Raw genomic sequence first — 57,671 nt, 5'->3', positions numbered from 1 at the left:
CTAGTGAACACGGGACAAACAGCCGCCGTGCAGACATTATTGCCGCAAATCCAAACTCAACTGACACAACTACCTGCTTCTGTGACAACTATTTATGCGCAGATTAATCTAGCTCAAAGCTTGATGAAATTCGGGACTACACCCCAAGCGATCGCTCAAATCTGCGCGAGGGCCCTGCAACAAGCTGAAAATTTAGCAGATAAACGAGCCGAGAGCTTTGCCCTTGGGACTCTAGGCAGTGTATACGAACAAACTAAACAATGGTCAATAGCCCAGAACCTCACCCAACAGGCACTGAACATAGCCGAAACAATCAACGCCCCAGATATCGCTTATCGTTGGCATTGGCAGTTAGGACGCTTGTTAAAACAGCAGGAAGAGATTGAGGGTGCTATTGCCAGCTATGATACTGCGATCGGTGAGTTGCAGACTCTCCGTAGTGACTTAGTAGTTGTGAATCGAGATATCCAGTTTTCTTTTAAAGAAAGTGTAGAACCTGTATATCGAGAGTCCGTAGAATTATTGTTGCAGTTTCAGCAAACTCATCCCAGCGAACCAATCCTAGACAAAGCTAGACAGAGAATTGAAGCACTGCAACTAGCGGAATTAGACGACTTTTTCCGGGAAGCTTGCATTAATGCCAAAACTGTTTTGCTTGACACAGTGGTAGATAAAGATAATCCCACAGCCGCAATTATTTATCCAATTATTCTGCCTGATCAACTGCAAGTAATTGTCAAAATTCCTAAACAACCACTGCGTAGTTATACAGTCAATAAGTCCCAGAATGAGGTAGAAGGTACTATAAAACAACTCAGAGAGTATCTATTAGAACCCGATCGGAATGAGGAAGTGCAAGCGTTATCACAAGAAGTCTATGGGTGGTTAATCAAAGAAATTGAGTCAGATTTAAAAGCTAGTGGAGTCAAAACCCTTGTATTCGTACTTGATGGCATATTGCGAAATGTGCCAATGGCCATATTGTATGACGGTCAGCAATATCTGGTAGAAAAATACGCTGTAACACTCAGCTTAGGACTCCAGTTACTCGCACTCAAACCCTTAACACAAACAAAACTCAATGTTCTAGCTGCTGGGTTAGTGCAACCACCACAAGGCTTTCAACAGCGATTTCCACCACTACCAGAAATTAAATCAGAATTCGACTCTATTTCCCAAGCGATCGCCTCTACCACCCAGTTACTAGATCGAGACTTCAACAGCAAAAACCTAGAGAGTAAGGTAAATACTGTACCATTTAATGTGTTACATTTGGCAACTCACGGTCAATTTAGCTCTAATGTTGAGAATACTTTTATACTTGCAAACGATGGGCCGATTAACGTTACGCAATTTGATAGCTTGCTGCGCCGTCGGGATCAAACTCGCTCAGAAGCCTTGGAAATGCTGGTGTTAAGTGCTTGCCAAACCGCTACTGGTGACAATCGCGCCACGCTAGGGCTAGCGGGAGCATCCGTGAAAGCCGGTGCCCGTAGTACCTTGGCCTCACTATGGCATATCAGTGATAAATCTACTGCGATCTTAATTGGTGAATTTTATCGTGAGTTAGTTAAAAATCAGGTGACAAAGGCTGAAGCCTTGCGTCGTGCCCAAGTAAAGTTGTTAAAAGATTATCCCAATTACAGTCGTCCTGGCTACTGGGCACCTTATGTTTTAGTTGGTAACTGGCTTTGACAAATTCTTATCCACTGAATAATCAAGTTTTGATAATAGGATATAGGATAATAAGTAGGTAGACATAATTAAATATAAAATAAATTCCTAGTTTGTAGCGAGCAACTTATCACTCAGAGCAAGGATTATGAGGACTAAAGTCCTGACTACAAACAATAAATTTATTTATGCCTAGATATTTACGGTTCAGTTAAGGCTAAAAACTAAAACTGGCGTAGGTTGGGTTGAGCTTAAGCGTTACCCAACAAAGCCTTGATAATGTTGGGTTTCGTTCCTCAACCCAACCTACTATTCTTCTTAACTAGAAGTATCTTAAAAGAGCAAATTTATGTCTCGTAAAAAACGTACATCCCGCGTTTTAGAAAAAGTGGTAGTCTGTATAGGGTAAGAAGGCAAAGCAAATGACCCAAACGACGACAACCCCAAAACTGCTGACCTTTGAGGAGTATCTTACCTATGACGATGGTACAGACACGCGCTATGAATTGGTGGATGGAGAACTAGTCGAGATGCCACCAGAAAGTCAGGAAAATAGCAATCTGGCAAGATTTCTATTTGTTGAACTACTAAAACATTTCGCATTTTATTTAGTTGCTCACAAAGATACAGAAATTGAGGTGGCGGGGCGACGGGCGAGATGTCGTTTACCTGACTTAATGGTTCACACAGAAGAATCTTATGCTGCCCTTATCGGTGCTACTCGTGCTACTATCACCCGTGATATGCCGCCGCCTGCGCTAGTGATTGAAATTGTTTCTCCGGGAACAGCGAACCGTGTTCGTGATTATCGCTACAAGCGGACGGAGTATGCTGCTAGGGAAATATTGGAGTATTGGATTGTTGACCCACAGATGCAACAAATTACAATTTGCCAGTGGGTAGAGGGACAGTATGAGGATAAGATATTTATAGGTGCGACTTGCATGGAATCAGTGGTAGTTGCTGATTGGCCGCTAACAGTAGAGCAGGTGTTTAACAGCGCAAACCTACCAAAATTACCAAGCGAATAGAAAGTGGAATCGAGTTTTTCATTCTTCCTGTTTTCCCAGATATACTTCAATTACACGAGAATCATTTTGCACTTCTTCAAAATTTCCTTCGCACAACACCGAACCTTCATGTAACACCGTTACTTTCTTGGCAATTTGACGCACAAATTCCATATCATGTTCAATTACTAAAATTGAATGACTTTGCGCTAGTGCTAAAAGTAATTCGCCAATGTTGTATGTTTCTTCATCTGTTAAACCAGCAACGGGTTCATCAACAAGTAATAAATCTGGAGACTGTGCTACTAACATCCCAATTTCTAAACGTTGCTTTTCTCCGTGAGAAAGTAAAGCTGCTTTGATATCGGCTTTCGGCGTTAATCCGATAGTTTCTAATAATCCTTTAATATGATTCTTTTCCACAGCATGAGAACGTTCAAACAAAGTAGAAAAGACATTTTTCTTCTTGTGACTGGTAATTTCTAGATTTTCACGGGGTGTTAAGTTTAAGTAAATTCGAGGTGTTTGAAACTTGCGCCCAATTCCTAATCGGGCAATTTTATATTCAGGTAAAGAACGCAGATTTCTTCCTTTGAATAAAACTCGCCCCACGGTTGGCTGAACTTTCCCGGTAATTACATCCAGAAACGTTGTCTTTCCCGCACCATTGGGGCCAATTACTACCCGTAATTCACCTACATCCATACTAAAGTTAAGCTGGTTTAAAGCCTTAAAACCGTCAAAACTAACAGTTACATTTTCAGTTTCCAATATTTTCGCGTTCATGTTGCACTTCCGGGTCTTCTTCCAAGGTGGGATATGTAGCAATTTCTTGACGACGGTGGAAAAGAGAAATATTCTGACTACGCAACCATCCCACGATGCCGTCAGGAAGGACTGTGACGACTATCAAAAATAGTGCGCCTTGGAAAAATAGCCAGATTTCGGCAAATTGTTCGCTTAAAAAAGTCCGGGCATAATTGACTAACAAAGTTCCGACAATCGCGCCAATTAAAGTAGCGCGTCCGCCTACAGCCACCCAAATCACCATTTCAATGGAAAAGGCAATATCCATTGCTCTAGGTGATACAGAACCACTTTGAATGGTGTAGAATGCTCCTGCTACACCTGCGATCGCACCGGAAACTGCAAACACCAACACCTTAAAATCTGTAGGGTCATAGCCAGAAAATCTTACCCGACTTTCATCATCCCGAATCGCTATCAACAACCTCCCAAAGCGTCCAGTTGTCAACCAGCGACAAATACCGTAGGTGATTGCGAGAAACACTACCGTCAGCGTGTAGAAAACAAACTGTGTTTTGGCATCGCTAACTGTTGCGCCAAACAAAGTTGTAAAATCTATTAGTCCATTCGTGCCGTTGAAAAATTGTTGTTGACCGTTAAAGAAGTTGAAAAATACAATAGTTCCGGCTTGAGTCAAGATGGAAAAATAAACTCCCTTGAGACGATTTCGGAAAACCAAATATCCCAACAATCCCGCCAATAACCCTGGAATTAGTACCACCAAAGCTATTGTCAAAGGAAAAGAATAAAAAGGTTGCCAAAAGGCGGGAAGTTCCGTAACTCCATAAAGTCCCATGAAATCAGGCAATTCTCCAGTAGGAACTTGCAGCTTCAGGTACATTGCGATCGCATATCCACCCAAACCAAAGAAAATACCATGTCCCAAACTCAATAAACCAGTATACCCCCAAATCAAATCGATACCCAAAGCTGCGATCGCCAGCGACAGAAATCGCCCCAACAAATTCAGGCGAAACTCCGACAGCACCACTGGCATAACAATTATAAGGAAGAGTGCGATCGCGATCGTCACCCCCACCTCAATTAATAACCCTCCTCCCCTCCTCTTCCTCATTCTCTGCGTCCTCTGCGTCTCTGCGGTTTAAACATCAACAGTACGTCCCTTCTGCGGAAAAATCCCCCCAGGCTTCCACTGCAAAAACACAATAATCAGCGCAAATACCATCACCTTAGCCATACTCGTCGTCGCAAAAAAAGTAAACAAATCAGCCAAAGGTTTAACAGGAGTCAACAACAAAGCCAGAGTTCCAGAACCAATTAAAAAATTAGCCGTACCAATACCCAAAGCAGCCACAATCGTCCCGGCTAAATTGCCCACACCTCCAACGACAACCACCATAAAAGTATCAATAATATAGTTTTGTCCGGTATTTGGCCCTACAGAACCAAGCAAACTAATCGCACATCCCGCCACACCAGCTAAACCCGAACCCAGTGCAAAAGTAATCGCATCTACCTTTTGAGTTGGGATACCCAAACAAGCACTCATACTCCGGTTTTGCGTCACCGCCCGAATTCTTAAACCCCAGCTAGAACGTTGTAAAAATAAGTAAATTCCTGCCACACAGATTATTGTCAAAGCAATAATAAATAATCTGGCAAAGGGCAATTGCACGCCACCTAAAGATATCCCTGCTTGTAACCAAGTCGGTGCTGTTACATCTACATTTTGAGCGCCAAACCAAGGTTGAGTTACTGCTAACTGATAAGTTTGACTCAATAAATTGCCTGTTGTAATTGTTACCCCCAGCGATAATAAAAATATCACCGCCACAATCCAGTTACGAACCCTTCCCAAATCTGTGCGGGAATTTAAAATCCATAACCCTCCAAAAAACAATAGAGAAAATAAGCCTAGACCAATTATCAATACCCAATTCACGCTGCGAACAAACTGCTGAAAAATTAAACTTACTCCCCAAGTTGCCAATAGAGTTTCTAATGGGCGTCCATAGAGATAACGAATCACGCCTTTTTCTAGAATTAATCCCACAGCAGCCGTGAATATAAACGCGATAATCAAAGCCAAAAATATATAGACTTCAAACCACACCCCACCCAATTGCTTACATACATTTTGGACAACATAAGTTGTATAAGCGCCGAACATCATCAATTCACCATGCGCCATATTGATGACACCCATCAATCCAAATATAATGGCTAGTCCCAACGCGGCAATCAATAATACAGCGCCAATACTAATACCATTAAATACAGCTTCTAAAAATCCTGCTAACACTTATTTCTCCATAACAGCTATCAGCGATTAGTTAGTGTCTCGTGTGCCTCGTTCCCAGTCTCAGACTGGAAATGCCTATTAGGAGGTGGAGCCTCCTATAGAAGCGGAAGAACCTGGAAATGAAAAAAAATTGACTAATTCGTAATTTGTAATTAATTACGAATTACGAATTACGAATTATTTAGGCTTTCTTGTACTTACCACCTTTAGCAGGGTCACTCCAATCACAAGCAAATCCCTTAGTTTCTTTCACAAATTGATTCCAAGGAACTGGCTCAACCGCTGTTGGAGTAGCATAGACAATATCAAATAAACCATCTTGCCTAACTTGACCAATCCGCACAATTTTGGATATGTGATGATTGGCATCCATTGTCACTTTACCTTCAGGTGCATCTAGAGTTTGACCATAAGCCGCAGCGCTTACCTTAGCTATATCTGTAGTACCAGCTTTTTGGACTGCTTGTTTCCACAAATAAACTGCAATGTATGCTGCTTCCATTGGGTCATTTGTCACCCGATTTTCACCGTATTCTTTTTTGAAAGCTGCGACAAACTTCTTATTAGCAGGTGTGTCTACTGTTTGGAAATAGTTCCAAGCTGCATAATGACCTTTGAGATACTCTACACCAATTGCTTTCACTTCTTCTTCAGCAATACTTACAGACATAGAGGGATATTTATCTGGTGTCAATCCAGCCCCTTTTAATTGTTTGAAGAAAGCAACATTGCTATCACCATTTAAGGTGTTGTAAATCACGCCACCATTGGGCAAAGTTTGCTTAATTTTAGTGATAATTGGTGTAACTTCTGTGTTACCAAGAGGTAAATAATCTTCACCAACTGTTTTTCCGCCTAAAGCTTCTAATTGAGCTTTAATGATGGTATTAGCTGTCCGGGGAAAAACGTAGTCAGAGCCAACTAAGAAGAATTCTTTGCCCTTATTTTTTAACAGCCAATCAACAGATGGTTCAATTTGTTGATTTGGCGCCGCGCCAGTGTAGAAAATGTTTTTAGAACACTCTTGACCTTCGTATTGTACAGGATACCAGAGCATGTGGTTTTTGCTCTCGAATACTGGCTTAACGTTCTTGCGGCTAGCAGAAGTCCAACAACCAAAGACTACAGCGACTTTATCTTGATCGATTAGCTTAGTTGCTTTTTCTCTAAAAGTATCCCAGTTAGAAGCGCCATCTTCGGTAATTGCTTCAATTTGTTTACCTAAAACACCACCAGCAGCGTTAATTTCTTTGATTGCTAACTTTTCAGCATCAACAACGCTTTTTTCACTAATAGACATCGTACCACTCAGAGAGTGCAAAATACCGACTTTGATAGTGTCACCAGCGGCGGCTACTGCTGGTGAAGCCGTAGGAGTCGCAGCTGGACTCTGTGTTGCAGTTGGAGAATTATTCGCGCAAGCTTTTAAAAAAAAGCTGCTTCCAAAAGTTAAAGAACCGTAGATTATAAACTTGCGTCGGTTAAATTGTCTTCTCATCTTTTTATGAATTTCCCTGTTGATGAATCAGCCAACTTATAGAAAGCTGACAATATCAATCTTTAAAGTGTGATATTAGTGCGATAGTTTACTAGCAAAAAGTGACGACTTATACAAAAAGGTTTGGTTTTGTAATAAAAAATAAACTTTTCAAGATTAAGCTTTGTGAACTTTATAAAGATAAAGATTCTCGTATCTATCAATACGCTTCGGTTAAAGGGAAAAGGGGGAGAAAAAACCTTTAACCCCAAAGTTTGACTGTACCTCATGTATCAGCATCAGTAAGATTTGTGTTTTTCGCTGCGGGCTTTTAGATGAGCATTTGTGTAATAATTTCATCTTCCTGGCCAGTTGCAAAATTAGCAAAGCGCTTTGCCAAAGGTGGTATCAGTACTAGGGGATTACTAAACCCAGAGAAAACATGAACCCCTTCCAATCCTGGAATAGCACCAATTAAGGGAAGTTGATTGCTACTAAATGCCACTAAGCAGTGATACCAAGTCCCTGGTAAATGCTCCAATGCTGGTAAAATTTGACCAACACCTTTTCGCAACCATTTTTCGCTTACGTCTGAGTTTACCTTGGCTTGAGGATCTGCGATCGCACGGCTAATCTGCCCAATGCGAATACTACCATCTTGAAACTGAATCGCACCCACATCTAAAATCGGTGGTACTAACTCATTACCAAGTTCATCCCATAATTCATCAACTTGAGTAGATTCAGCTTCTAGTCGAAACCGTTGCTGATTCGCTGGCATAACTAAGGTGCGTAACCTGACATCAACGGCTGGGGTTTCAATGATTTCTTCGTGGGTAAAATACAGCTTGATGGAAACACCAGCAGATTTGAGAAGCTGGCGGCTGAGTCCACCCGCACAAACGACAACGTTAGCGCTGTGAAAAGTTGCACTGGTGGTTTGGACACCATTTTGCAATACTTGCAATACTTGGGTAATCTGGATTTCACCCCCAGCCCGTTCAAAAGCTTGGATGTAAGCAAGTGATGTTTTTTCTGGGTGAATATGACCGTGTTTGACAGTTAAAGCCCCAGATATCGCCTCTCGATTTAGCTGCGGTTCCAACTCACAAGCTTCTTGAATACTGAGTAAACGGGGTGGAATGGCACAATCATTGTATAATGCCGCAGTTGTTTCTGGGTCGTTATCGGTCGAAATAGTCAGTAATAAATCTAATTCCCGAAATTGAATATCAGCGTCTAACTCTTGAGATAAGATATGGTAACGTGCGATCGCTTCTTCGCACAATAGCTGAGTTAGTGGTGTAGTACCCGACCAATAGGCAAGCCCACCATAACTATAGCGAGTTGCATTCTCTGGTCTGATGTATTGCTCCAACAAAAGTACAGAAAACCCACTTTTAGCCAGTTCATAAGCGAGTGCAGCACCCGTAATTCCACCACCAACCACAATCCAATCGTAGGTTTTCATATTAAATGTCTTTTTTAATTACGAATTACGAACTTGTACTGAGTTTCGACTTCGCTCAACTACCGCGTAGCCTCTCCAAGAGTTGTATTACGAATTACGAATTACCATAAGTTGCTTGTAAACGGCTTAAAAGATATTCTCCCGCAAAGATGGGGGGATAAATAGGCGATTGTTCTTTCTGGCAACTCTCCAAACAAGCAATTTCTGTATCATCATTAGGATGACAGAAAAAAGCCATAGAATACCGAGACTGATTTACCCTATCATCACTGGGAATCATCACTCGGTGCTTAGTTGAGCAAAATCGATGATTTGTCCACCGTTGCATTAAATCCCCAGTATTGACTATTACAGTATCAGGAATTGCAGGCGCAACAATCCACTCTCTAGATACTGTCTGTACTTCTAACCCGCCAATGTCATCTTGGAAAAGTAAGGTAATACTGCCATAATCGGAATGCTCACCAGCACGCACCTGTCCGGGTTTGGGTGGTGTCTGCAATGGTGGATAGTGGAGTAAGCGCAAGGTATGATTTTGTTGATTATGTCTTATAGTAAAAAAATCTTCTGGCAATTCCAACGCCAACGCATAAGCTTGTAATATCGTGTTAGCAAGTTCTGTACAATTATCATAAAAGGTGACAAGAGAAGCATCTATCCCCACCGCTTGTTTGTTGACATTAAAAGCCTCTTTTAAGTCACCTGGTTTATTGGGATCAAGACGTTCTCTCTCAATCCCAACGTAACCCATATTACTAAATTCATCACTCCAAGCTTGCTTTTGCTTAACTTGTAAAGGTAAATTGAAAAAAGATTTGCTGTGAGTGAATACTTCCTCAATCAGGTCTTTTGATATTCCCGAATTTTGCAAATACATGAAGCCAATTTCGTGACAAGCTTCATAGATTTGTTTGATGACAGCTTGCCGAGTTATGGCGTTGCCCTTAGTAAAATTAGTGAAATCAATTACTGGAATTCTGACCATTGATTCAAAATACCACATCTTTATTGAGAAGGGGAAAGGGGAAAGGGTAAAGGGTAAAGGGAAATAATTAAAAACTTTTCCCTACGGGTATAAATGCAGGGGTAAAGTGAAAGGTTAAAGGGAAAGGAAAAATTCCATTCCTTTACCCCTTCCCCTTTACCCCTTCCCCTTTACCCCTTCCCCTTTACCCCTTCCCCTTTACCCTCTTCTTCATGCAACTTCAGATTTTGAATGCGAGTATCTTCGGTAGCTGGTACATCCTGCTGAGCAAATGGAATCTGCTTAAAGTTAGCAGCCAGATATTCTGCTAATGCATCTTGTTCAGAACCATCAGCAGCAAAGGTGGCTAAACCTGTACGTTTAGCATCTTTTGATGTCAAATCAACCCGTTCTCTTTTAGGAAAAGGATAACCATCACCACCATTTGCGAGGAAATTTAAGGTGACAGTGCGGAAAATGCGATTAGAGTCACCCACTAACTCTGCATTTTTCACCACTACATCAATAATTTTGCCTTTTCTATCTTTGATAGCCAGGGATTTAACACGCTTACCTGCTGGCAAATCTGGGTCAAAGCTAAAGGCTAATCCCGCTACTTGGGGAAAACTGCCAGGGGTAGCACCTGGCGCTATGGCTGCTACACTATGTTCAATTACTGCTATTAGTTCTTTAGCATTTAAAGTCACTAAAGTCAAGCTATTGTTAAACCGTAAAGCGTTGGCGATATCAAGTTGAGAAATTTCTTTTTCTTTCTTGCCTGCTATAGGATTCGCTTGGGGTGGCAGTTTGATAACATCCTGTGAGCGAGTCGAACCTGGGGGAAAGGTATAGATACCGATATTGTCACGGATACCACCACCATTTTTAATGGAAATAACAGTTTTAGGATCGTATCGTTTAGCGATCGCTAAATTAGCTTCGGCTGTCAAATTACCGAAATTGGTTTCTTGGGTGCGGACATCACCCCGCCAGCCGTTAAGAAAAACATTGGTTTTCCCAAAAATCTGACCATCTTGGGCAACAATCACTTTTTTGAGCGCTTCTGTAATGGCAACAATTTTGGCATCAGGTTTCCCACCTACAGCTGCTACACCTTGGGAATCAGTCGCATAAGCACCGCTGATTTTGGGGTCAATACTTTTAGGAATTATTACTCCCTTGGCATCAAAGTTAACTACTAGCCGACCAACATAGCGATAGTTTCCATCGGTATTAACTACAGCTATCGGATTACCATCTGCGGCTTTTTTGATGATTGGATAAGTTCCAGCAGATTTATCACCCACGCGCAGACGGTCTGTTTTGTCCGCTAGTAAGGTATTGGAACCACCAGCAATAATAATATCTACTCCCTTAAGTAATTGTGCTAGCTTTTGCTCAATGGCAATTTGCTGCATGTGTGCTAATAGAATGACTTTATTAATCTCTGGGTTTTTTGTCAGCAGCGTATCAACAGAAGTTTGAATTTCAGCAGCCAAAGCAGCGATGTCTGCGGTATCACGGTCATTAAATTTTTTAGGCAACACAGTCACACCACCGGGAGAAGAAATAGTCCGCAGTGTGGGAGTTGTCGCCCCAACTACAGCAATTTTTTCACCATTGACGGTAATGATGGTGCTACGGGCAATTTTATTCGGAATTTTACTTGCTTCTAGTCCATCAGCAGTAACTAATTTTGCCAGGTCTTTATCAGTACTGAAGTCCAGATTCGCGCTGAGATAGGGAAATTTTGTACCTGGGTAATCTTCTTTAGCACGCAGCAAGTCGGCAACAACACCCGTATTTAAGTCAAATTCGTGATTACCAAAGGCGATCGCACCAAACCCAAGAGCATTTAGAATTAAAATATCTCCTCGTCCCTGACCACCAAAAGCTGCGTCACTGGCAAATAAGAAGGGACTGGGAATATAAGCATCTCCAGATGAAAGGATTAAGGTATTAGGATAATCAGGTTTACCATCACCATTAACATCCTGATTTTTCAGTGCATTCAACACCGCCGAAAAGTTCGGTGCATCCTTCAGCGCGGGTACACCTGCTTCTTGGTCGGAAGTATGTAAAAGTTGTAGTGTGAACCCTGACTTCTGTGCTGTTTTAACTTGAACTACACCACCAGTAGTTCCTAAAAATAAAAAGATGCTAGATATAATTAGCCAACTTAAATGGCTAGTCCTTAAATCTCGGCGATTAAACTTACTTAAAAATCGACTTTTCCGATTTAAAAAAGACATAATAAATTTTCTAGCTCATCAGTGGTGAATAATTTTTTAGTGTATTATCAAGATCCCATAATAAATACTTCATAAGTTAGTTTTAATATTCATCTTCATAGCTGATTGGAAATTGCCCATGTATAGGAAAAGATTATAGATAAAAGTTAGGAAAAGTAGGAAAAGTAGGATATTTTCTATTACCCCCTTGATTATAAGGTTATTACACGGTAATTTGAATCTTATGTGCAGCTTGGGAAAAGGAGTTTGAGGGTATGTAAAAAAGTCACTGCAATTTTTAAAGGAAAATTTTCAGATGAAAAAACTGAAATAAAATAGGGAAAATAGAGTTAAAAAAATGCGCTTTTTTTAACTCCTTTTATGTTGATACTTATGTAACTTTTTAGTTTTAAAATTGCTTAACCTGGCGGGGCTGCTTCTTCAAAGGGACGGATAATCGCCGGCGCTGGTGTAACTTCTGGTTTAAAGATTCCCTGCAATGCTTGTTCTAAGGTTTGCGCCATGACAATCCGGTTTTCGTAAGCAACTACTACCCGTACCAAGGTTGGCAGACTATTCTGTGTGGCTTCTAGATAGATTGGCTCGACATACAGCAGCGATTGCTGAATGGGAATTACTAGTAGATTGCCTTGAATCGCTCTCGAACCTTGGCGATTCCACAAGGAAATTTGCTGAGAAATTACTGGATCTTGGTTAATCCGCGCCTCGATTTGCTCTGTTCCGTAAATCAGGCGTTCTTTAGGAAAGACATATAGCAGCAGCTTCCCGTAGTTTTTGCCATCCGATCGCGCCGCTAACCAAGCGATTAAATTAGTCCGCTGTCTGGGAGTATAGGGTAAAAACAGCAGAAATTCTTCTCTACGAGAGGCTGCGCCAACAAAGTCTACGGTGGGTAAACTAGTAATCAAATAATATGGCTCTACCGGACGGGGTTCACTGCCATAGATTTCATTAGGAATCTGCCACTGGTCTTCCCGGTTGTAAAATACTTGGGGGTCGGTCATGTGGTAGGTCATCAACCGCTCAGATTGAATTTTGAAAAAGTCCACCGGATATCGGGTATGACTGCGGAGATTGACTGGCATTGTATTGAGCGGTTTGAACATATTGGGAAATATCGCTGACCAAGTGGCAATGATTGGATCGCTCCGATCTGCAATATAAAAATTAACGCTGCCGTTGTAAGCATCAATCACTACCTTGATCGAGTTACGAATGTAGTTGATACCATCGCTACCAGTGTCTGAGTAGGGATAGCGATTGCTCGTTGTGTAAGCATCAACAATCCAATAAAGATAACTGGGATTACTGGGAAAATCTTGATTAGCAGCAGCAGCAACTAAATAGGGGTCGCTGTCAAATTTTAGAAAAGGCGCGATCGCTTGAATTCTTTCCTTGACATTTCGCCGCAATAGCACCCTTGTCTCTGGCAAAAAGTCCCGCGTTAGCACCATCTGCCAATCTTTCAAATACATCGCAAATAGCCAGCGTCTCCATGCTGAACCGATTTCAACACCACCCAGACCATCGTAAGAGTTGTAAACGTTGTCACTACCGCTAGGATAGTCTAGCTCTCTAACTCTTGTGCCAGTCATTACGTAGGTATTGGCAATTTCACCGTAATAAATTCGGGGTTGCCCAATGGGAATACTTTCACGAATGGCTTCACTAGAAGTTGTCAGAGCGCTACTATCACCGCTAATATCTTTGACAAAATATTCTGGTAATCCACCCGCCCCAACTGTATTAACTGGGCTAACAGTAAACCCAAAACCGTGGGTATAAATTAAATGGCGGTTAACCCATGTTTGAGCTTCCTGTGGTACGCCAGTATAGTCTAATTCCCGTGCAGCAATCAATACCTGTCGCCGTTCTGTTGATTCAACTGGTTCCTGCTGAGGTTCTGGTGGGTTTTGAGGGGCAGATGGTCGGCGTGAAGTTACATCTGTTTTGAGAGTATATCGGTCAATATCGGCATCGGGGAACCGATAGTAAGGCCGAATTTGTTGCAGTTGACGGTTAGTTTCTAAGAGTGGTCGTTCATCCCATAGGCGAATATTGCGAATTGTCAAGTCATTCTTTTGAATGTCAGCTTCAGTCAGTGTTCCTTGCGGGTTGAAGCTTCTAGAATCGATCGCTTCTAGATCGAATGCTTGGCGTGTCAAGGCGATAGTCCGCTGAATGTAAGGTTGCTCCCGTTGCAACTCATTAGGTTGAACAATTAAATATTGCACCACAGTCGGTAAAACAACATCAGCAGCTACAACTAATACTAAATAAACCCCTAACCCGTAAAAGACAAAGCGACGATATCGAGATTTTGGTTTCCAGAAAAAGGTTCGCCAAAGGAGGTAAAAGGCGATCGCTACTGCCACAATGCACAAGACGGTATAAGCTGGCAACTGGGTTGTCACATCGGTATAGCTAGCACCATAACTCACTCCCCGGCTAGAATACACGAGTTCATAGCGACTCAGCCCATAACTCAGAGCCACTACCAGCATCAACAAGCCACCCATACCGAATAAATGACGCTGTTGCTGGGGCGAAAAACCGGGGAAAATTCCCTGACTCAAACTATCCCCCGACAACAGATAAGTGAGAGAAACGGCGACAAAGCCATACAAACATAACCCCATCAGCCAGAGTTCTAGCAGTTCCCAAAAGGGTAAGGAAAATACGTAAAAGCTGATATCTCGACCAAATAAAGGCTCAGTGCTGTTGAAAAGGGTGGGGTGGAAATATTGCAGCACCTTGGGCCAGTGGTGGAATAAGATGAAGGCAAAAATGGGACTGAAGAGAATTGCGATCGCAGTCAGTAAAAATTGCGGATAGATTAAGATGGCGATCGCTACTCCCCCAATTAAACCGAGATACCAGACTTGAGAGACAACCTGCTTCAAAAGCTGCCAGATTGTCTCCGGTCGAAATAGAGCGGGAACGGGTAGAATAGCCTGATTGACTGGAGTATGCCAGTAAGAAAGAGCAATTTGACCATAGTGAGCCAGCATTAACCCAATCAACAAGCTGAGTATCAGAGCTAAGGGTAATAACCAGCGTAATTTTAATGCTTGAAAGCGTTGTGGCGCAAGTATCTGGGTTTCGTTGCGTCTTGGATAATTAGGACTGAGAAAATTTGTTAATTCACTGTTGAGTTCTGCTTGCTCAATCTTTAGAGACTGGGAATATTTTAGCCGTTGTGCTAAAGCCAAGTTTAGCAGTAGATAGGCAGCAGTTATTCCAGCCACAACTACCCACAAAATACCACGAGTCAGCAGCCTCAACAAAAATACTTGCAGATAGCCGACTTCCCGAAACCAAAAAATCTCTGCTCCCAGGCGGGAACCCAGATCCAGAAGTAGCCACAGCCCCAAAAATCCAATTAATAGCCTAAAGCCCCATTTCCAATACATTGATATGTAATTTAAGAAGAACGCCAATTCTGTATTTGCAAGCCGTTTACTCTTTGAAATTCTCGAATATTAGATGTTACAACAATATGATTGTGAGTTAGTGCTGTTGCTGCGATCAATACATCATAAGAACCGATAGTAGTACCTGCTGTCTTCAAAATACTTCTAATTTGGGCAGCAAGTTCTGCTTCTTCCACACCAAAAGGTAAAATTGTAATCGAACCTAACAATGCTTCAATCAATGATTGAATTTTTAAGGCACGTTGAGGATTGATTCCTAATCCATACTTAATCTCCATTCCTGTTAAGGAGGAAATAAAAATATCTGTGGGAGTAGTAGACTTTAATAGCTTGAGAGTATTTTTTTCTCCCTTGACAAAATCACTAATTACGCAGGTATCGAGTAAATAACCCATCATTAAAACTCGATTTCGTTAGGTGGTAGCAGTTCGTCTCGGTAGGACTCAAAAATAATACTTTCTACTACACCTTGATGTTGCATAATAGTTTCTGGCCAAGTCATGGTTTTTGTTTCTAAGAAAGTAACAAAGACTTTGCTTTCAGTAATACCTTGTGGTTTTTCAGCTAGTTCGATTTTGCCGTTTTTATAAATTCCTTCAATGGTTCGTAGCATTGTTTTTACCTCCTATCGAAATTCTAGTAGTATTTATTACCGAACTGGTGGTTCATCATGCCTTGTCGAACTCAATATAGAGGTGCTTCAGTGTCCGCATGAGTACGTTCGGTAAATATTGGTATCCTTCTTGTGCCAAGCGAATGTCCTTCAACCGTAGCAGCAAACGCTGATATGCGATCTGCATTTCCTTACGAGCAAGCATAGCGCCCAAACAAAAATGAATCCCATGACCAAAAGATAGGTGGTTGCTGGCATTCTGGCGGCGCACATCGAAACGCTCACCCTTAATAAATTTTAGCGAGTCGCGGTTAGCAGCATCGAAGCGGAGCATCACTAAAGACCCAGCTTTGAGATCGACATCTTGGAGCTTTGTATCTTCCGTCACAACTCGCCACATTCCTGCTGTCGGACTTTGCATTCGTAAAACTTCTTCAACAAAGTTCTCTAACAGGGAAATATCTGTTTGTACCAACTTCATCTGCTCTTTGTTGTTTGTCAGCAACAACATCCCACCTGCGATCGCACTGGTGACAGTCTCATTGCCTGCCACTAATATTTGCTGAATGATACTCAGCAGTTCAGCAGTGTCGAGCGATCGCTCTCCATCCACTTTTGCTTGTACCAAGTCAGTAATAAAATCATCTTGAGGCTGTTTTTGGCGTGACTCTATGACATCATGAAAATAATGCTGGAAAGCGACAACATCTTTAGCACACTCGATCTCCTGCTCTCTAGAAAGTAAGTTACCTAAACGGGCAATAAAAGCATCAGACCATTGCTTGAACTTCGGCAAATCTGCTTGCGGCACACCTAACTGTTGAGCAATAACTTTGAGCGGTAAAGGTACGGCAAACTCACTGACGAATTCACACTTGCCGCGATCAATAAAGCTGTCAATGAGTTCATCAACAATCTGCTCAATCAAGTCACGCATTTTGTTGATACGCGATGAAGTGAATGCCTTATTCACCAGGGAGCGAAATCGCTCGTGTTCTGGTGGATCTGCCGTCAGTAGGGTGTTCATCTGGGGCCAGCCAAGAGCCGAAATTTTCTGCAACTCTTGATCGTGTTGTTCTTTGCCAGCTAGTAAAGTCGAGAAATTGCTAGAGAATACTCTTGTATCCTTAAGAATTTCGATCACTAATTCATAGCGAGTAACAAGAAAGAGTTTTGCTTCTGTTGAGGGACTTGGTAGCTCCATTATTGGTGCTTGCTCCTGTGCCAGCTTGTAGAATTCATAAGGGCACACAAGCACTTCTGGATCAAAGAAGTTGTAGTCTGACAGATGCTTCATGCTTCTAAGTAGCGATCAGTGATGTTTTGCTTTGACTCAAAATGAATCAACATCATCTTAACAAGTTACTCACCGTCGGCTCATTGGCGATCGCAGTTTAGGTGCAACGAAAACTGCAACGGTCATCAGCGATCGCAATTGACCCCTGACTTCTAACTCCTGACTTCAAACTTTCACCAACTAGCTGGTGAAGTTGGTGGAAGTTTGAAGTTGAAAGTTACTGCAACGCTACTCAATGCAAAAAGAAGTGAAGCCGGAAAAACTACAAATTTTTGTAGACTTCACCATCATTCCTCTTGCCAACACGAAAAACATCAATCATCTGGTTCTCGTGGTCAATAGTGTAAAGAATCCTGTACTCACCTTGATCAACACGATAGCCACCTTCATAACCCTTCAATGCCTTACAGTCCTGGGGTTGAGAATTACCTTGAAGCGAAAGAATTTTAGCTACAACTTGCTTATATTGTTTAGCTTGTAAATCATTCAAATCCTTTTCAGCAGTCTTAGCAATCCTCAAACTATAGCGTTCGCTCATCTCCACGCTTCGCACTAATTGCGTCTAACGTAGTAAAACCATCATTTTCACTAACTGCACGGCGAAGCGCCTCTGAATCAATAGCGTCTTCTATAGCTTCAAGCAATTTCAAATCATCAAGACTGATAATCGCTACAGCAGGTTTACCATGACGCTCAATCACAATACGCTCACCCTTATACTCAGCACGACTAATAAGCTCTTGAAAATTTGCACGAGCTTCTGTTGCACTTATACGAGTCATAGTGCCTTACAAAATTAATAAATGACAGTCAAAATGTAAATTTTGTACAATTTGCTAAAAATTTACAAAATCTACGTTCTGTACTAATATTATTACACCACAATCGAAAAAAGAGTGACTTTTTACCTTTTTACAAGGAGTGACTCTTTACAAGAGAAGTAGAAGTCGGAATTAATTACCGACAACTGTTGTGTAGGGATTTTAGCCAGTTGCCCTCGCCTGACAAGCGTGCTATACCAATCTTGTAGCCACTACAGCACTCTCATAACTGGCCCACGCCAGGACAATGGAACGACGATGAATTCACTTGGATCTCAGTCGAGGGTTGAACTACAAGATCGAGGTATGTCTCCTTTGAACAACCCCAAGGATTGGTCATGGCCATTCTGGGCTGCTGTCCCACTTTACCCCTACGGCAGACGGCGGACACTTCGTCAGGAAATAGTTAAGGATACTATCTGGACATTCGATCAGCTTCACGGCATTCTCTACACCATCGTGCCGATTCGCATGACTATCGTCAAGCTCTCTGCTGGAGGACTTCTGGTCTATGCACCCGTTGCTCCCACAACTGAGTGTGTCCGCTTGGTTAATGAGTTGGTAGCAAAGCACGGTGAAGTTAAGTACATCTTACTGCCAACCAGTTCTGGTCTGGAGCATAAAGTCTTCGTTGGCCCCTTTGCTCGTCGCTTTCCTCAAGCACAAGTGTTTGTTGCCCCGCACCAGTGGAGTTTTCCGTTCAATCTGCCGCTTAGTTGGCTAGGCTTTCCCCAAAAACGAACTCAAGAACTCCCAGAGGACTCAAGCCTTGCTCCCTTTGCTCTGGAGTTTGACTATGCAATATTGGACATCGACTTGGGACGAGGATCTTTTGCAGAAGTTGCAGTGTTTCACAAGCGATCGCGCACTCTACTTGTAACTGATTCTATCCTTTGTGTTCCAGTTGACCCACCAGAAATCCTCCAATTAGATCCTTATCCCTTACTGTTTCATGCCAGGGATAATGCCTGGGAGATAATCGAGGACAATGAAGAAAACCGTCGCAAAGGATGGCAACGCATTTCACTGTTTGCACTTTACTTCCGTCCAAGTGCCTTAGAAGTTACTTCAATCGGACAGATGTTTCGTGATGCTCTCAAAGCACCACAGCGATCGCTAAAAACCTACTTTGGTTTATTTCCTTTTCGCTGGCAAGCAACCTGGAAGCAAACATTCGACGCTCTACGAGGTCAGGGACGACCATTTGTCGCACCGATTTTGCAAATCCTCATTTTTCCTCAAGCACCAAGACAAGTCCTCAAATGGGCTGATACAGTTGCAAGTTGGGATTTTCAGCAGATTATTCCCTGTCACTTTGAATCGCTAATTAAAGCAAATCCGCGTCAATTTCGGCAAGCATTCGCTTTTCTGGAAAAAAATCTTTCTTCTAGCCAAAGCCAGCCTCTATTGGAGGAAGACTTAAAATTTATTCAAGAACTGGAAGCGGGTCTAGTTAAACGCGGTATTGCAACGCCAGCTAAAGAGGATGTCTGAGAAGTATCAAATATTTATCGATCCCCCCTAACCCCCCTTTTTTAAGGGGGGAATAAAAGCCTTAAAGTCCCCCTTTTTAAGGGGGATTTAGGGGGATCTCCAAGGATTAGATGTATATAAAAGAACTTTTCAGACATCCTATAAAGAGAAATTGTAATCAATTAGGTGAATTAGTTAAAACCTCAGCGATCGCCTGGGAAATCGGTAAGCCAGGACAGCGTTCCAGCCAGAAGAACTCGCCAACTGGGTTAACTTCAAGGAATACATGACGACCATCAGGAGTCAAAATAATATCAAGCGCCCCATAATTTAAACCAAATTCTGCCATGAGTTTGAGCAATTTCTCTTCGACATCTTCGGGTAAAGTGTATGATTCCCAAGCGTCGAGTAAGGCAATTCCCTGTTTGCGCCAGTCGTAACGTGCCTTATCCAAAGCTTGAGAATCAACCGCAGCTGTTAGCACACGTTTCCCTACAACAATTGTCCGCAATTCCAATGCCTTGGGAATCTTCTCCTGAAATGTCATTGGGCAGAAACGTAAACCATCAAGGTTGTCTAGATCCTCTGAGGAAATTGGATTTGTAAACACAACTTTTTCTCGCCCTTGTTCATCATAAATAGCGAAGGAAGACAGCATTTTTGTAATCATTCCCTGCTGACACTCTTGGGCAAATTGCTTTACTGCTATGGGATTATTTGTAGTCAGAGTGCGAGGCGTATCTAAACCGATATCTCTTGCTATTTGTAATTGCAATTGCTTATTTTCGGCTCGGCGAATATTTGGCAGAGGATCAAGATGAAACCCACTAATACTAGCAATCATTCCCTCAATGCTGACGCGAGATTCTTTGAGTGAAGCTTCTCTAAGTTGTTTGTCCATCGAGTTGGGAATTTTTGACCCAATTGCAATACGCCGATACCAAACTGCTGACACTTCATTTAAATCTAATATCTGGTCATCGACACTCAGAATCACTCGCTTAGTACGACCATAGTAAATATCTAACTGCATTTCTGTGGGAAATCGGTCTGTGTCAAAACGAAATGCTTTCTTTCCTTGGGCTTCAATTGCCTGAATAACTAGAGGAATACTTTCATTATCTTGGCTGTGAGTAATGATTAAAGCAGTCATTTACAAATATGGAGAATGAAGTACGCTACATATAAATAAATATAGGGGTTATCAGTTGTTTGGGAATTTTTAAGTAAGAGCATTTTACTTCGGGTTTGTTGAAAGTAGTGCAGATGCGATCGCTAAAGCAATTGGATAGTCCAAATCTCTTTCCAGCATCCCCCACTCTCCTGTAGGATTAATTTCTAAAAAAACATATTCTCCTGATGGGGTTTTAATCAAATCAAATGCTCCAAAAATCAGTCCAAACTTAGCCATAAAGGCATCCAAACAACGGATTAGTTTATCAGGTAATTGTTCTGGTTGCCAGGTAAGAATCTTTTTTGTCTCACGTCGCCAATCTTGGGTAGATTCTGCATACTCAGACGCATCTAGCGCCCCGACAAAGAGATTGCCATTCACATACACTGCTCGTAGTTCTTGCTGTTTAGGGATTTGTTCTTGAAACATAACTGGACAATAGCGGAGTGTTTCAGCATCAAGTAAGTCTTCTTCTTTAACGAGGCTGGTATACATGAAAAAAGAGGAGGCTTGCATCCCAGAAGAAAGAGGTCTGAGCAGCTTGACAATCATTTTTCCCTTAACTTTGTGGAAAAAATCTCGTGCTTCTTGAGGATTGTTGGTGACAAGAGTCCGAGGTATGACAAGACCTACTTCCGATGCAACCCGCAGTTGGCGTAACTTGTTTTCAGCTGCACTTATCTGACGTAAATCATCTACCCACTTAGCATCTCTGAGGCTGTCCCAAAAGCCATCTAAGACTGCGAGTGATTCACTAGAACAGGCTGCTTGAAATTGTGGAGCCAATTCTTTACCGAGATCGGGTTGCCAAATACGCCGCATCCATACTGCTTGCACTTGCTCGGTGTTGAGGGAGCGATCGCTATATTGCAGTGTATGATTGCTACCAGAGTTACTTAAATTAGCCTGGAGTTGCAGTGCGATCGGAAACTTATCAGTATCAAGACGAAATGGCTGTGCGCCTAGTTTTGATACTGCTTCTGCAACTCTATCTATTGTAAAGTAATCACCACTATGGGTGATTAATAAAACTACATCACGATCAAGGTGCATAAAATATTTTTATTAGATCTTGCATTTTCACTATTGTCAACTCTTAAGAAAGCAAAATTTTAAACAAGTGAACTTAATTTTAATGGAAAGCCAACTCCTAGATGAAGTTGGCACTAACTGTATTTTTATACTGACAATAGTTTTAAAACCGCATCTCTGGTGTGATCAAAAGTATGCAGCTATGAAGGTGAAGACGGCGAACTGTCATCACCATCTGAAGGAAACTTCTGAGTAACAGCGAACTCATCACTATCAGAAGGGTACTTTTTAGTTACTGCGCCATCTTCTTGATCGGATGGAAACTTCAGAGTTGTTACAAGTTCATCCTTATTCTTGTTTGTGGCATTATTACATTTACCACCGATAATCGCTTTTGAGTCTTCATCAGAAAGGTCTTCAAGGCTTTGCCCTTCCAAGAATCGAGCGAAGAATGGTACTGCTTGTGAATTCAACTTTTCTGGTTTGTTTTCAGACACAATCTTTCTCCCATAACATACTGATATCATGTCCGCCAAATTACCCATAATAAAATAACCCCACCCCCACCCCCAACCCCCTCTCCGCCTGCGGGGAGGGGAGACAAAGCACAGCTTTGGCGGGGTGGGGTTCTTCGGGTTTAATAAGCAATCAAGCGGACATGATATGAACTTAAATATCTCCTGTATTATATGACATAATACATACTAATACCTTTGCCAAAAAAGAGTTTATACATCAACTCAACCTCGGAAATTGGCGAAGTTTGACTTACCAAAATAAGTATTAATTTATTTCTTAATAAATATTTACTTTTGTGTAATTATGCTTGTATAAAGTTAAAAATATAATAATTTTTCTTACAGCAAGTATGGACAGGGCGCAATTGTGAAACAGTATAGCAAGAGGACTGGGGACTGGGGATGGTGGGGCAGGTAATTATCAAAAGATTCACTTAAATATCTTAATAATCATCCTTAAAAGCGCGACATTTACATTTATAGGAATTATTCACTTCAAAATAATTCAAAATATTCTCTTTGCTCCCAGTTAGTCACCTGCTTTAAATAGTCTTCTGGTAGCCGATCGCCGACGGACTGCAAAAAGCGATTGATTTCATTCTGTTTCATCTTTATGATGAAGTTGATGAACTGCTGCCCCATTTTTTGAGCAAAAAGTTCGCTTTGGCTCAAATATGAAATCGCCTCTGGCAAACTTTTGGGTAAGGCTGGACTTTCTGTAGCGTAAGGTTCATCTGTTGGGGAGCCAGGGTCAAGTTTACAATCTACACCATCTAACCCAGAAATCAATTGCGATGCCATATACAAATAAGGATTGGCTGCTGGTTCTCCAACTCGGTTTTCAATGTGGGTGGTGGGGTCATCATAACCGCCTTGTAATCTAATCATTGCTCCTCGATTTTCCAATCCCCATCCGGCGCGATCGGGAGCTAGAGAGTAAGGTCTAAATCTTTTGTAGCCGTTAATTGTCGGGGTTGTGAATACAGAAGCGGCATTGGCGTGTTTCAGAAGACCACCAACAAAATGTTTACCTAAATCTGACATTAGGGCTTTGGAGTTTGCAGACATGAAAGCGTTCTCGCCTGTGGTTCGGTCTACAAGGGATTGGTGCAAATGCCAGCCATTGGAAGAAGAACCTTGCAATCCTGGACGACACATAAATGATGCGATGTAACCTTGTTGACGGCAGATTTGCTTGGTCGCCATGCGGAATATGATCATTGTATCCGCAGCTTGTAATGCCGGAATCGGGTCAAAGGTAAATTCAAATTGACCCGCACCTCCTTCGTTTTCTACACTTCTTAAAGGCAATCCCATTTCAACTAAATTTTCTGCCAGAATACGCAGTAAGTCGTGAATTTCTGGATTGTGCGATTCTAAAAGGTATTGGAAGCTATGCTCTACAGCGCTAACTTTGGCAGGTTCACCAGGTTTTCCAGAAGTACCAACATTAGCGATCGCTAACATCGGATCTTCCAACTTTGCCAGATACCACTCAACTTCTAAGCCGACAATATGCTCCAATCCTCTTTGATGTAACTCTACCAATGATTGGCGCAAAATACCGCGACTGGAAAAGGGCATTATCTGACCATTTTGAAAGTACTCGTCACAGAGAATAAAACCAGTACGTTTTGCCCAAGGCAGAATTTTGAAGGTATCAGGGTCAGGAACAGCCACAAGATTTGGCGCACCTGTCATCAAAGGCATATCTAAACTACCGCCAGGCACAAACGGGTTAAATACTATTGCACCACCAGTATCAAACAGAAATGTCCCTGTGCTGATTTGCATACCGTTTTCTAAGGCGCTGAAAAACGCCTGGGGTAAGAGCGATTTGCTGCGAACAATGCCATGCTGGTCTGACCAAGCGGTACGAATCAACAATAAATCCCGTTCTTTGACAACAGCCTTGATCTTTTCAGATGCTTCTTTTTGGATTGCTGTCCACAGGTGATGACGCTCAATAAATCCAGGTTTTTTCATTTGGATTTTCGGTTAGGCATAAATATCTGAAATCCTACTTGATGGCAAAGTTAGACGGGTCTTGATCTCGTCGATGCTGAGTGGGAATAGGGGCTGGCTGCCCATCACCCGCAAGGGATGCGGTTTTTTCCAGGGATTCCCTCAATCGCTTGGCTGCGTAGATAGACATGTCTCGTGGTACATTAATGCGATCGCGCAAATATCGGAGAGCGACATCAGATCCCGATGGGGGTACACAGTCTTCCCCTGTCATCATGTGTGTTAAAGCACAACGTAGCGCTCGATCAAACAATTTATCATCTAAGGGGTTGACTCGAATAATATTTATCCGGTGATCGATAGTTCGTTTAAGAGCTTCCATACGGGAGTTTTCCGGCTCTGGATAAGTAACATCTGGTAGTCCAAACCAGGGGCCGTTATCCACCAGCGCTTTATTGAGAAGCATCTGGGTTTCGCCGTTTTCCCAACAGCCCCCCATCTGGGGCGGCAAATCATGTGCGTGGGTGTGAAAGTCGCTCTGAGTACCGCAGTAGGTTGGTCGGCTTTCCATTGCCGCAAACCATGCACTCAAACGAGGGTTTTCTTCCCGCAGTGAGTAGCCCTTGTAGTAGTAAAGGCTCGCATTCATCCGTTCGAGATATGGCGTAAAAATGACATCAACGATGCCAAAGCTATCTAGAAAATAAGGGCTTGGGGTGCTACCCAGAGCTTCCTCTACCCTAGCCACCACTGCGATAAATTGTTCTCGATTGCGTTGTTCTTGTTGAGAGGAACCGGCTTTAGAACACAGCCAAACGCACCAAGCTCTAAATAAAAGTCGTTCTAATTGACGTAAAGGAAGCACCGTGAGGTCTTCCATCCCTTGGTTCAATGGAGCAAATACCTTTTCCAAAGCGATCAAAATGTCATCGCTTTCCTTAATAATCCGTCCATCTAGCTCGATCGCGGGGAGCATTCCTGATGGAACCTTACGTTTGTACCAACTTTCTTTCTCCCCATAGCAGAACATTGTCACTTTTTCGATGCGGTAGGGGATCTGTTTTTCCTCTAGCCATAACCAAACTTTTTGACAGTAAGGACACCAGGCGTGGTTATCGCGGTACAGCGTTACCCGCACATCAGATTCCGGCTGACCAAACAAGCGCAACCTAGCTCTAGCGTTGGTGGGACCATTAACGGTATCTATTTGATAGTCCGTGAGGGTTTCTAGTTCTTCCCAGCTTAAGGGTGCGGTAGTCATAGGGGGAGTTGCGTAGGCAATACTTAGGACAATTCTATACTCTACAATATTTTCAATTACACCAAGGCTGAATTTAACCGATGGGTTCGCCCATCAATTCTTGCCACTTCTATATTTAAGAAAAAGTTGAAGTGACGATACCACGTTCAAAGGTTCTGGCAATTTGGCATAACTTATCTCTGAATTGCCGTTTAAATGAGATATCAACAGAACAGACAAATCGCCAGTTGTTGACCCAACGCTGTAGACGAACTCAGCAGCCCCCACAGCGCTCGGTCATCGCTTCACTACAACTGGCTAGTAGTTCGCCAAGTGAACTTGGCGGGGTAAAGGGTAAGGGGGAAGGGGGAAAGGGTTTAAATCCCTTAACCTTTCCCCTTTTCCCTTTACCCAGTCCTCACAAGCGCATTTTTGGGTTGGCAGACTACTAGTAATGTACTAGAAAATACATAGTAAATGTGCAATGGCAATGCCTGCGGCCGTAAACTACGCTCTTTTTCTACTTAAATTTGGCTGAATTTTTGAGAGTAAAGTTCATCAGACACTTTTTTTAGTTCTGGTTCAACTACTGTCAAATGTTGCTCCAAAATTGCCAAATTCCGAATGTTGGACTTATAGAAAGCATCAAACAAATCACCCACTAAAGGCACAGTACCAACGACTGTTTCCAAACCTACATTAAAAATCATTTTGGCTAAGTCTTGACGCGGGATGCCAAACTGAGTCGCTAAAAATATAATGTAAGCTGAAAACGCTGTACTGATTAAATCACCAGCACCTGGAACTAGACCAATGATTGGGTCTATGCCAATGCGAAAACCTGTCAAAGGGATACGTATTGATGTATCCATCAGACGGCTAAGTTTGCGAATGCGATTTAGAGTAGCAAGGCGTTTGGCAGCGTCCATAATTGACCATATTTACACTACTTTTAAATTGCACCATTTTTAGTTCTTTGTCTTGTACCGTTAGAAATAACAAGTATGAATAAAAATCCTGAATACTGCCTAAAAAAGCAGATAGATGGATGATATATAGCGTTTCCTAATCACATGAGATACATCTTAGCCTCCTCCTCGCTTGCGGGGCTACGGTGTACACACAAGTCTATATCTTTCTTTATTAATGAATCTCGCACTGTGTTTTGATCCCGCCTCGGAATGAATTCCGAGTCTCATAGCCCAAGTCCACTGAAAGTGGACTGAATTAATTATTTAGTCCACTTTCAGTGGAGTTTCGCTATCAGCCCAGAACTTCAGTTCTGGGCGGGATATGGGTGGGCGTGACAGTTTCATTGTAGAGGATTTTTCGACTTGTGTGTACACCGTAGCGCTTGCGGGGAGGGGGGTGGGGTTCTTGTACCTCACTCAACCGAGAACCGCTATAGTTCATTGCGATGCCTGCGGTGGTCACTGAGCTTGGCGAAGTGCGGTAAACTACGCTCTATTATTTCTTATGACCAATTTACGATCACAGTTCGTATCAAACATCTACAATTAGCCTTGCTTTTCTCAAAAAGAATTGGAGTACAGTCTCTTCTTTAGAAATAATATCGGCTCTGCCTTCCATTCCCATTTGAATGGAACATTGTTTGGTTTTTCGACCTAAAGACAGACCTTCAGGTTCAATTGTTACCTCATAGAAGCCAGCAGTACCTTTGGGAGCAGTTGCGATTGTAGGAGCGCCTGTAGCAGCACCATTATTCGCTGGTGGGAAAAATACATCTGGAGAAATTGATTTAACTTTGCCTTTGAGAGTACCGTAATCTGGATAAGGACAAGCCGAAACTCGCATTTGTACGTTTTGTCCTGGTTTGAGCTTGTTTTTATCTTCAGTTCCTACCACTGCTTTAATTACCAAGGGGGCAGAAGTAGGAACAATTTGGGCGATTTCTTCTCCAGGGCGCAATGTTTGGCCAGGGTTACGTAGGTTTAGCTTGGAAATCACACCGTCTGCTGTGGCAGAAACGATTGTCTCCTTAAGTTCAACATTTACTTGTTTAAGTTCGCGGCCATCATGCTCGAACTTTGTCTGCATTTCAATCCGTTGTTGAATCAGGGCGTTACGTTCTTTGTTTAATGTGGCGATATTAGCTTGTCCCGTAGCTTTTTCTTGAGCAATGCGTTCTTGTGCGATCGCAATTTGTGCTTGAGTGGGATTGAGGGCAGCTTGTAAGCTTTGCAACTTGGCTTTAGTAGCTGAGAGTGCTTGTTCTTGCTGGCGAACAGCTAATTGTGCTTCCTCAAATTGATCTTGTGACAAAGCCCCAACTTTGGCTACATTCTCATATCGGTTTCGTTTGGACTCGGCTGCTCCTAAAGAAGCAGTTGCTGCTTTGACATTCGCTGCGGCTTCTTGGACATCACTAACAGTGGTAATTTGCTTATCTTGATAGTCCCGCTTACGACTGCTCAATTCAGCTTCAGCTGCCGCAACCGCACGCTTACTGCTGTCAGTTTGGGCTACAATTTGGTTATTCAGAGCATCAATTTGAGCATTAATTTGAACCAGTTGTAATTTTATTTGCCCAATGCTACTTTCTAGTTGGCTCTTTTTGGTTTGTAGGCGGGAGTCGTCAATAGTAGCGATCGCATCTCCTGTTTTAACTACCTGATTCTCTTTCACAAAAATCCGCACAACTGGGCCTTCTGTAGCAGCCTGAACCAGCCGCAATTCACCAGCCGGACGCAGATTTGCCTGTGCTTGAACGGTGACTTTGTATTTAGCAACAGAGGCGACGGCAATTGCTATTGTTACAGTAACCAATGCAACTATACCGCCAACAGTAATCCAATTACCAAGTGGTGGAAGAAAATCGTTTTCTTCAGCTTGAGGAACGAAGACAGGATTAGATTGACTAACCATAATAATAAGGATGAAGAAGGAATGGTTGAGAATAAGGCAAAGGATCGGGGTGCAGGGAAGAGTTCTTCCCCTTGTCCCCCTGCCCCCCTGCCTCTTCGTTGAGGAGTAATCCAAAATCTCAAAGAAAGAAGATGGCATTAACTAATGGCGGCGTATTTGCCATTAGTAGGACTAGAAGATTTCACCAGTAAACTCGAAGTTGATGACCGAACATCTTCTAGGAAGCCCAAGTGTTCGCCAGCAATTTGGCGCAATTCTTCTGGAGAACCTTGAATTTGCAAACGACCTTTCTCTAGTAATACAATCCAATCGGCTCGCTCAATGACTCTGGGGCGGTGACTAATTAAAATTGTGGTTTTGCCTTGGCGATAGGTAAGTAGTTGATCTAGTACTTCAGCTTCACTCACCGGATCGAGAGCGCCGGTGGATTCATCCAAAATCAGTATAGGTGGGTTAGTAATTATTGCTCTAGCGATCGCTAATCTCTGGCGTTGCCCACCAGAAAGATTAGCTCCAAATTCTCCTAAAACGGTATGATATTTATCAGGTAATTCGCTAATAAATTCATCAGCTCCTGCTATTTGGCAAGCTGTGACAATTTCTTCAAAAGTCACTTCAGGATAGCTGAAGTGGAAGTTATCAAAGATTGAGCGACTCCAGAAGTGTGGGTCTTGTGGTACTAAGACTACCTGCTGTCGCAAACATTCTAAAGATAAGTCTTGTCTGTTATAGAGACCATAACGGATATTACCTGACTGGAGAGAATATAAACCAGCCATCAGTTTAGCTAGAGTACTTTTACCACAACCAGATTTACCAATTAAAGCAATAACTTTACCACCAGGGATAGTCAACGAAAAATCTTGCAACAGATCAACTCTACCAGCATGGTGAAAGTTAACTTTAGTGCAGATAATATTTGCATCAGTGGATATTTCTGCCCAAGGCCTTTTCTGTTCATTCGAGTCTTCTGGGGTAGCGTCAATCACTTCTGCCATTCGTTGGATGACAATTTGAGCAGTAATAAACTCATCAGCTAACCCGATTACTGAAGTCAGGAAACCGAGAAAGTTCCCACTCATGCCATTAAAAGCTAGCAGTTGACCGATGGATAATGTTTGATTGATTACTAAATAGCTGCCTAACCAGAGTAAACCTATATTAGTTATAGTTGAAAGAACATTAGTGAATGTACTGCTGTATAGTTCCAGTTTCATCGTACTCCAGCCCAAGTTAGCGAGGCGACCATAGTTGGTTTGATACTCTTGCCAAGCTTGCGGAGTTGCTTGTGTTGTTTTGAGTACTTGAACACCACGAAAAGTTTCCACTAAAAAGCCTTGGTTTTCAGTGCCTAAAACAATAACCTTACGGGTTTTCTGGCGTAAGGCGGGTAGGAAAAGTAGGTTAACTAAAGTGACAATGATAAATGCCAATACGGAAGCCAGAGTCAGTTGCCAACTCAAAAAGAGCATAAAACCCAAGGAAACTACAGCAATAAAAAATTCGCTAGGTAAACCAAGGACAATCTGCGAAACTAACTCATTGATCGCATCAATATCGGCAATTCGGCTGACAACTTCCCCGCTCCGATGTCCTTCAAAGTAAGATAAGGGCAAGTGTAAAAGTTTTCGACCGTAGTCCAGTAGCAGTCCTAACTGTAAGCGCTGCCCGAAGTGACCGATGAGGTGAGACTGTACCAAACCAATTGCACTTTTAAACAAGTTTATGGCAATTACTCCAATTGCCACGGTAGTTAATAGTTGAGTATCTCCTCGCACTAGCACATCATCGGTGAGGAGTTGCATCATCAAGGGATAGGCAAGAGACAAAAGTCCAATTACAATATTGATGGCGATCGCCTGACTCAAAAGGAAGCGATAGGGCCAAACACGCACCAGATAGCGTCCAAAGCCAGTCATTTTGTCATCCGGCTGCTCAGAAAAACGCGTGTCATCTGGCACTAACAGCAGCATAATCCCATTGCTCCAACCCTCAGCTAATTCTTTACGGCTGAGGTAACGGATACCAAAACCTGGATCAGAAATTACATATTTTTTTCCCTTTTGTCCGTATAAAACTACCCAGTGGTTGCCTTTCCAATGTATGATTGCAGGCATTGGAGCTTTATCTAAACTGTCGATCAGTTGAGCAGAAGCTTTGACTTTGCGAACATTAAATCCTAAAGCTTCTGCACCCCGATTCAAACCAAGCAGGGTAGTACCTTGCGACCCCGTGCCTACCGCTTCTCGTACTCGACTGAGAGTTAAAGTGCGTCCGTAATGTTTGGCAACAGTTGCTAGACTTGCAGCACCGCAATCTTCTTCACTGTTTTGGAGAACAACCTGGTATTTCATAAAAACTTCGGGAATTACGTTTGAGAATCTTGCTGAGATTATTGTTTTCCGAGTTTACAAAGAGGGTCTTACAGACGAGATGGAAGATAGGTAAATTTGATTAGACGCACATCGTCAAGTTAGGAAATTAGCTTTCCAATTTTGGAAAGTCAATAGAAAAAGATAACTAAAACTTCTTAGAGGACTTTTAAAAGTGATCGGTGATGTATCAAAAACCGAAATGAAAAAGTAGGAGCGAAAACGACCTCGCCCCTACAAACTATAAGAAAAGTATGTTACGTCAGCTAAAAACGAAGGAGAGAGCATTCTTTTCTCTTTTAGGTTTTTCAAGATTCTAGTCTGCTGTATGAAGTAGAAGCGAGTTGATTATGCAGGTCTTGCAGACTGGATGTTGTCGTTAAAGATACCGGAGAAGTTACCTTTTGTGCCTGCTACTAAAAGCTTGCTTTGACCATTGTAACTATTACCAGTGTAGACAATCCAATTTTTTAAACCCGTTACCCAGTACGAAGATGCTTTATTGTTGAAGCCACTTACACCGGGAGGTATGCCTAAATTTTTATCTGCACCTGTGAGAACTTTCCCCTGTCCTTGAAAATTAAACCCGTTGTAAAGTCTTAGGGCACCACCACTAACAGTAGCAGCGGCTTCGTGGTCAAGGTCTTGCACCAATTCAATGCTGTAAAGGTCTTGGGTTTGGTTGTTGATGTGAGACATTATTTCATCTCCTTAGCTAATTGAGGTAGGTTATTGGTGAAAGTTTAAGTTTATTAACCGTTGTCAATAAGTAATGGTGACTAATATTTAGTTTTAGTCAAAACTGAGGTCAGAAACACGAGCTTTCAGCCTGCCTGCGATCACGTCATATTTCAAAGCAGTGTTCATCCTTGCCCTGAAATGTTAGTATAAATCTTAAGAAAAAGATAACTAAAACTTCTTAAAGGATGTTTTAAAAGCGATCGGTGATGTATCAAAAACCGAAATGAAAAAGTAGGAGCGAAAACGACCTCGCCCCTACGAACTACAAGAAAAGAATGTTACTCAGGTAAAAGCGAAGGAAAGAGCATTCTTTTCTATTTTAGGTTTTTCAGGATTCTAGTCTGCTGTATGAAATAGAACCGATCTGACTATACATTTATACTATGCGACGTACAGACGAAATCCTGTTGTTAAATAAAGCAGGTAAGGGCTTTCTTCCATTTGGTGTTAGAAGAATTGACGAATTTGTGAAACCCGTACCAAGGTAGCCAATCCAAATTTGTCCAGGCGTTACCTGATACGAAGATGCTCTATTGTCGAAGTCGTCTATATTGGGATCTGCGCCCAAATTGCGATCTGAGGATCTGGTACCTCTCAACGGTCCTGGTCCTACAACGGTGTCGTAAAGCGTTAGGGTACCACCACTAACAGTAGCAGCGGCTTCGTGGTCAAGGTCTTGCACCAAATCGATGCTGTAAAGGTCTTGGGTTTGGTTGCTGATGTGAGACATTATTTAATCTCCTTAGCTAATTGAGGTAGGTTATTGGTGAAAGTTTAAGTTTATTAACCGTTGTCAATAAGTAATGGTGACTAATATTTAGTTTTAGTCAAAACTGAGGTCAGAAACACGAGCTTTCAGCCTGCCTGCGATCACGTCATATTTCAAAGCAGTGTTCATCCTTGCCCTGAAATGTTAGTATAAATCTTAATTAGATACTCGATTACATAAATGCTTTGGAGTGTAATTACTCTTGACAAAAGTAATTATTTCTTAAACTGTCACGAATGCAGTTAGGTTGTAAGTCGAATCTGTGCGGTGTTGGCGTTTTAAGTATTTGTCTTTACTTAACTCTTTATACAATATATAAATTTAATTAGACGCACATCGTCAAGTTAGGAAATTGATTTTCCAATTTTGTAAAGTCAATTTTCGCAGATAAATAAAACTGCTTAGTGCGTCCGTAATGTTTGGCAACAGTTGCAAGGCAAGTAGCACTGCAATCTTCTTCACTATTTTGAAGAATAACCTGGTATTTCATAAAAAATTCGGAAATTACTTGGTTAAGCCGTTTGCGACTTGATTTTCATGCCGTTGGCGTACTCTTAGCCCTCTTCTGTCACTCTCCGGGAGGGCGATCGCTAGAAGCCTCATGAGGCAATCAATACAAGCTATACTATTAGAAAAAAATAGGACTTGTATTTGTTATTAGAAAATAATCGCGCAATCGCTCGCTATACAAAAGCTCTAGATTATAGAAAAGGTAAATGTTTTCGGAGAGTGACAGAAGAGGGCTAATAATTATGGAAGCGATGTCTTTGATGGGCTACGTCTACGCCTTTGATTCACCATCATTGACTTTTGAATCTCGGCTGTTGCAGTTCAAAACACGAAGTTCCGAGTTAAAAAAGAGAGCGATCGCCTTCTACTCTCCATCATTCACCTTTGGATCTCGGACGTTGCTGTTCAGAGCTTCAATTTTCGTGTTCCGATCTCGAACTTCCATGTTCTGAGGTTGAAACTTCGAGTTCTGAACTCGGAACGCCGAGCAATTTACTCCAACATCCGAGTTCTGAACCTCAACATTGCACCTCAGAAGTGCAATTGCCGAGCTATTTTCTACAACGCTGCTGCTTGAGGCTTGGATTTCCGAGATTTACGGGCGAACCTTTGCCCCATTTCCTCAACTACCCCATCTAAACCAGCGCCTTGTCCACTAGCTTTGGCATAGTTATACACCTGCAACGCGGCTGCATAAGCTTCACTGCCCACTGCTATAGATGTATCATCCAGCAACTCTTGTAATTGTGACAAAGATAGCAATACTGGATACAAAGCTTCAAATAATTGAACGTCTTTCCGCATCTCATTAAGGTCAAACGATCGCGGTAAAAACTCTGGGTTCTGTGTCGCCACCTCTAATGCTTTGCTTACAAAGGCGCGGCTTTTATCTCCCATCTTGGGTAAAGCTTTCCGCTCCTCGTTACTTAAATCAATCAAAAATGGTAGCTTTTCTTTAATGGTGGCAATGGCTTGCAACACAGCATCTCTATCTGATTGCGCTAATGTTGCACTAATTGGGGCTGTGGACATAGAAATTAGTCTCCAGTATGTTGCTTAATTTTAGAGTGCCCACATATACAAACTAAATTTCAAGAACACCAATAAAAATTCCACAGACAAAAGGTGAGCGTTGTCAAAGTGCGGGTTACGCCTAAGCCTTTCGCTCACCATAATTTATACCAATTTGAAAAAAGAATGCGACAAATAGACCACTTGTAGAGACGCGATTCATCGCGTCTTTACCCAAGGATGTGTTGCTACTGCCTTGATAGCCATTTGCAATTGAATCGAGTACAGACCTTCTTAGAAGCACAGCAATACTGTCTTTTTACCCGCTTACTTTACTCCAAACATATTTTTGGCAGGTTTCACAGGCGGCTTTTGCTTCCTCTGTTTGCGGATTGGTGAAGACGGGATGGTAACGTAACCTGTCACAACAGACTTGCAACCATGCACGCCAGTCACCGCGCCACAACCGTACAGTGCCATCTTCACCGCCGCTAACAATCGTCTGCCCATCGGCGCTAATGGCGACAGAATAAATCCAACCTTCATGACCACGTAAAGGTTCCGCTAAAGCAAGACCTTGTAGGTTCCACAACCGCACAGTGCCGTCATCACCGCCACTAACAATCGTCTGCCCATCGGTGCTAATGGCGACAGAATAGACCCAACCTTTATGACCACGCAAGGGTTCAGCTAAAGCAAGACCTTGCAGATTCCACAACCGCACAGTGCCATCAGTACCACCACTAACAATCGTCTGCTCATCAGCGCTAATGGCAACAGAATTGACAAAACCCTGATGACCGCGCAAAGGTTCAGCTAAGGCAAGACCTTGACGATTCCACAACCGCACAGTGCCGTCATCACCGCCACTAACAATTGTCTGCCCATCGGCGCTAATGGCGACAGAATTGACATAACCCTGATGACCACGCATAGGTTCAGCTAAGGCAAGACCTTGACGATTCCACAACCGCACCGTACCATCACTACCACCACTGACAATCGTCTGCCCATCGGTACTGATACCAACAGAATAAACCCAGCCCTCATGACCACACAAAGGTTCAGTTAAGGCAAGACCTTGGTGATTCCACAACTGCACCGTACCGTCAGTACCGCCACTGACAATATTCTGTCCATTGGCACTGATAGCGACAGAATAAACCCAACCCTTATGACCACGCAAAGGTTTCGCAAAGGGAAGACCTTGGTGGTTCCAAAACCACACTGTGCCGTCAGTACTACCACTAACAATTGTCTGACCATCGGTGCTGATAGCAACAGACCTAACATTGCCTTCATGACCACGCAAAGGTTCAGTTAAGGCAAGACCTTGGCGATTCCACAACCGTATAGTGCCGCCATCGCTGCCACTGACAATCGTCTGCCCATCGGTACTGATGGCGACAGAAGAGACATTACCTTGATGACCACGCAAAGGTTCAGCTAAGGAAAGACCTTGGCGATTCCACAGCCGCACCGTACCATCAGCACCGCCACTGACAATGTTTTGTCCATTGGCGCTGATAGCTACAGACCTCACATTACTCTCATGACCATACAAAGGTTCAGCCAAGAGAAGACCTTGGGAATTCCACAACCGCACCATCCCATCAGCACCACCACTGACAATCGTCTGCCCATCGGCACTGATGGCGACAGAAAAGACATCATTTTTATCCCCACGCAATGGTTTAGCTAAGGGAAGACCTTGGCGGTTCCACAACCGCACAGTGCCGTCAGCACCACCACTGACAATCGTCTGCCCATCAGCACTGATGGCGACAGAAGAGACATCATTTTTATGCCCATGCAATGGTTTAACTAAGGGAAGACCTTGGCGGTTCCACAACCGCACAGTGCCGTCAGCACCGCCACTGACAATCGTCTGCCCATCAGCACTAATGGCGACAGAATTAACATAACCCTGATGACCGCGCAAAGGTTCAGCTAAGGAAAGACCTTGGTGGTTCCACAACCGCACCGTGCCGTCAGCACCGCCACTGACAATCGTCTGCCCATCAGCACTAATGGCGACAGAATTAACATAACCCTGATGACCGCGCAAAGGTTCAGCTAAGGAAAGACCTTGGTAATTCCACAGCCGCACCGTACCATCACCACCACCACTGACAATCATCTGTCCATCGGCACTGATGGCGACAGAAGAGACATTACCCTCATGACCACAAAAGGGAATCGAGACTCTTGCTTTATTAACCACCCGATTCAAACTGTTCTGAACTGATGCAAGAATCTGCTGGGGTAGTTTCTCTTGATTCTCCCCCATAGCTTGAATTGCCAAAACTAGACTATCTAGGGGTTGTAAGGGCAATAAATCGTCTACTCTAGCCGCTTTTTCTCGCAACTGGGATTCAGTAAGCGCCCTTTCCATCTCGGCAATCCGGTCTTTGTCATCGGCATCGCTACGCTGGTAAAAATCCTCATCTTGTTGGGGTGATTGCAAATCAGGCTGCAATTGTTGCCAGCTATCCCTCACTTGGGCCAGCAATCCCTTTTGCATTAAATATTTGTCATCCGACCTTTCGCTCAACCATTCCCGTCGCGTATTTTCTAATGTCTCGTTCAACGGTCGCAAGTCTCGGTCTTGTTGTCGCCACTGGGCAAACTGCTGCCAACTTTCAATTAAAGCTTCATGGGCTAAATCAATCCAGACTTCTCCTTTTTCATCTTTCTCAGAAATTAATAAGCGTCCCTTAACCAATCCCGCTTCACCATCTAGCAACTCACTAAGTTGTTGCTGTTGATTGGCATCATTACCTGCAATATTTAATAATGTGGCTTTTGGTTGGCGCTGTTGGGTATCCTTTTCTCCCTCTCCTGTTCCCATTAACCGCAGAAAAATCTGCTTAATCCATTCCTTTTCTTGCTGACTGCGTTCTTGAGTTGGATATTCTTGCTCATAATCTTGGTAGTGATAAACATTTTCTGCATGGAGATTTAACACCGCAGTTAATCCTCCCAAATTTTCATACTCTTCTTGGGTAAGTTGATGTTTCTTTTGCTCGCGTTTCTCCCACAGTTTAGTTAAGGCAAACTCTAACAATGGTAAATTCTCTGGTTCTTGTTGAAGATTTTGGAGAATTTGTAATGCTCCTGCTTCTTCAACACTATGAACCTGAAGCTGGGCAGGTTTGGCGATTATGTCCTTGAAATCAACTCCAGTTAAAGGCGGTATAACAACTACTGGGGTTTGAATCAGGTGAGCCAGAGAAGGATTATCTAAACAGGATTCCAGAAAATTGCCTCGCATAGTAATTACAACTGCTAACCGCGAATCATGAATCTCTACTACCCCAGTCAGTAGTTCAATAAATCTCTGCCGTTCTTCCTTATCTATACAAACTGTAAATACTTCCCCAAACTCATCTACCAGCAGCAAAAATTTTTCTGTGCTAGCCACAGCCTCTGCATCATCAATAGGTTTAGTCAGGCTGCCGAAACTGTTGTCATCCTGAGCAATTTCAACCACAAGGGCGTATTGTGTCATCTTGTTTTGTTAAAACTATTGAGAAATTTAACTCTGTGCTTTAAAATACCCAAATTAACTAGTGATTTACCCACTAGAGTTAAAAACTCTAGATTTAAAATTCAATTAGCGGTTGGAGCAACACGCGGTAGAAGCACAATATGAAAGTCTTCGTGACTGGGATAAACTCTATACCTTGTAGTCCGGTAGTAATTACGGGAGCGATGTCTAAGGGCGGGCTACGAACAGTTGAAAATTTCAGCTTAAGTTGACACCAATGGCTAGAAGCCCATCCCACAAGAGTTTGCTAATGCACTATTTTAGTTGTGCCACGCCACTACCTTGAGAAAAATCTCACATCGCGCTAGTCTTCATTCACGTAACTGCACGCTGTAACATTAGGCGATGACAAATCAACTCTCTCCAGAAATTCCTTCTTGTACTTGGAGCCGTCCCATCGGCTTAGGCTGGGACAAACCTTATACCGTCCGCTACGCAAGTAATATCGATGATGGCCCTTGGCATGGTATGCCTTTAGGTGGCTTTGGTGCAGGTTGCATCGGTCGTTCTTCACGGGGAGACTTTAACCTGTGGCACATCGACGGCGGTGAGCATACCTTCAAAAACATTCCCGCTTGTCAGTTCAGTGTGTTTGAATCCAATAGCACATCTTTCCAAGCCTACGCTTTGTCTACGCAAGCGCCCGATGATGGCACTCTCAAAGCTTGGCAGTGGTATCCTACAACTCCCGGCACAAAGGGGACGGGCAATTATCACGCGCTATATCCACGTAGCTGGTTTGTATACGAAAATGTATTTCAAACACAGTTGACTTGTGAGCAATTTTCCCCAGTCTGGGCGGGTAATTACCAAGAAACTAGCTACCCTGTGGCAATATTCCTCTGGAATGCTCATAACCCCACAGATGCACCGATTACTCTCAGCATTATGCTCACTTGGCAAAATATGGTGGGCTGGTTTACAAACGCTCTCAAATCTCCCGAAGTGCGGGTACGCGATGATGGTAGTCCGGTTTATGAATACCAACCGCGCTGGGGCGAAAGTCAAGGAAACTACAACCAAATAGTTGAAAATACACAACAGTTTGGCTGTGTTTTAGGCCGGGTTGGTAGTAATGAACCTTTGCAAGAAGGTGACGGAACTTGGTGTATTGCGACGCTGAAACATCCCCAAGTGGAAGTATTTCATCATAGCCGCTGGAATCCTGAAGGGACGGGTGAGGAAATATGGCAAAGCTTTGCTAAAGATGGCTCTTTGCCCAATTATGTTGATACTACTCCAGCAACAGAGAATACACAATTAGGGGCTGCGATGGCTACGCCGGCCGCAGGCATCGCAATCCGTTTCACTCTCCAACCAGGCGAAACTCTCGAAATACCCTTTGTCCTCGCTTGGGATTTGCCGATTACAGAATTTGCCGCCGGAGTTAACTATTACCGCAGATATACAGACTTTTTTGGTAAAAGTGGAAACAACGCCTGGGCGATCGCATCCACTGCATTACAAGAATACCAAACCTGGCGATCGCAAATTCAAAGTTGGCAAAAACCCATTCTCGACCGGGAAGATTTACCCAACTGGTTTAAAATGGCTCTATTTAATGAGCTTTATGACCTCACCAGCGGCGGTACTCTCTGGAGTGCAGCATCAGAACTTAACCCCATCGGTCAGTTTGCGGTGCTGGAGTGCCTAGATTACCGTTGGTATGAAAGTCTAGATGTACGGTTGTATGGCTCTTTTGCCCTACTGATGCTGTTTCCAGAATTAGAAAAGTCGGTAATTCGGGCATTTGCACGGGCGATTCCTCAAGGTGATGATACTCCCCGAATCATTGGCTATTACATGACAATTAAGGCAGAAAGCCCGATTGCAGTTCGCAAAGTTGCAGGTGCAACACCCCACGATTTAGGCGCACCCAACGAACACGTTTGGGAGAAAACTAATTACACCAGCTATCAAGACTGTAATTTATGGAAAGATTTAGGTAGTGATTTCGTTTTGCAAGTATACCGTGATTTTTTACTCACGGGTGCTGACGATGTGGAATTCTTAGCAGATTGCTGGAATGCGATCGTTCAAACCCTCGACTACCTGAAAACTTTTGATCTCGATGGCGATGGGATTCCGGAAAATTCTGGCGCACCCGACCAAACTTTTGATGATTGGCGATTACAAGGTGTCAGCGCCTATTGTGGTGGATTGTGGTTAGCGGCACTAGAAGCTGCGATCGCAATTAGCGATATTTTATTAACTTACCAGACAGGTGACACAACAGAGTTGGCAGCGCAAAAATCCATTTATGAAACTTGGTTACAACAATCTCTTCCTATTTACCAAGAAAAACTTTGGAATGGGGAATATTACCGACTGGATAGTAAAAGTGGTTCCGATGTGGTAATGGCAGATCAATTGTGCGGACAATTTTATGCTCGTCTACTGGACTTACCAGATATTGTACCGAGCGATCGCGCCCTTTCTGCTCTGAAAACTGTTTATGACGCTTGCTTTTTGAAATTCTGTAATGGTGAATTTGGTGCTGCTAATGGTGTTCGTCGTGATGGTTCACCAGAAAATCCCAAAGCTACTCATCCCTTAGAAGTTTGGACGGGGATAAACTTTGGGCTGGCGGCTTTTCTCGTGCAGATGGGAATGAAGGATGAAGCGTTGAGGTTGACGCAAGCTGTGGTGCAGCAAATTTATGAAAATGGTCTGCAATTTCGCACGCCAGAAGCTATCACCGCAACTGGTACTTTTCGCGCTAGCACTTACCTGCGGCCAATGGCGATTTGGGGAATTTACTTAGTTATTAATTAATTGCCTATCAAAGCGGTTCTCGTTTTGACGCAATACACGTAGATGTCATGGGTGTCAACTTAACCTGAAATTTTCTGAATGTATAAGTTTTACCCCCACCTCCTTTCCCAAAATTAGCACAAGGAAGCAAATTCTCCAGTTCCCCTTCTCCCAATATGGGAGAAGGGGTTAGGGGATGAGGGCAAGCAACCCCCCTTACTCGTACCTAACTTCTACCTTAAGTTGACACCTATAACAGATGTGCTTCCCTGGCAAATTCAACCTGTCTTCATCTGAGAAACCAGACTTTAGGTTTGCGATTTTATTTTCCGAGTATTTCCGGAAGCGAAGGAAAATTTCAGTAATGGTAAGAGTTGAAGCATTGAGAATTTAAGACTACTGTTTCAAAAAATGCAAAGATTACTAGCTTTAGCTATAAATATTGCTAATAGTTCCCAGACTACGTTCACAATCAAAAGCTAGGTTATGACGTGCCTATTTCTTTACTCAACAGCAAAGTTCATCAGATTGTGGCGCTGCATGTTTGGCAGTGATTAGCCAACATTGGGGCATACGCTTAAACCCTTACAATTTGCGTAACTTCACGCCAGTCAGTTTTACAGGTGCATTTCACCAGCCTTTAGTAGAAACAGTCCAAACTTTAGAATGTGAAGCGCTATCAGTTTTTTTGCGTCTAGTAAGTTTGAATCACAATTATAACCCTTAGATGGCTTATTGTCAAACAATTCATTGTTGTAGTTGTCTGGAGAGATAAAGGCGATCGCATATTGATTTTTGGTCTTGCTTGTACCACCATTTAGCTCAATTGCCACTACATTTGTAATCTCAATTCTATAAAATAGAATTTTTTGCTGAATCAACTCAATAATATTTTGTGTTAATTAGCTTTATATCTATTCTTAAAGTCTCTAATATTGTACAGACTTAGCCTGCGACACTTTTGGAGTAAATTTATCCATTTGCGGATCTTTTTATTGACTCAACTAAGGCTCATTATAACTATTTATTTATATTACCCGTAACCAGTAATTTTCTTTTACAACTGGTTTATTTTATAATAACTATCTGCTCGTTATAAAATAATCGCAGTCAACTGATTGCGATTATATTTAGATAAGCTAAAACTGTAGTCTTTACAACCCAATAAAGACAAGTTTAATAAGTATCATTGTCTAATCTAACTCATTGAAAAATAAGTTTGATCCTATTACCATGAAAGGTTTTATTCTCTCTCGACTAATATTTCTACAAGTTGTTTTACATTCTATTTAATGGTATTGTTTTCTAGCTACTCGACAATAATAAAGGTTTTAAAATGATATCGGGTGAGGGGTAAGACCCCCTCAATAATTAGCAAAAGAGGACAAAACTAAAAGCTGCACAACACACAAGTAAGTATAGGAATATATTCAGTAAATTTGACCCATAAATATACTAGATTAGTAGATGACAGCAACGAGAAAAAATAGTATAAATACGAATGGTGTTGTTAACGCTCAAAGATAAATATATTTTCTCTCTTAGTCTAAAAAAATATGCAAACTTCCCGGAAATTGCCTAATCCAACAGTAGTAAGAAATATAAGCGTGTGAACCAAGAAAATTTATTTACTTATGGATTTTTATCCCTTGTAAACATCAAACACCGCTCCACTGCTGATAATTTGCCACAAGCAATTCAAGATTTGCAAAAAGGCTAGTGCAGTTTGTACACCTCAATTAAAACATCAACAATCGCAGAGAAGAAAATAGTTTACTTCACCCAAAATAACTAAACACTATGATGAATCAAGACCTTGCTGGTATTAGTAGTAACTTAGATAAGACAGTGAAAGCTCAACAATTTGACAAAGTAGTTGAAGCAATTCTTGCTGGAAAGTATTCCTGGGCATGTGTTTTAATGTTGCGATTTGGTGGTTATAATCCTCTGCATTACATTCCATATCGCACCTACAATCGATTGCTCAAAGAGAACTCTCAAGCCGATAGGACAAAACAACAGCAAAGTGAAAATCTAAAAATGCTGAAACACGCTCATAATTCCCAGTCTGATAATAATGTTTCATCAGCTGCTTAAGCAAAATTAAAGACGTAGCTTATCTAGAAGTCGTTAGAAAGCAAAAAGCAGAACTCCGTGCTGGTAGTTTAGACCAGAGATTGACACAGCAAATTCACGAACATCAATCAAGCAAATCGCCATTAAAACCAGAAAATGTTCAAGACATTTCCTTGAAATCCTGTGGATTCAATTAAAAAGTATTTGGAATCAATAGATTCCGCTCTAAAGTTGATTGATTATCTGAAAGCCTGTTATGCTAATTGGAAATTTATAGCATGACAGGTTTTCTATAGCAGTCATGAATTTGATAATATTTTGCAAAAATCTGCCAAAATGGCAAATATATACTACTGATATTGGTAAACTAATAACAACTACAACCTAAATCAAAATAGAGGTGATTTGGCAATCAAGTTAATTTAAAAAATAAAATCAACGATTAGTTCTAACTATGAAATAAATCAAACTGATTACAAAAGTAGTCAGCATTTCATGGAGTAAATAACTCCTAAACCAAGACCAATAATCCAACTGTTACTACTGGTGGTTCTTTTTCTGAGGAAGTCTGAGCAAAGAGATTTGGCGAGGTGGATTCCCCCAATCCCAATTTTACACAGCTTTCACTGACTGCAGACGGTGCGAGTAATGCTGATAAAACTTTCTATCCTGTGGTTGATGTTGCTTTAGTTAAATATTGCAAACGCTTAACATCAATTCTAGGAACGGAAATAGAAAAGTTACAGTGAAATTGTTGTCCTTGGCTGGTAGAACTAGTAGCTCATACGCTTCTCTTTCGACTATTGTAATCCTAGTCCTCCCAACCTGGATTATCTTTGGTTTATAAACTTTCAATTTATATAGCAACTACTGGAAGGTTCAAAACTTGAATAGCTTCCAGTTTTTTATCTATATATAAAAATATAAAAAAATAAGGTAGGCAATTTGCCCACCTTATTTTTTATGAATACTAGATATTTGGTGCAATTAATCTAGAATCCTTGTAGAGACGTAGCGGTGCTACGTCTCTACAATCTTTTTCACTTCCATGTTTAATGATTGACTAATTCAAAAATGAATTAAACCTTGGCTAATTCTGGAGTAGGACTCTTGCTGTTGCGAATTGCTGTAATAGCCTCAGCATAATCTTTTGCGTTAAATACAGCTGAACCAGCGACGATCGCATTTGCTCCCGCTTCCAAAACTTGCCAGGTATTATTTGCCTTCAATCCCCCATCCACTTCAATCCAGGGGTCAAGACCACGTTCGTCACACATTTGGCGTAGCTTGCGGATTTTGGGTAACACACCAGGAATAAAGCTTTGACCACCAAAACCAGGGTTGACACTCATAATTAGTACTAAATCGCACAAATCTAGAACATATTCAATTAGCTCTAGAGGAGTACCAGGATTAAGTACAACACCAGCTTTTTTACCAAGCTCTTTTATTTGCCCCAAGGTGCGGTGCAGGTGTGGGGAAGCATTATGCTCGCAGTGTACGGAGATAATATCAGCACCCGCCTTAGCAAATCCCTCTACATACTTTTCTGGCTCCACAATCATCAAATGGACATCCAGAGGCTTGGTTGTAACCGGACGAATCGCCTCCACAATCAGAGGGCCTATCGTAATATTAGGTACAAAACGACCGTCCATGACATCAACATGAATCCAATCCGCTCCAGCTGCATCTACGGCACGAATTTCGTCACCCAAGCGACTAAAATCGGCTGATAGGATAGATGGAGAAATTACAATGGGCTTTTGAGATAGGTTTTGGGTCATGGCTAGTGGATTTTTAAGCGTCCTCGTCTGTACGCATTGTAACAAAACATTGAACAAGACTCATAATTTTGATCCCGGTTTTTTGGGGACAAGGGGGAATTATTGAACAAGTCTCTCCTTTGTCTCCCTCCTCTACCTTGTCTCTTCTCCATGCCTAATGACTAATAACTAATGACTAAAAAACTAACCTGGATATTTTGGGGATTAACTGCTTCTTGTCTAAGTGCGCCAGTAATTGCTTCAGCTTTAGAATCTGCACTAGGAACTAATGGCATTGATGCTCTGAAGCTACACAAATCTCCTTATAATTTAATCGGTCGTAAGATTGCTATTGGTCAAGTGGAAATTGGCCGGCCGGGAATGTTTGGGTGGGATAAGGCGGTGTCTAAAAATCGTGCCATATCTTTAGCAGCAGTTTTCTTACGCAATGAGCCAGCTAAGTCTAATAATGGTGTTGACGCCCACGCCTATAATGTCGCCGGTGTGATGGTGAGTCAAGACAAAGCTTTGCCAGGAGTTGCTCCAGGAGCGCGATTGTATTCATCGGCGGTGGGTTCGACTAAAAACATGGGTCAGCCAGAAGAGTGCTTGTCAGCACAGCACATAGCGCTCCAAAATGGTGGCGATCTCCGTGCGATTAACTTTAGCTTTGGGGAACCTCTGAGTCGCGATCCTCGACCGGAAGCTACTTTAGACGGCAATGCTTTACTAACTTTATGTGTTGACTGGTCTAGTCGCGCTCATGATGTTTTGTATGCGATCGCTGGCAACCAGGGGAAAGGTGGTATTCCTATTCCTACAGATAATTTTAACGGAATAAACGTGGCTTTTTCATCCCGCCGCGGGGGAGTTTTTAACAAAGTAGACGTGGCTAATCTGGCGGGTGTTAACCAAGGGGTGAATGGAAGACTAGCTGGAAGGGAATTTGACCTGGATGGGCGTCGCGCTATCAGTTTAGTTGCTCCTGGTAATAATATTCCTTTGCTCAATCCAGATGGCAAATTGAACAAGGTTACAGGTACTAGTTTTGCCGCGCCTCAAGTTACGGCTACCGTTGCTCTGTTGCAAGAACTTGCAGACCGACAGATGCGGACAAAACAACCCCACTGGAGCATTGATTCTCGGCGTCATCAAGTGATGAAAGCTGTATTGCTGAATTCAGCAGACAAACTTTTAGATAGCGGCGATGGCTTAAAGTTGGGAATGACGCGGACGCTAATTGATAAGCAAAATCAAAACTGGCTAGATTCTGATGCTTATAAAGATCCAAAGATTCCTTTAGATGCCCAAATGGGAGCGGGTCATTTAAATGTATTTCGCGCTTATCAACAATTTAGTGCTGGTCAATGGCAAGCATCAGCTGCGGTGCCGGCTATTGGTTGGGATTATCGCACAGTTGATGTTGGAGCATTTGTTGACTATATATTAGCAAAACCCTTAAAGCAGGGAAGTTTTGTTGCTGTCACCCTGAGTTGGGATCGATTGGTAGAACTCAACGATAAAAATAAAAACCAGCAATATGATCTAGGCGAAACTTTTCGCGATCGCGGCTTAAATAATCTCGACCTATACTTAGTAAAAGCTGATGCTCAAAATTCTGATGCTGGTGCTATTTGCTCCTCAATCAGCCAAATTGATAGTGTAGAACATATTTTCTGCCCCGTTACTGCTACTGGCAATTACAAAATCCGTGTCCAGTTTCGTCAAAAGCTCAATGAAGCGACTCAACCCTACAGTTTAGCTTGGTGGAGTGTACCTATTAATTAATTGAAATAGGGTAGCACAAATATCCGTGTAAAATTATAGCGTTTTTCTCGTTCCCATACGGAGTATAGGAACGAGATTTCGTGCCTATGATAAAGGTTATTCGATCTATAAAAACCTCACAGAAGTGGTTATTTTATGATTACGTAGCTTACAATACGTTTATACGTAAAGATAAAAATTCTTAGAAATCAAAATTTTTTATAAGTCGTCTGTATAGCCGTCTCAATAAGGTATTCGCAACTCCACAAGTTGTGTTTAATTACTCTGAGCTACTAATTTGCTGTTACGAAAACTGTAACAGTCCCATTTTTCTATAGGAGTAAATGCAATAGTTAGTCATTGACACAGTATCTGCGTCAACTCTGAGCACAAATCGGGAATCTTTGGCAAGTGAGGTAGCAGAATGAATCGCCATAAATTGAGTGATGCAAAAGAAAATTTCCTGCAAAGACGTTACGGTGTGAGTCTAGGTAGACGTTATGCTCTGGCAGCTGCAAGCGTTGTTCTATTCAGTGTATTAGGGTGTTCTCAAGTCGATAGTAATAAAAGTGCCCTTGCCCAATCTAGTTTACCTCAGCCAGAAACTCCATTGCAAAAAAAAACAGCGAAAACTGATACAAAAATCGTTGAGTCTAGCAATAAGTTTGGCTTCAAACTGTTTTCAGAAGTGCTGAAAAACGATCGGGGTGGGAATAATATTTTTATCTCACCTTCGAGTGTTGCGATCGCTCTTGCTATGACTTACAACGGCGCTAGCGGTTCGACTCAACAAGCAATGGCAAAAACCCTAGAATTACAGGGGATGAATCTACCAGAAATCAACTCTTCTTATGCGGCGGTATTAAAACAGCTTTTAGACAATTCAGATGCGAAAGTGCAATTGAATATTGCTAACTCACTTTGGGCAAATCAAGATGTTAGCTTTGCACCAGACTTTCTCAATAGAACCCAGGACTTCTATCAAGCCAAAGTCAGCAATTTAAACTTTCAAGATGCCGCCGCATCTAATATTATCAATAATTGGGTCAAAGAAAATACTAACGGCAAAATCACTAAAATAGTTGAAAAAATTGAACCAAATCAGGTATTATTTTTGATTAATGCCATATATTTTAAAGGTAATTGGACTAACGAGTTTGACAAGAAAGAAACTGCTCCATACCCTTTTTACATCACATCTGGTAGGCGAAAACAACACCCAATGATGTCACAGGAGGGTGATTATAGATACTATGAAAGCGAGAAGTTTCAGGCAGTTAGTTTACCTTATGGGAAAGATGGTAAGATAAGTTTTTATATCTTTTTACCCGAAAAGAATTCTAACCTCAAAGCCTTTTATCAAAACTTGAATGTTGAGAACTGGGAAAAATGGATGACTCAGTTCAACAACCAAAAAGGGTTTATTCGCTTACCCCGCTTCAAAACAGATTATGATATTACACTCAATGATGCTTTAAAAACTTTAGGTATGGGGGAGGCTTTCAGCAACAAAGCCAATTTTTCTGGCATGGGTAAAAATTTTGCCATTAGCGAAGTTAAGCATAAAACTTTTGTTGAAGTGAACGAAGAAGGTACCGAAGCGGCGGCTGCTACTTCAGTGGGAATAGTAGCAACATCTTTTAGAGAAGAACCAGAACCATTCCGAATGATTGTTGATCGTCCCTTCTTCTGTGCTATTCGGGATAATCAGACGGGAAACATTTTGTTTATGGGTTCAATTATCGAACCACAATGAGGATGTAGGAGGCATTGAAGACTTCATCTTTTTAAAAGAGAACTTCCAAAAAATAAAATCCTCAGTGAATATAAATGATTAATTTACATTCACTGTATGTGCAGATAATAATTTTTAGAAGTCATTATCCGTAAAGGGAACTATGGATGGTGAAAATTTTGTTAGTGATGGGGAAAATTCTAACCTCGCGGCATAATCATCTGTTTGTGATAGTTCCAGTTCAATTGTTTGCTGTTCTTTTTCATCAAAAAGCAACTGAATTTGATAACTTGTCCAGAATTGTTCACCTAGTTCATCTTCTAAATCAAAAGGCTGTTCTTCATCACCCCATATATTCGACCAAAGGACTATTTGATTAGCCCGAAAATGGTTTTGACCTTTTGTATCTCCAACTACAAAATATACTTCGACATTTAAATCGAATCCCAAATCATCGACTTCTGCCTCTGCTATCTGACAGCTAACGACAATTAAACTATCTGGATTAATATCTACTACCTGCTGTTGGCGTTGCAATAATTCTTGAAATACAAAACTAGGTAATAACTTTGAACTCTCCTCAAGTAGGTTTTTTTGAGTTTCTGGAGAGTAACGAGTTTTTAATTCTTGCGTGATTAAATTTAAAATATCTTCACTGGCTAAATTGACAACTATCTGTTTATTTGCGGGATTAAGGAAACATCCTTGATTAAGATTAATGTGTTTTTCAATTGGCATAGTTCTTTAAAATCCTTTTAATGCGAACGGATAATTCACAAATCAAGCTCAAACAAAGATAAGGAATAAATATTACTTTAGCTTCTGTTCTATATTTTTAGCAAGACGTACTTAATAGCAATTGCATCTTTAGTTCAAGCAAAATTACTGATTGAGAAGATGTCAAATTACTAAATGGTGTTTCTGGCCTAGAGATTTTCTTTGATGCCGATCGTTTTGATGGTAATGGATCTGAGCAATTAGTTGGTATTATTCAAAATCAACAATCTTTAGTGGTCTATCAAGCGAAGTTTGAAGGGTAAATAAACGAACCACAAAGGCGCAGAGGGCACGGAGAGAGAAGACAAGAGATGTTTCAGAAGTGTCTCACTCAGCATAGTTGGCTTGACAGAGTAATAGATAATCTGCAAATTAATTTAGGTCAAGCAATTACAACTATCACCTAACAATAACTAGACTTCAAGTAGCTAAATGCTGTTTAAAGAGTGGATTTTAACTATAATACTTAAGCAATACTATAGTTAGGGTAATTTGCCAATTAGTACTAGTACAAGAACATCGTAGCGAGTTATACGAGCTTTTGACAAAGTACAGATGATTTGCCAATACCTCAATGGAAGGAATGCCCTGCTGCCTGATTTAATCCAGTTTCAGATTAGCGTGAATGACCCAAATAGTTTTATGATTCTCTACGAAAGCATATTTGAAATTATTTAGGTCTACTACCAAAATATTCTCAAGCTCATTCTGGAACATGGTTAATGGTGTGAATTACCGAAAGGTGATTTGTGCAATACTGGTTTTGAACCTTCTTCCAGGGTCAAATAGAGTACAGGGAGATGCAAAAGTATGGTTGAACACCCATTTCATGACCAACTGAGTTTAGAGGAACAAACTGAAAAACTCGGCAAGCAAGCAGTAAGCTTGGGTTTGATTCCCAGCTTTGTGGTGCATTACTTTCCTGATACCTGGGTATTTTATATACCCAATGAAACTCAATCGCAACCGCTGACACCAGAAGAGGCATACTTTCGTTTAAAGCAACTGGTTAAACAGTAGATATTTTGACGACACATTTTTGAAGATAACGGCTAGACACTGCAATTGTTAAGTAACAGTAGTTATGGCGAAACCAGCAATTTTAACCGTGGATGACGATCCAGAAGTATTGCAAGCGGTGTCACGAGACTTGCGTCATCAGTATGGCGATCGCTTCCGCATTGTCCGGGCAGATTCAGGTATCACGGCTCTGGATGTAGTACAGCAACTAAAATTGCGGAATGAAGCAGTTGCTCTATTTTTGGTTGATCAACGTATGCCCCAAATGGGAGGCGTGGAGTTCCTAGAACTAGCAAAAGACATCTTTCCCGATGCGAAACGCGCCTTGTTGACGGCCTATGCAGATACGGATGCTGCGATTAAATCGATTAATAGTACCAGACTTGATTATTACTTACTCAAGCCCTGGAATCCACCAGAAGAGAAGCTATATCCGGTTTTAGATGATTTGCTAGATGACTGGCTAGCTGGATTCCGTCCACCCTTTGAAGGCATTCGAGTCATTGGTAATCGCTGGTCGCCTTTTTCACATCAGGTGAAAGACTTTTTAGCACGTAACCAGGTTCCATTCAAATGGTTAGATATTGAACTGGAACCGGATGTAGAAAAATTGGTGGAATACGCCCAAGCTGATGGCAGACAGCAATTGCCATTGGTATTGTTTCCCGATGGTTCCCGATTAATTCAACCATCTAATTTAGAGATTGCCGCCAAAATTGGACTGCAAACTCAGGCAGAGCGCCCCTTTTATGACTTAGCGATCGTGGGTGCTGGCCCTGCCGGATTAGCAGCCGCCGTCTATGGCGCTTCTGAGGGATTGAGTACTGTATTAATTGAGCGTGAAGCGCCAGGAGGCCAAGCAGGTACGAGTTCGCGGATTGAAAACTATTTAGGGTTTCCTGTTGGCTTGAGTGGCAGTGATTTAGCAAGGCGGGGAGTCACCCAGGCGCGGCGATTTGGAGTAGAAATTCTCACTCCTCAAGTAGTAACTGGGGTTCGACTGGAAGATCCTTATCGGATTCTGCAATTAGCAGATGGTAGCGAGATTAGTTGCCATGCACTTTTAGTTGCAACCGGCGTTTCCTACCGTTGGCTAAAGGTTCCAGGAGCAGAGAAGCTCACAGGAGCAGGAATTTATTACGGTGCTGCTATGACTGAGGCGATCGCCTGCGCCAACGAAGAGGTTTACTTGGTAGGCGGGGCAAACTCTGCTGGACAGGCAGCAATGCATTTTGCTAAGTATGCTAGCAAAGTGATTATGTTGGTGCGGGGTGAGTCACTAGCATCAAGTATGTCTCAATATTTGATTGACCAAATTGCCGCGACTGAAAATATCAAAGTTTGCACGGGTTGCAGCGTCGTAGAAGTCAAGGGAGAGGAACATTTAGAAGCAATTGCGATCGCCCATGCTAAAACTGGACAAACCGAAACCGTGTCGGCGCGATCGCTGTTTATTTTCATCGGTGCTAGCCCTAAAACTGATTGGCTCGATGGTGTTATTCACCGCGATGCTCAAGGGTTTATCATCACAGGGCCAGACTTAGTGCATAATGGCAAATCTCCTCGTGGTTGGTCTTTAGAACGCTCTCCTTTCTTATTAGAAACCAACATTCCCGGAATCTTTGCAGCCGGAGATGTCCGCTATGGCTCAATTAAGCGGGTGGCATCCGGTGTGGGAGAAGGTTCGATCGCCATTCAATTTGTTCACCGTTACCTAAGTAATATTTAGCTAAAGCAGCCAATACTAAGCCGTATAAAATCTGCAAACCCTCTCCCCTGCTCCCCTATCCCACTTCGACTACGCTCAGTGACCACCTGCCCCCTGCCCCCCGGTTACTGAGCGTAGTCGTTGGCGCAGCCTCTCGTAGAGAAGTATGCCCCCCTGCCCCTTCACTGACTTGCGTTGATGCCAATTACCCCAATGATTATTAAGGAGATCGACACAAGTTTGATGAATGTGGCAGATTCCCGAAACCAAATAATCCCAATAAGAGCGACTAGAATAGTTCCTAATCCAGCCCAGACAGAATAGGCGACACTTACTTCAAGTCTCTTGAGGGCAAAGGTCAAAAAAGTAAAACAAAGTCCATAGAAGACAAATATTAATACTGAAGGAACTATTTTAGTAAATCCATCCGATAATTTCATGCAAGTTGTGCCTGAAACTTCAAAAAGGATGGCAATTATAAGGTAAATCCAACTTGTTGACATATTTTTTGTAAGTGGTTTGTTAAGAGCAACTCGCCCTAAAAATAGAATAAACAGTCCTGAAGTAACTCATTAAAAATTTTTACCAGTGTAATATCAATTCTCCATGAAGATGCTTTGGAGGGAGGGCATAGCGGGAGATAAATATATGCAGCTTCACAAAGAAACGGTGTAGGTGTTCCAACATTTAAAACCAAACGTGCAGTAGTATAATTGAGGCTATTCCGGGGCTTTATGGCGATGAAATTGCTCAAGTATTAGGGCAATATCTGCTGTAGTGTGATTGTGTTTTTGTCCTACTAATGGTATGAGAAATGACGGCTCAATTTGAATACAGCACTCTTGCCGATCCACAGGATATTCAGCAGCTGATATATATCCTTGAGCAGTGTTTCATCACCCCAGTTGGTGGCGAGGAAGCTTATGTTAATCTCATTGGCGTAGAAAATTTCCGTATTATTCGGGGATTTGGGCAATTAGTTGGTGGATTGGCAACTCTGGATATGGGCCAGTGGTGGGGTGGTGTGCGTGTACCAATGACAGGAATCGCCGCAGTGGGTATTGCTCCAGAGTATCGTGGTTCGGGAGCTGCGATCGCTCTCATGCAGCAGACGCTCAAGGAACTTTATGCTAGAGGTATACCGCTCTCTGCTCTTTATCCAGCTGTGCAAACTCTGTATCGAAAAGTCGGGTATGAGCAAGGGGGTAGCTGGTGTAATTGGGAAGTTTCTACTAGGAATATCCAAGTGCGAAAGCAATCCTTACCTTTGCAACCCATAGTGCCAATTAATCATCAAGTCTTTCATGAACTATATCAACAACAGGCGAGACAAACGCATGGATATTTAGACCGACATCCCGCAATCTGGGAGCGCTTAATTCAACCAGATGAGAAGGAAACATTTTACGCATATTTTATCGGTACAAAAGAGAAACCCGAAGGCTATATCCTCTTCAGCCAACATTCAAGAGAGGATGGCGCAATCCTGCGAATCAAAGATTGGGTAATTCTCACAACTGCGGCTGCACAAACATTCTGGTCTTTCCTTGCCAGTCATCGCTCCCAAATTGAACACGTGCGATGGAGGAGTTCTGTAACCGATTCTTTGACATTGCTACTACCAGAGCAAACTGCCAAGCTTAAGAATACGATGCGTTGGATGCTGCGGGTAGTAGATGTAGTTAAGGCGCTGGAGATGCGGGGTTATCCATCGGGAATCGAAACTGAACTGCACTTAGACATTCAAGATAATTTGTTAGATGCAAATAATGGTAAATTCATTCTTTCTGTTGCCAATGGACGCGGTGAAGTTACAAAAGGTGGAAAAGGTGAGTTGCAGTTAGATATCCGAGAATTAGCACCACTATATACAAGTTTGTTCGCTCCCTACCATTTGCAAATAGCCGGAAAACTGTATGGGACAGAAACCGCTATTTCAGCAGCTACGCAAATATTTGCAGGTAGTTCTCCTTGGATGGCTGATTTCTTTTAACGTGAACTGTCAACTAACCTTTCTCTGCGTTAGTTCAAGTCTGTTCCTCTTGAAAGTCGGAGAGGGATTAAAGTCCCCCAAAGGTGAGGTTACAAATAGCTCACAACTCATGTGTATTTATCCTGACTTAATTTTGTTACTTTTCGTCAAAAAGGTAGGAAAAGTGGGATTTTTTGTGGGGTGGACATCTTGTCCGCCCTTGTTTATTATAGGCGGACAAGATGTCCACCCCACAAGATTGGATAATTTATTGATAACCCCTAAATTGGAAACATAATTAATCCTTCGCTCGTCCTTCCGCTAGATTAACAATTTATGTTGTTGTCAACTCACACACAAATTAAACTGTCAGCAATTTACTTTTAATAAGTGATGATGATTTATCGTGCTTATCTAATCCCAAACCTCATCTGGTAAAAATAACTCAACGGGATTTATGACTTTTTCTCCGGAAGTTCAGCACAGTCATCAGAAAACAATCTAAGTAAACCTGATTAGTTGATCCTAACTTGCACACCCACATTCACAAAATGAAATCACATCTACTGGCGATTGGTTTAAGCAGTTTGGTTATAGTTGCAGGACAAGCTAAAGCCTCACAATTACAGTCTTGGTACTATGATTCTAGCCAAAACCAATTAGACCTAACTACCACTTCAGGAATAGAACCAAAAGCCTTTTTATTAGATAATCCTAATCGATTGGTGATTGACTTACCTGGAACTAATTTTAATTCCGATACTGTCAAACGAAGTTTTGGGAAAGCGGTGAAAGAAATTCGCCTCGGCAAACCAGACTCTCAAACCACTCGTTTTGTCGTCGAGTTAGCTCCTGGTTATGATGTAACTTCCCAAAATATATCAATTAAAGGAGATTCTCGTTCTCATTGGAGTTTCAAATTCAATTCATTTAACCGCCAAAATAATCCCATTGTTGGAGAAAATCGAGAAGATATTGCCATCAGATCCACAGATGCATCGACATTTGCTGGAGTTGTAAATCTTGGTCAAGAGATGGCTGGTATTACTTCTCAGATTCGCACTTTGTTGGCAAGTTATAAATCATTGAATCCGGGAATATTTTTCTTAGATTTAGATACAGGAAACTATATAGATATTAATGGCGAAAAAAGATTTGCTGCTGCCAGTACAATCAAATTTCCCTTATTAGTGGCTCTTTTCCAAGAAATAGACGCAGGTAGAATTAAGCTCACCGATAAATTAGTGATGCGGCGCGATTTAAAGGTGGGCGAATCTGGAATTATGCAATACAAACCCATCGGCACTAAATTTAGTGTCCTAGAAACTGCTACCCTGATGATGACAATCAGCGATAATACCGCCACAAATCTAGTTCTCGATCGCTTGGGTGGTGCTGCAAAAGTTAGTCAACGTTTTCGTAGCTGGGGATTGCAAAATACGGCAATGCGGAATCTCCTTCCAGATATCGGTGGCACAAATACAACTAGTTCCAAAGATTTAGTCAGATTGGCGGCCTTAGTTTCTAATAATCGTTTGTTATCCCCAACTAGCCGCAATCAAGTTTTAGGCATTATGCGCCGTGTCAAAACCAATAGTTTACTACCAGCAGGTATCGGTCAAGGAGCGACCATTGCCCACAAAACTGGTACATTGAGATTTATCATTGGTGATGCGGGTATTATTCAAATGCCCAACGGCAAAAGCTATTTAGCAGGTGTTTTGGTGCAAAGACCAAACTACGATCGCAGAGCTGGAGATTTTGTCCGGGAAGTTTCCAGAAGAGTCTATAATTACCTAGACCATACCAAAGTTAGTAATATACAACCAATACTTGGCGATGCCTCCGATGGGCTACGCCTACACACTCGTTAGTCAAGCGATCGTAACTACTAGTCCATCACATCAATGAAGAGTGCTATTAGCGGTAGCGGGGCGTTTAGCCCGTGCTGAGTAGGTTGACATACTCACCGAGAAAGAAGGGTTGGTGATTCTGGAGTAATAAGTAATAAGTAATAAGTAATGAGTAAATACCCATTTCTCATCCACTCTTTACTCATTACTCATTACTCATTTAAAGTCCTGTCACCGATGATAAAAAGCCGTCCTCAAAGGACGGGGCTTCAGACCCAAGTTTTTGGTGAATAAGTTTGTAGTAAGGACTAAAGTCCTTGGTTTGAGGGCTTTAGCCCTCACTACGAACTTGGCAATTGCACCAAATCGCAAAAATAGGGATGTACATTTGTACATCCCTACATATCTATCTGTATTCAGGTATTTCGTCGTGAAATGAGATTAACTGAGGAAATTTGGTGTACCACTATTACCACTCCTACCAACAGCAGGAATTTCCACTGTGTCATCTTTAGCTTTACCAGTGCCGTCATTGACAACGTAATTAGTGTTACCCACATGTCCATTAGGGATAAATAATTGTGGATGGTCAAAGGGCGCTTTATCAAACCGAACTCGGTCATCAGTCAGCGCTTTTAAAAAGGCGACCAATTCCTGTTTTTCTACTGGTGAGAGCTTTAGCGGTGGAAGTAGTCCATAATCACCACCACGATTGTAAAAATCAATCACTTGCTCTAGAGTCGCCTGACCTCCATTGTGGAAGTAGGGAGCAGTTAGTTCCACATTGCGAAGTCCAGGTGCTTTGAAAGCTCCATTTGCAAACACAGGTTCACTGGAATTCAACGGTGGATTAAGGGTTGGGGGATTTTCGCCCAGGAGATTCTTAAATTTACCCAACTGAGCCAATCGTGCTTCTGAAAGCGGATTAGGTTGACCATTATTCTGCAAACCGTCATAACCACCCAAACTGGGGTCTTCTGTGGCAGGTCTGACACCGATATTGAAGAAACCAGTGTCTTCAGGGAATTTGGGGCCGAACGGCGCACGTTTGATTCGTCCCTCTTTAGCCACGTTGCTGACTGAAGCAGCTGTTAATTCTAATCCACTGTGGCAAGCAATACACAGAGCTTTGCCCTCAAACAGTCCTTTGCCTCGTTGCTGCTGCGCGGTTAAGGCGTTGGTGTTTCCTTCCAAGTAGCGATCGTAGGGCGTATCATAGGAAATGAGTGTAGACTCGTACAACTGAACTGCCAGCCCAAAGAATAGCGAAAAGTTGTACTCTAGCAATGTGTACTCATTAGTCTTCAAAGAGCGATCGGGCCTCTTGATAATAGTCCGTTTACCGTCAGAGTCAACTTGGATGAGTCGATTAGAATTCCACCACTCCGGCTTGAAAGCCTCTTGAATCATCTGAGTGTAGGTTTTATCTTTAAGTCCAGGTTGAGGCGATCTACTATCTTTACCTAAAACGCTGTCTTGTGGATGCACAATCTGCTTACCTAGCGGTCTCAGAGCTAATAACTTTTTCGCAAGTTTTCGGGGGAGCTTTTTACCCTTATCAATCCTCAGAGGTGTTATGTCAATTTTCCCGAATTGATTAACCCCCCCGAACTTATCACCAATTTCTTCAAAAGTGCGACCATCTGCGGATGACTCAAAGGAACTGAGTGGCGGCCCGACAGCTTGAGATGCCAAAGACGAGTTCTTTAAGCTGACTTTTACAAATTCTACCCTAATTGGGTTTATAGCCTTGACGACAGCGGCGTTAGGATCTCTTAAACCGAAGGGATTTACCCCATTAAAGATATCTTGTGCCCTTCCATCCCAAAAGTTGCGGAAGTTGAATGCGGCATTAATCACGGTTGGCGTGTTACGCGGCTCGACGCGCCGCACATTGATACCTTTTACGTTAAACACCGAATCTGGCTCGGTTGTAACTTTGTCTTCTGCATTTCCAGGTGTGACATCCACAAACTTCGTATAGAAGATCCCCTGAGAAGAACTGATATCGTTACGGTCAGATACAACAGTCTTAGGATCGTTTGGGTTTGACAGCTTGTGGAAAGGAAAATCTTCTGGTTTGAGTTGATAGTTTGGTAGTCCGCCGACATTGAAAACTGAATCTGGATTCTCTGTACCATTGGCGTTGACCCGCAAAAGCCCAGGAGCAATCTGATTTTTGGATCTATTGTCGGCTCCAGCATGGAAGTGACAACTAGCACAGGAGGTCTTTCCATCGCTCCCAACCTGCATATCCCAAAAAAGAGTCTTTCCTAACTTGATTGCAGCTGTTTTGTCTTTTACGAAGTCTCCAAGATTGTCAGGTTCTGGAACCGATACACTCTTGAGCGAAACTGGAGGTGGCCCTGTAACCTTTGCTGATACAGTATTTCCAGCTATTACTGCTGCCAGAATAATGGCAGCAATTGTTGTAGTTCTTGAAAATTTCGATCTCAAGTAATTAGGTTTGCCATATCTAAATTTCCACTCTTGCCGCTTTATTTTTGTCACCAAAGATTTGAGCAAAAATCGACCTCTTGAGGTCAGCAATAAGTAACTTGATAAGGCAGTCGTAAAGATTACTAAGCTGATTATGGGTATAATCCCCATAGTTGTATTATAAAGTAACACCGAGATAAAGTATACATTTACAAGGCAGTTTTAAATTTAAGATTCATGTAAAGTGAACACACAAATTACGAATTTTATGTGAACAGAAAAAATACCCTCTTCGGGCTACGAATCGTAAATTGAATTTGATAAATTCGTTATTCTATATTGAATTTGCATTAACTAAACTATTAAATATATTTTATCGATAAGAGTTTGATAAAATGTTTAGATATTTAAATTAGATATAACTTACTTATCAGTCCTACTTTTTGGATATTTTAATGTTACTACATCAAAGTTCTGGTC

Annotated in this window: 43 protein-coding genes and 1 pseudogene (2 of these 44 running past the window's edge); 14 read left to right on the top strand and 30 right to left on the bottom strand. The window is 42.1% G+C overall.

The annotated features are described in order from the left end of the window. Positions 1 to 1,695, top strand: the 3' portion of a protein-coding gene (locus RMX69_RS00920; protein WP_322636171.1) for a CHAT domain-containing protein. Its footprint begins 969 nt before the window's first position; the window shows 1,695 of its 2,664 coding nt (coding positions 970-2,664); its start codon lies beyond the left edge, outside the window; it ends in the stop codon at positions 1,693 to 1,695. Between the two features lie 401 nt (positions 1,696 to 2,096). Beyond that, positions 2,097 to 2,705 (top strand): Uma2 family endonuclease, encoded by a 609-nt coding sequence (locus RMX69_RS00915; protein WP_322636170.1) that lies wholly within the window; start codon positions 2,097 to 2,099, stop codon positions 2,703 to 2,705. Between the two features lie 18 nt (positions 2,706 to 2,723). Here RMX69_RS00915 and urtD read toward each other — a convergent pair whose 3' ends face one another. The 13 genes from urtD to RMX69_RS00850 form a co-directional block, all read right to left on the bottom strand. Beyond that, complete coding sequence (urtD, locus tag RMX69_RS00910; RefSeq protein ID WP_322636169.1) at positions 2,724 to 3,470, bottom strand: urea ABC transporter ATP-binding protein UrtD; 747 nt, start codon at positions 3,468 to 3,470, stop codon at positions 2,724 to 2,726. Beyond that, complete coding sequence (gene urtC / locus RMX69_RS00905) at positions 3,445 to 4,566, bottom strand: urea ABC transporter permease subunit UrtC (protein WP_322636168.1); 1,122 nt, start codon at positions 4,564 to 4,566, stop codon at positions 3,445 to 3,447. The genes urtD and urtC overlap by 26 nt, the downstream gene beginning before the upstream one ends. Before the next feature lie 27 nt (positions 4,567 to 4,593). Beyond that, positions 4,594 to 5,754 (bottom strand): urea ABC transporter permease subunit UrtB, encoded by a 1,161-nt coding sequence (gene urtB / locus RMX69_RS00900; protein ID WP_289799823.1) that lies wholly within the window; start codon positions 5,752 to 5,754, stop codon positions 4,594 to 4,596. 181 nt (positions 5,755 to 5,935) lie between these two features. Continuing rightward, positions 5,936 to 7,252: an urea ABC transporter substrate-binding protein gene (gene urtA, locus RMX69_RS00895; RefSeq protein WP_322636167.1), complete on the bottom strand. Its 1,317-nt coding sequence runs from the start codon at positions 7,250 to 7,252 to the stop codon at positions 5,936 to 5,938. A 310-nt stretch (positions 7,253 to 7,562) separates the two neighbouring features. Then, entirely contained in the window at positions 7,563 to 8,702 is a 1,140-nt protein-coding gene (locus RMX69_RS00890; protein ID WP_322636166.1) for an FAD-binding oxidoreductase, read from the bottom strand. A 94-nt stretch (positions 8,703 to 8,796) separates the two neighbouring features. Continuing rightward, the gene (locus tag RMX69_RS00885) at positions 8,797 to 9,687 is read right to left on the bottom strand and encodes an isopenicillin N synthase family dioxygenase (RefSeq protein ID WP_322636165.1); all 891 of its coding nucleotides are present in this window, start codon (positions 9,685 to 9,687) and stop codon (positions 8,797 to 8,799) included. A 170-nt stretch (positions 9,688 to 9,857) separates the two neighbouring features. After that, positions 9,858 to 11,918, bottom strand: a complete 2,061-nt coding sequence (locus tag RMX69_RS00880) for a bifunctional metallophosphatase/5'-nucleotidase (protein ID WP_322636164.1) — start codon at positions 11,916 to 11,918, stop codon at positions 9,858 to 9,860. Between the two features lie 398 nt (positions 11,919 to 12,316). Beyond that, on the bottom strand, positions 12,317 to 15,331 hold the full coding sequence (locus RMX69_RS00875; RefSeq protein WP_322636163.1) for a UPF0182 family protein: 3,015 nt from the start codon (positions 15,329 to 15,331) through the stop codon (positions 12,317 to 12,319). Between the two features lie 11 nt (positions 15,332 to 15,342). Beyond that, entirely contained in the window at positions 15,343 to 15,750 is a 408-nt protein-coding gene (locus RMX69_RS00870; RefSeq protein ID WP_322636162.1) for a type II toxin-antitoxin system VapC family toxin, read from the bottom strand. Continuing rightward, positions 15,750 to 15,965, bottom strand: coding sequence for a hypothetical protein (locus RMX69_RS00865; RefSeq protein ID WP_322636160.1), 216 nt, complete (start codon positions 15,963 to 15,965; stop codon positions 15,750 to 15,752). The genes RMX69_RS00870 and RMX69_RS00865 overlap by 1 nt, the downstream gene beginning before the upstream one ends. 55 nt (positions 15,966 to 16,020) lie before the next feature. Next, entirely contained in the window at positions 16,021 to 17,262 is a 1,242-nt protein-coding gene (locus tag RMX69_RS00860) for a cytochrome P450 (RefSeq protein ID WP_322636159.1), read from the bottom strand. A 262-nt stretch (positions 17,263 to 17,524) separates the two neighbouring features. After that, the gene (locus RMX69_RS00855) at positions 17,525 to 17,800 is read right to left on the bottom strand and encodes a type II toxin-antitoxin system RelE family toxin (RefSeq protein WP_289799835.1); all 276 of its coding nucleotides are present in this window, start codon (positions 17,798 to 17,800) and stop codon (positions 17,525 to 17,527) included. Continuing rightward, entirely contained in the window at positions 17,784 to 18,044 is a 261-nt protein-coding gene (locus RMX69_RS00850; protein WP_322636158.1) for a type II toxin-antitoxin system Phd/YefM family antitoxin, read from the bottom strand. The genes RMX69_RS00855 and RMX69_RS00850 overlap by 17 nt, the downstream gene beginning before the upstream one ends. Before the next feature lie 345 nt (positions 18,045 to 18,389). On the opposite strand from RMX69_RS00850, the gene RMX69_RS00845 reads away from it, so the two are divergent. Next, positions 18,390 to 19,577 carry a DUF4336 domain-containing protein gene (locus RMX69_RS00845; protein WP_322636157.1) on the top strand — a complete coding sequence of 396 codons (1,188 nt, stop codon included), beginning with the start codon at positions 18,390 to 18,392 and terminating at the stop codon, positions 19,575 to 19,577. Positions 19,578 to 19,734: 157 nt separating this feature from the next. Here the strand turns inward: RMX69_RS00845 and RMX69_RS00840 are convergent, their stop codons facing one another. From RMX69_RS00840 to RMX69_RS00820, 5 genes are all read right to left on the bottom strand, one after another. Further along, a complete protein-coding gene (locus RMX69_RS00840; protein WP_289799840.1) occupies positions 19,735 to 20,709 on the bottom strand; it encodes an MvdD family ATP-grasp ribosomal peptide maturase in 975 nt (324 codons plus the stop codon). Between the two features lie 84 nt (positions 20,710 to 20,793). After that, positions 20,794 to 21,783, bottom strand: a complete 990-nt coding sequence (locus RMX69_RS00835) for an MvdC family ATP-grasp ribosomal peptide maturase (protein WP_322636156.1) — start codon at positions 21,781 to 21,783, stop codon at positions 20,794 to 20,796. A 179-nt stretch (positions 21,784 to 21,962) separates the two neighbouring features. Continuing rightward, entirely contained in the window at positions 21,963 to 22,259 is a 297-nt protein-coding gene (locus RMX69_RS00830) for a microviridin/marinostatin family tricyclic proteinase inhibitor (RefSeq protein ID WP_289799842.1), read from the bottom strand. 516 nt (positions 22,260 to 22,775) lie between these two features. Continuing rightward, positions 22,776 to 24,266: a glutamine synthetase family protein gene (locus RMX69_RS00825; protein WP_322636154.1), complete on the bottom strand. Its 1,491-nt coding sequence runs from the start codon at positions 24,264 to 24,266 to the stop codon at positions 22,776 to 22,778. 34 nt (positions 24,267 to 24,300) lie between these two features. Next, positions 24,301 to 25,506, bottom strand: a complete 1,206-nt coding sequence (locus RMX69_RS00820; RefSeq protein WP_322636153.1) for a glutathione S-transferase family protein — start codon at positions 25,504 to 25,506, stop codon at positions 24,301 to 24,303. Positions 25,507 to 25,637: 131 nt separating this feature from the next. On the opposite strand from RMX69_RS00820, the gene RMX69_RS00815 reads away from it, so the two are divergent. After that, positions 25,638 to 25,937 (top strand): hypothetical protein, encoded by a 300-nt coding sequence (locus RMX69_RS00815; protein ID WP_322636152.1) that lies wholly within the window; start codon positions 25,638 to 25,640, stop codon positions 25,935 to 25,937. 72 nt (positions 25,938 to 26,009) lie between these two features. On the opposite strand, the gene RMX69_RS00810 is transcribed toward RMX69_RS00815, so the two are convergent. The 8 genes from RMX69_RS00810 to RMX69_RS00775 form a co-directional block, all read right to left on the bottom strand. After that, positions 26,010 to 26,414 (bottom strand): DUF4112 domain-containing protein, encoded by a 405-nt coding sequence (locus RMX69_RS00810; RefSeq protein WP_289799845.1) that lies wholly within the window; start codon positions 26,412 to 26,414, stop codon positions 26,010 to 26,012. A 574-nt stretch (positions 26,415 to 26,988) separates the two neighbouring features. Continuing rightward, positions 26,989 to 28,371, bottom strand: coding sequence for an HlyD family secretion protein (locus tag RMX69_RS00805; RefSeq protein ID WP_322636151.1), 1,383 nt, complete (start codon positions 28,369 to 28,371; stop codon positions 26,989 to 26,991). 137 nt (positions 28,372 to 28,508) lie between these two features. Beyond that, positions 28,509 to 30,725 carry a peptidase domain-containing ABC transporter gene (locus RMX69_RS00800; protein WP_322636150.1) on the bottom strand — a complete coding sequence of 739 codons (2,217 nt, stop codon included), beginning with the start codon at positions 30,723 to 30,725 and terminating at the stop codon, positions 28,509 to 28,511. 366 nt (positions 30,726 to 31,091) lie between these two features. Next, positions 31,092 to 31,442 (bottom strand): peptidase inhibitor family I36 protein, encoded by a 351-nt coding sequence (locus tag RMX69_RS00795; RefSeq protein WP_322636148.1) that lies wholly within the window; start codon positions 31,440 to 31,442, stop codon positions 31,092 to 31,094. A gap of 418 nt (positions 31,443 to 31,860) precedes the next feature. Next, positions 31,861 to 32,214, bottom strand: coding sequence for a hypothetical protein (locus RMX69_RS00790; RefSeq protein WP_322636147.1), 354 nt, complete (start codon positions 32,212 to 32,214; stop codon positions 31,861 to 31,863). Between the two features lie 364 nt (positions 32,215 to 32,578). Further along, positions 32,579 to 32,743 (bottom strand): cysteine peptidase family C39 domain-containing protein, encoded by a 165-nt coding sequence (locus RMX69_RS00785; RefSeq protein WP_322636146.1) that lies wholly within the window; start codon positions 32,741 to 32,743, stop codon positions 32,579 to 32,581. A gap of 578 nt (positions 32,744 to 33,321) precedes the next feature. Further along, positions 33,322 to 33,795 carry a hypothetical protein gene (locus tag RMX69_RS00780; protein ID WP_289799849.1) on the bottom strand — a complete coding sequence of 158 codons (474 nt, stop codon included), beginning with the start codon at positions 33,793 to 33,795 and terminating at the stop codon, positions 33,322 to 33,324. A gap of 298 nt (positions 33,796 to 34,093) precedes the next feature. Further along, entirely contained in the window at positions 34,094 to 37,285 is a 3,192-nt protein-coding gene (locus RMX69_RS00775; protein WP_322636145.1) for a hypothetical protein, read from the bottom strand. A gap of 384 nt (positions 37,286 to 37,669) precedes the next feature. Here RMX69_RS00775 and RMX69_RS00770 point away from each other — a divergent pair, with 384 nt between their 5' ends. The 3 genes and pseudogenes from RMX69_RS00770 (at position 37,670) to RMX69_RS00760 (ending at position 42,351) form a co-directional block, all read left to right on the top strand. Continuing rightward, a complete protein-coding gene (locus tag RMX69_RS00770) occupies positions 37,670 to 40,099 on the top strand; it encodes a GH116 family glycosyl hydrolase (protein WP_322636144.1) in 2,430 nt (809 codons plus the stop codon). Positions 40,100 to 40,628: 529 nt separating this feature from the next. Beyond that, the gene (locus RMX69_RS29375; RefSeq protein ID WP_409878542.1) at positions 40,629 to 40,805 is read left to right on the top strand and encodes a hypothetical protein; all 177 of its coding nucleotides are present in this window, start codon (positions 40,629 to 40,631) and stop codon (positions 40,803 to 40,805) included. A 1,076-nt stretch (positions 40,806 to 41,881) separates the two neighbouring features. Then, positions 41,882 to 42,351, top strand: a pseudogene (locus RMX69_RS00760) (HetP family heterocyst commitment protein). Between the two features lie 882 nt (positions 42,352 to 43,233). Here RMX69_RS00760 and rpe read toward each other — a convergent pair. After that, positions 43,234 to 43,941, bottom strand: coding sequence for a ribulose-phosphate 3-epimerase (gene rpe, locus RMX69_RS00755; protein ID WP_289799853.1), 708 nt, complete (start codon positions 43,939 to 43,941; stop codon positions 43,234 to 43,236). A gap of 171 nt (positions 43,942 to 44,112) precedes the next feature. Between rpe and RMX69_RS00750 the strand changes: the two genes are divergently transcribed. Then, a complete protein-coding gene (locus RMX69_RS00750) occupies positions 44,113 to 45,708 on the top strand; it encodes a S8 family serine peptidase (RefSeq protein ID WP_322636142.1) in 1,596 nt (531 codons plus the stop codon). A gap of 403 nt (positions 45,709 to 46,111) precedes the next feature. Beyond that, positions 46,112 to 47,443 carry a serpin family protein gene (locus tag RMX69_RS00745; protein WP_322636141.1) on the top strand — a complete coding sequence of 444 codons (1,332 nt, stop codon included), beginning with the start codon at positions 46,112 to 46,114 and terminating at the stop codon, positions 47,441 to 47,443. 114 nt (positions 47,444 to 47,557) lie between these two features. Here the strand turns inward: RMX69_RS00745 and RMX69_RS00740 are convergent, their stop codons facing one another. Further along, positions 47,558 to 48,160, bottom strand: a complete 603-nt coding sequence (locus tag RMX69_RS00740; protein WP_289799856.1) for a hypothetical protein — start codon at positions 48,158 to 48,160, stop codon at positions 47,558 to 47,560. An 849-nt stretch (positions 48,161 to 49,009) separates the two neighbouring features. Here RMX69_RS00740 and RMX69_RS00735 point away from each other — a divergent pair. Beyond that, a complete protein-coding gene (locus RMX69_RS00735; protein WP_322636140.1) occupies positions 49,010 to 49,219 on the top strand; it encodes a hypothetical protein in 210 nt (69 codons plus the stop codon). Positions 49,220 to 49,283: 64 nt separating this feature from the next. Then, positions 49,284 to 50,948 carry an FAD-dependent oxidoreductase gene (locus tag RMX69_RS00730; RefSeq protein ID WP_322636139.1) on the top strand — a complete coding sequence of 555 codons (1,665 nt, stop codon included), beginning with the start codon at positions 49,284 to 49,286 and terminating at the stop codon, positions 50,946 to 50,948. 161 nt (positions 50,949 to 51,109) lie between these two features. On the opposite strand, the gene RMX69_RS00725 is transcribed toward RMX69_RS00730, so the two are convergent. Beyond that, positions 51,110 to 51,430: a DMT family transporter gene (locus tag RMX69_RS00725; RefSeq protein WP_289799859.1), complete on the bottom strand. Its 321-nt coding sequence runs from the start codon at positions 51,428 to 51,430 to the stop codon at positions 51,110 to 51,112. Positions 51,431 to 51,741: 311 nt separating this feature from the next. Between RMX69_RS00725 and eis the strand changes: the two genes are divergently transcribed. Further along, the gene (gene eis, locus RMX69_RS00720) at positions 51,742 to 52,920 is read left to right on the top strand and encodes a GNAT family N-acetyltransferase (RefSeq protein ID WP_322636137.1); all 1,179 of its coding nucleotides are present in this window, start codon (positions 51,742 to 51,744) and stop codon (positions 52,918 to 52,920) included. A gap of 530 nt (positions 52,921 to 53,450) precedes the next feature. Further along, on the top strand, positions 53,451 to 54,773 hold the full coding sequence (locus RMX69_RS00715) for a serine hydrolase (RefSeq protein ID WP_322636136.1): 1,323 nt from the start codon (positions 53,451 to 53,453) through the stop codon (positions 54,771 to 54,773). 420 nt (positions 54,774 to 55,193) lie between these two features. On the opposite strand, the gene RMX69_RS00710 is transcribed toward RMX69_RS00715, so the two are convergent. Then, positions 55,194 to 57,362: a cytochrome-c peroxidase gene (locus RMX69_RS00710; RefSeq protein ID WP_322636135.1), complete on the bottom strand. Its 2,169-nt coding sequence runs from the start codon at positions 57,360 to 57,362 to the stop codon at positions 55,194 to 55,196. Between the two features lie 284 nt (positions 57,363 to 57,646). Between RMX69_RS00710 and RMX69_RS00705 the strand changes: the two genes are divergently transcribed. After that, on the top strand, positions 57,647 to 57,671 hold the beginning of the coding sequence (locus tag RMX69_RS00705) for a DMT family transporter (RefSeq protein ID WP_322636134.1). Its footprint extends 899 nt past the window's final position; 25 of the gene's 924 nt are visible here — the first part of the coding sequence; the start codon lies at positions 57,647 to 57,649; its stop codon lies beyond the right edge, outside the window.

The organism is Nostoc sp. EspVER01, from assembly GCF_034530635.1.
Lineage (GTDB): Bacteria > Cyanobacteriota > Cyanobacteriia > Cyanobacteriales > Nostocaceae > Nostoc.
The sequence above is the reverse complement of the archived record's forward strand: the minus strand, read 5'-3'. Positions and strand labels throughout refer to the sequence as shown.

What these genes read in the sequence shown, in the direction of transcription:
- RMX69_RS00790 (WP_322636147.1), bottom strand. Translation starts at nt 32,214, where the DNA reads ATGTCTCACATCAGCAACCAAACCCAAGACCTTTACAGCATCGATTTG.
- urtC (WP_322636168.1), bottom strand. Translation starts at nt 4,566, where the DNA reads ATGAGGAAGAGGAGGGGAGGAGGGTTATTAATTGAGGTGGGGGTGACG.
- RMX69_RS00750 (WP_322636142.1), top strand. Translation starts at nt 44,113, where the DNA reads ATGACTAAAAAACTAACCTGGATATTTTGGGGATTAACTGCTTCTTGT.
- RMX69_RS00780 (WP_289799849.1), bottom strand. Translation starts at nt 33,795, where the DNA reads ATGTCCACAGCCCCAATTAGTGCAACATTAGCGCAATCAGATAGAGAT.
- RMX69_RS00870 (WP_322636162.1), bottom strand. Translation starts at nt 15,750, where the DNA reads ATGATGGGTTATTTACTCGATACCTGCGTAATTAGTGATTTTGTCAAG.
- RMX69_RS00840 (WP_289799840.1), bottom strand. Translation starts at nt 20,709, where the DNA reads ATGACTGCTTTAATCATTACTCACAGCCAAGATAATGAAAGTATTCCT.
- RMX69_RS00710 (WP_322636135.1), bottom strand. Translation starts at nt 57,362, where the DNA reads ATGGGGATTATACCCATAATCAGCTTAGTAATCTTTACGACTGCCTTA.
- RMX69_RS00855 (WP_289799835.1), bottom strand. Translation starts at nt 17,800, where the DNA reads ATGAGCGAACGCTATAGTTTGAGGATTGCTAAGACTGCTGAAAAGGAT.
- rpe (WP_289799853.1), bottom strand. Translation starts at nt 43,941, where the DNA reads ATGACCCAAAACCTATCTCAAAAGCCCATTGTAATTTCTCCATCTATC.
- RMX69_RS00865 (WP_322636160.1), bottom strand. Translation starts at nt 15,965, where the DNA reads ATGCTACGAACCATTGAAGGAATTTATAAAAACGGCAAAATCGAACTA.
- RMX69_RS00805 (WP_322636151.1), bottom strand. Translation starts at nt 28,371, where the DNA reads ATGGTTAGTCAATCTAATCCTGTCTTCGTTCCTCAAGCTGAAGAAAAC.
- RMX69_RS00800 (WP_322636150.1), bottom strand. Translation starts at nt 30,725, where the DNA reads ATGAAATACCAGGTTGTTCTCCAAAACAGTGAAGAAGATTGCGGTGCT.
- RMX69_RS00715 (WP_322636136.1), top strand. Translation starts at nt 53,451, where the DNA reads ATGAAATCACATCTACTGGCGATTGGTTTAAGCAGTTTGGTTATAGTT.
- eis (WP_322636137.1), top strand. Translation starts at nt 51,742, where the DNA reads ATGACGGCTCAATTTGAATACAGCACTCTTGCCGATCCACAGGATATT.
- RMX69_RS00735 (WP_322636140.1), top strand. Translation starts at nt 49,010, where the DNA reads ATGGTTGAACACCCATTTCATGACCAACTGAGTTTAGAGGAACAAACT.
- RMX69_RS00915 (WP_322636170.1), top strand. Translation starts at nt 2,097, where the DNA reads ATGACCCAAACGACGACAACCCCAAAACTGCTGACCTTTGAGGAGTAT.
- RMX69_RS00875 (WP_322636163.1), bottom strand. Translation starts at nt 15,331, where the DNA reads ATGTATTGGAAATGGGGCTTTAGGCTATTAATTGGATTTTTGGGGCTG.
- RMX69_RS00885 (WP_322636165.1), bottom strand. Translation starts at nt 9,687, where the DNA reads ATGGTCAGAATTCCAGTAATTGATTTCACTAATTTTACTAAGGGCAAC.
- RMX69_RS00785 (WP_322636146.1), bottom strand. Translation starts at nt 32,743, where the DNA reads ATGAAATACCAGGTTATTCTTCAAAATAGTGAAGAAGATTGCAGTGCT.
- urtD (WP_322636169.1), bottom strand. Translation starts at nt 3,470, where the DNA reads ATGAACGCGAAAATATTGGAAACTGAAAATGTAACTGTTAGTTTTGAC.
- RMX69_RS00730 (WP_322636139.1), top strand. Translation starts at nt 49,284, where the DNA reads ATGGCGAAACCAGCAATTTTAACCGTGGATGACGATCCAGAAGTATTG.
- RMX69_RS00835 (WP_322636156.1), bottom strand. Translation starts at nt 21,783, where the DNA reads ATGCACCTTGATCGTGATGTAGTTTTATTAATCACCCATAGTGGTGAT.
- RMX69_RS00740 (WP_289799856.1), bottom strand. Translation starts at nt 48,160, where the DNA reads ATGCCAATTGAAAAACACATTAATCTTAATCAAGGATGTTTCCTTAAT.
- RMX69_RS00795 (WP_322636148.1), bottom strand. Translation starts at nt 31,442, where the DNA reads ATGTCTCACATCAACAACCAAACCCAAGACCTTTACAGCATTGAATTG.
- urtA (WP_322636167.1), bottom strand. Translation starts at nt 7,252, where the DNA reads ATGAGAAGACAATTTAACCGACGCAAGTTTATAATCTACGGTTCTTTA.
- RMX69_RS00880 (WP_322636164.1), bottom strand. Translation starts at nt 11,918, where the DNA reads ATGTCTTTTTTAAATCGGAAAAGTCGATTTTTAAGTAAGTTTAATCGC.
- RMX69_RS00770 (WP_322636144.1), top strand. Translation starts at nt 37,670, where the DNA reads ATGACAAATCAACTCTCTCCAGAAATTCCTTCTTGTACTTGGAGCCGT.
- RMX69_RS00845 (WP_322636157.1), top strand. Translation starts at nt 18,390, where the DNA reads ATGTCTCCTTTGAACAACCCCAAGGATTGGTCATGGCCATTCTGGGCT.
- RMX69_RS00810 (WP_289799845.1), bottom strand. Translation starts at nt 26,414, where the DNA reads ATGGACGCTGCCAAACGCCTTGCTACTCTAAATCGCATTCGCAAACTT.
- RMX69_RS00775 (WP_322636145.1), bottom strand. Translation starts at nt 37,285, where the DNA reads ATGACACAATACGCCCTTGTGGTTGAAATTGCTCAGGATGACAACAGT.
- RMX69_RS00820 (WP_322636153.1), bottom strand. Translation starts at nt 25,506, where the DNA reads ATGACTACCGCACCCTTAAGCTGGGAAGAACTAGAAACCCTCACGGAC.
- RMX69_RS00860 (WP_322636159.1), bottom strand. Translation starts at nt 17,262, where the DNA reads ATGAAGCATCTGTCAGACTACAACTTCTTTGATCCAGAAGTGCTTGTG.
- RMX69_RS00850 (WP_322636158.1), bottom strand. Translation starts at nt 18,044, where the DNA reads ATGACTCGTATAAGTGCAACAGAAGCTCGTGCAAATTTTCAAGAGCTT.
- RMX69_RS00725 (WP_289799859.1), bottom strand. Translation starts at nt 51,430, where the DNA reads ATGTCAACAAGTTGGATTTACCTTATAATTGCCATCCTTTTTGAAGTT.
- RMX69_RS00825 (WP_322636154.1), bottom strand. Translation starts at nt 24,266, where the DNA reads ATGAAAAAACCTGGATTTATTGAGCGTCATCACCTGTGGACAGCAATC.
- RMX69_RS00745 (WP_322636141.1), top strand. Translation starts at nt 46,112, where the DNA reads ATGAATCGCCATAAATTGAGTGATGCAAAAGAAAATTTCCTGCAAAGA.
- RMX69_RS00890 (WP_322636166.1), bottom strand. Translation starts at nt 8,702, where the DNA reads ATGAAAACCTACGATTGGATTGTGGTTGGTGGTGGAATTACGGGTGCT.